Annotated in this window: 55 protein-coding genes and 2 tRNA genes (1 of these 57 running past the window's edge); 27 read left to right on the forward strand and 30 right to left on the reverse strand. The window is 64.7% G+C overall.

Annotation, left to right across the window (positions count from 1 at the left end; translation table 11 throughout):
- Positions 1-185: 185 nt before the first annotated feature.
- A tRNA-Arg gene (locus B7X49_RS04255) sits at positions 186-262 on the reverse strand.
- 44 nt (positions 263-306) lie between these two features.
- Entirely contained in the window at positions 307-1,023 is a 717-nt protein-coding gene (locus B7X49_RS04260) for a response regulator transcription factor (protein ID WP_286702890.1), read from the reverse strand.
- Positions 1,024-1,416: 393 nt separating this feature from the next.
- Here B7X49_RS04260 and ribA point away from each other — a divergent pair, with 393 nt between their 5' ends.
- Both ribA and B7X49_RS04270 read left to right on the forward strand, forming a co-directional pair.
- A complete protein-coding gene (gene ribA / locus B7X49_RS04265) occupies positions 1,417-2,529 on the forward strand; it encodes a GTP cyclohydrolase II (RefSeq protein WP_286702894.1) in 1,113 nt (370 codons plus the stop codon).
- A 1-nt stretch (position 2,530) separates the two neighbouring features.
- Positions 2,531-3,034 (forward strand): L,D-transpeptidase, encoded by a 504-nt coding sequence (locus B7X49_RS04270; RefSeq protein WP_286702893.1) that lies wholly within the window; start codon positions 2,531-2,533, stop codon positions 3,032-3,034.
- A gap of 39 nt (positions 3,035-3,073) precedes the next feature.
- Here B7X49_RS04270 and B7X49_RS04275 read toward each other — a convergent pair whose 3' ends face one another.
- Positions 3,074-3,415, reverse strand: a complete 342-nt coding sequence (locus B7X49_RS04275; protein WP_245594150.1) for a hypothetical protein — start codon at positions 3,413-3,415, stop codon at positions 3,074-3,076.
- A gap of 579 nt (positions 3,416-3,994) precedes the next feature.
- Between B7X49_RS04275 and B7X49_RS04280 the strand changes: the two genes are divergently transcribed.
- From B7X49_RS04280 to B7X49_RS04320, 9 genes are all read left to right on the forward strand, one after another.
- Positions 3,995-4,324, forward strand: coding sequence for a septum formation initiator family protein (locus tag B7X49_RS04280; protein ID WP_286702889.1), 330 nt, complete (start codon positions 3,995-3,997; stop codon positions 4,322-4,324).
- A gap of 229 nt (positions 4,325-4,553) precedes the next feature.
- Positions 4,554-5,591, forward strand: a complete 1,038-nt coding sequence (gene pdhA, locus B7X49_RS04285) for a pyruvate dehydrogenase (acetyl-transferring) E1 component subunit alpha (protein ID WP_286702888.1) — start codon at positions 4,554-4,556, stop codon at positions 5,589-5,591.
- A 3-nt stretch (positions 5,592-5,594) separates the two neighbouring features.
- On the forward strand, positions 5,595-6,941 hold the full coding sequence (locus B7X49_RS04290; RefSeq protein WP_286702887.1) for a pyruvate dehydrogenase complex E1 component subunit beta: 1,347 nt from the start codon (positions 5,595-5,597) through the stop codon (positions 6,939-6,941).
- 15 nt (positions 6,942-6,956) lie between these two features.
- Positions 6,957-8,243 carry a pyruvate dehydrogenase complex dihydrolipoamide acetyltransferase gene (locus tag B7X49_RS04295; protein WP_286702886.1) on the forward strand — a complete coding sequence of 429 codons (1,287 nt, stop codon included), beginning with the start codon at positions 6,957-6,959 and terminating at the stop codon, positions 8,241-8,243.
- Between the two features lie 143 nt (positions 8,244-8,386).
- Positions 8,387-8,881: a GNAT family N-acetyltransferase gene (locus B7X49_RS04300; RefSeq protein ID WP_286702885.1), complete on the forward strand. Its 495-nt coding sequence runs from the start codon at positions 8,387-8,389 to the stop codon at positions 8,879-8,881.
- Positions 8,874-10,271: a dihydrolipoyl dehydrogenase gene (lpdA, locus tag B7X49_RS04305; protein ID WP_286702884.1), complete on the forward strand. Its 1,398-nt coding sequence runs from the start codon at positions 8,874-8,876 to the stop codon at positions 10,269-10,271. The genes B7X49_RS04300 and lpdA overlap by 8 nt, the downstream gene beginning before the upstream one ends.
- A 7-nt stretch (positions 10,272-10,278) precedes the next feature.
- On the forward strand, positions 10,279-11,223 hold the full coding sequence (lipA, locus tag B7X49_RS04310; RefSeq protein WP_286702892.1) for a lipoyl synthase: 945 nt from the start codon (positions 10,279-10,281) through the stop codon (positions 11,221-11,223).
- A gap of 2 nt (positions 11,224-11,225) precedes the next feature.
- On the forward strand, positions 11,226-11,690 hold the full coding sequence (locus B7X49_RS04315; RefSeq protein ID WP_029312730.1) for a type II toxin-antitoxin system RatA family toxin: 465 nt from the start codon (positions 11,226-11,228) through the stop codon (positions 11,688-11,690).
- Between the two features lie 113 nt (positions 11,691-11,803).
- The gene (locus B7X49_RS04320; RefSeq protein WP_286702883.1) at positions 11,804-12,862 is read left to right on the forward strand and encodes a low specificity L-threonine aldolase; all 1,059 of its coding nucleotides are present in this window, start codon (positions 11,804-11,806) and stop codon (positions 12,860-12,862) included.
- Here the strand turns inward: B7X49_RS04320 and B7X49_RS04325 are convergent.
- From B7X49_RS04325 to B7X49_RS04340, 4 genes are read right to left on the reverse strand one after another with little or no spacing between them, the layout of a single operon-like run.
- Positions 12,855-13,277 carry a helix-turn-helix domain-containing protein gene (locus B7X49_RS04325; RefSeq protein WP_286702882.1) on the reverse strand — a complete coding sequence of 141 codons (423 nt, stop codon included), beginning with the start codon at positions 13,275-13,277 and terminating at the stop codon, positions 12,855-12,857. The genes B7X49_RS04320 and B7X49_RS04325 overlap by 8 nt on opposite strands.
- Entirely contained in the window at positions 13,274-13,825 is a 552-nt protein-coding gene (locus B7X49_RS04330; RefSeq protein WP_286702881.1) for a Smr/MutS family protein, read from the reverse strand. The genes B7X49_RS04325 and B7X49_RS04330 overlap by 4 nt, the downstream gene beginning before the upstream one ends.
- A 45-nt stretch (positions 13,826-13,870) precedes the next feature.
- Positions 13,871-14,569: a lactate utilization protein gene (locus B7X49_RS04335; protein WP_286702880.1), complete on the reverse strand. Its 699-nt coding sequence runs from the start codon at positions 14,567-14,569 to the stop codon at positions 13,871-13,873.
- Positions 14,566-15,987 (reverse strand): lactate utilization protein B, encoded by a 1,422-nt coding sequence (locus B7X49_RS04340; protein WP_286702879.1) that lies wholly within the window; start codon positions 15,985-15,987, stop codon positions 14,566-14,568. Before B7X49_RS04340 ends, B7X49_RS04335 begins: the two co-directional genes overlap by 4 nt.
- 389 nt (positions 15,988-16,376) lie before the next feature.
- Between B7X49_RS04340 and B7X49_RS04345 the strand changes: the two genes are divergently transcribed.
- Positions 16,377-17,198: a lytic transglycosylase domain-containing protein gene (locus B7X49_RS04345; RefSeq protein ID WP_286702878.1), complete on the forward strand. Its 822-nt coding sequence runs from the start codon at positions 16,377-16,379 to the stop codon at positions 17,196-17,198.
- A 9-nt stretch (positions 17,199-17,207) separates the two neighbouring features.
- Here the strand turns inward: B7X49_RS04345 and tolB are convergent, their stop codons facing one another.
- The 11 genes from tolB to B7X49_RS04400 all read right to left on the reverse strand — a co-directional run bounded on the left by tolB (position 17,208) and on the right by B7X49_RS04400 (position 27,106).
- Positions 17,208-18,638 carry a Tol-Pal system beta propeller repeat protein TolB gene (gene tolB, locus B7X49_RS04350; RefSeq protein ID WP_286702877.1) on the reverse strand — a complete coding sequence of 477 codons (1,431 nt, stop codon included), beginning with the start codon at positions 18,636-18,638 and terminating at the stop codon, positions 17,208-17,210.
- Between the two features lie 31 nt (positions 18,639-18,669).
- Positions 18,670-19,632, reverse strand: coding sequence for a hypothetical protein (locus B7X49_RS04355; RefSeq protein ID WP_286702876.1), 963 nt, complete (start codon positions 19,630-19,632; stop codon positions 18,670-18,672).
- Positions 19,633-19,896: 264 nt separating this feature from the next.
- Positions 19,897-20,340, reverse strand: a complete 444-nt coding sequence (tolR, locus tag B7X49_RS04360; RefSeq protein ID WP_029312721.1) for a protein TolR — start codon at positions 20,338-20,340, stop codon at positions 19,897-19,899.
- Complete coding sequence (tolQ, locus tag B7X49_RS04365; protein ID WP_029312720.1) at positions 20,340-21,056, reverse strand: protein TolQ; 717 nt, start codon at positions 21,054-21,056, stop codon at positions 20,340-20,342. The genes tolR and tolQ overlap by 1 nt, the downstream gene beginning before the upstream one ends.
- Before the next feature lie 2 nt (positions 21,057-21,058).
- Entirely contained in the window at positions 21,059-21,520 is a 462-nt protein-coding gene (gene ybgC / locus B7X49_RS04370; protein ID WP_286702875.1) for a tol-pal system-associated acyl-CoA thioesterase, read from the reverse strand.
- Positions 21,517-22,560 carry a Holliday junction branch migration DNA helicase RuvB gene (ruvB, locus tag B7X49_RS04375; RefSeq protein ID WP_286702874.1) on the reverse strand — a complete coding sequence of 348 codons (1,044 nt, stop codon included), beginning with the start codon at positions 22,558-22,560 and terminating at the stop codon, positions 21,517-21,519. The genes ybgC and ruvB overlap by 4 nt, the downstream gene beginning before the upstream one ends.
- Entirely contained in the window at positions 22,557-23,168 is a 612-nt protein-coding gene (ruvA, locus tag B7X49_RS04380) for a Holliday junction branch migration protein RuvA (protein WP_029312717.1), read from the reverse strand. Before ruvA ends, ruvB begins: the two co-directional genes overlap by 4 nt.
- A complete protein-coding gene (ruvC, locus tag B7X49_RS04385) occupies positions 23,165-23,683 on the reverse strand; it encodes a crossover junction endodeoxyribonuclease RuvC (RefSeq protein WP_286702891.1) in 519 nt (172 codons plus the stop codon). Before ruvC ends, ruvA begins: the two co-directional genes overlap by 4 nt.
- A 111-nt stretch (positions 23,684-23,794) precedes the next feature.
- On the reverse strand, positions 23,795-24,544 hold the full coding sequence (locus B7X49_RS04390) for a YebC/PmpR family DNA-binding transcriptional regulator (RefSeq protein WP_029312715.1): 750 nt from the start codon (positions 24,542-24,544) through the stop codon (positions 23,795-23,797).
- Between the two features lie 65 nt (positions 24,545-24,609).
- The gene (locus B7X49_RS04395; RefSeq protein WP_286702873.1) at positions 24,610-25,776 is read right to left on the reverse strand and encodes a glycosyltransferase; all 1,167 of its coding nucleotides are present in this window, start codon (positions 25,774-25,776) and stop codon (positions 24,610-24,612) included.
- A gap of 127 nt (positions 25,777-25,903) precedes the next feature.
- Entirely contained in the window at positions 25,904-27,106 is a 1,203-nt protein-coding gene (locus tag B7X49_RS04400) for a TCR/Tet family MFS transporter (RefSeq protein ID WP_408735557.1), read from the reverse strand.
- 143 nt (positions 27,107-27,249) lie between these two features.
- On the opposite strand from B7X49_RS04400, the gene B7X49_RS04405 reads away from it, so the two are divergent.
- A complete protein-coding gene (locus B7X49_RS04405) occupies positions 27,250-29,256 on the forward strand; it encodes an AI-2E family transporter (protein WP_286702871.1) in 2,007 nt (668 codons plus the stop codon).
- On the opposite strand, the gene B7X49_RS04410 is transcribed toward B7X49_RS04405, so the two are convergent.
- The 7 genes from B7X49_RS04410 to B7X49_RS04440 form a co-directional block, all read right to left on the reverse strand.
- Positions 29,182-30,087, reverse strand: coding sequence for a glycosyltransferase family 2 protein (locus B7X49_RS04410; protein WP_029312711.1), 906 nt, complete (start codon positions 30,085-30,087; stop codon positions 29,182-29,184). The genes B7X49_RS04405 and B7X49_RS04410 overlap by 75 nt on opposite strands.
- Positions 30,084-30,980: a dTDP-4-dehydrorhamnose reductase gene (gene rfbD, locus B7X49_RS04415; protein WP_286702870.1), complete on the reverse strand. Its 897-nt coding sequence runs from the start codon at positions 30,978-30,980 to the stop codon at positions 30,084-30,086. Before rfbD ends, B7X49_RS04410 begins: the two co-directional genes overlap by 4 nt.
- Position 30,981: 1 nt before the next feature.
- A complete protein-coding gene (gene rfbC / locus B7X49_RS04420; RefSeq protein WP_029312709.1) occupies positions 30,982-31,536 on the reverse strand; it encodes a dTDP-4-dehydrorhamnose 3,5-epimerase in 555 nt (184 codons plus the stop codon).
- Entirely contained in the window at positions 31,533-32,414 is an 882-nt protein-coding gene (gene rfbA / locus B7X49_RS04425; protein ID WP_286702869.1) for a glucose-1-phosphate thymidylyltransferase RfbA, read from the reverse strand. Before rfbA ends, rfbC begins: the two co-directional genes overlap by 4 nt.
- A 286-nt stretch (positions 32,415-32,700) precedes the next feature.
- On the reverse strand, positions 32,701-33,756 hold the full coding sequence (gene rfbB, locus B7X49_RS04430; protein WP_029312707.1) for a dTDP-glucose 4,6-dehydratase: 1,056 nt from the start codon (positions 33,754-33,756) through the stop codon (positions 32,701-32,703).
- 75 nt (positions 33,757-33,831) lie between these two features.
- Entirely contained in the window at positions 33,832-37,581 is a 3,750-nt protein-coding gene (locus B7X49_RS04435; RefSeq protein ID WP_286838409.1) for a glycoside hydrolase family 99-like domain-containing protein, read from the reverse strand.
- A gap of 80 nt (positions 37,582-37,661) precedes the next feature.
- Positions 37,662-39,332, reverse strand: a complete 1,671-nt coding sequence (locus tag B7X49_RS04440; RefSeq protein ID WP_286702867.1) for an amidase — start codon at positions 39,330-39,332, stop codon at positions 37,662-37,664.
- A gap of 73 nt (positions 39,333-39,405) precedes the next feature.
- Here B7X49_RS04440 and B7X49_RS04445 point away from each other — a divergent pair, with 73 nt between their 5' ends.
- The 3 genes from B7X49_RS04445 to B7X49_RS04455 all read left to right on the forward strand — a co-directional run bounded on the left by B7X49_RS04445 (position 39,406) and on the right by B7X49_RS04455 (position 41,561).
- Positions 39,406-40,590 carry an FAD-binding domain-containing protein gene (locus tag B7X49_RS04445; RefSeq protein WP_286702866.1) on the forward strand — a complete coding sequence of 395 codons (1,185 nt, stop codon included), beginning with the start codon at positions 39,406-39,408 and terminating at the stop codon, positions 40,588-40,590.
- A gap of 156 nt (positions 40,591-40,746) precedes the next feature.
- On the forward strand, positions 40,747-41,196 hold the full coding sequence (locus tag B7X49_RS04450; protein ID WP_286702865.1) for a hypothetical protein: 450 nt from the start codon (positions 40,747-40,749) through the stop codon (positions 41,194-41,196).
- Entirely contained in the window at positions 41,193-41,561 is a 369-nt protein-coding gene (locus B7X49_RS04455; RefSeq protein ID WP_286702864.1) for a glyoxalase superfamily protein, read from the forward strand. Before B7X49_RS04450 ends, B7X49_RS04455 begins: the two co-directional genes overlap by 4 nt.
- Positions 41,562-41,718: 157 nt before the next feature.
- Here B7X49_RS04455 and B7X49_RS04460 read toward each other — a convergent pair whose 3' ends face one another.
- A complete protein-coding gene (locus tag B7X49_RS04460; protein WP_286702863.1) occupies positions 41,719-42,498 on the reverse strand; it encodes an SDR family oxidoreductase in 780 nt (259 codons plus the stop codon).
- A 124-nt stretch (positions 42,499-42,622) separates the two neighbouring features.
- Between B7X49_RS04460 and B7X49_RS04465 the strand changes: the two genes are divergently transcribed.
- The 10 genes from B7X49_RS04465 (at position 42,623) to B7X49_RS04510 (ending at position 53,752) form a co-directional block, all read left to right on the forward strand.
- The gene (locus tag B7X49_RS04465) at positions 42,623-44,278 is read left to right on the forward strand and encodes a fatty acid--CoA ligase (RefSeq protein WP_286702862.1); all 1,656 of its coding nucleotides are present in this window, start codon (positions 42,623-42,625) and stop codon (positions 44,276-44,278) included.
- Positions 44,279-44,392: 114 nt separating this feature from the next.
- Positions 44,393-45,892, forward strand: coding sequence for an MmgE/PrpD family protein (locus tag B7X49_RS04470; protein WP_286702861.1), 1,500 nt, complete (start codon positions 44,393-44,395; stop codon positions 45,890-45,892).
- A 42-nt stretch (positions 45,893-45,934) separates the two neighbouring features.
- Entirely contained in the window at positions 45,935-47,083 is a 1,149-nt protein-coding gene (gene prpC, locus B7X49_RS04475) for a 2-methylcitrate synthase (RefSeq protein WP_286702860.1), read from the forward strand.
- A gap of 10 nt (positions 47,084-47,093) precedes the next feature.
- Positions 47,094-48,014 (forward strand): methylisocitrate lyase, encoded by a 921-nt coding sequence (gene prpB, locus B7X49_RS04480; RefSeq protein WP_029312904.1) that lies wholly within the window; start codon positions 47,094-47,096, stop codon positions 48,012-48,014.
- Between the two features lie 14 nt (positions 48,015-48,028).
- Positions 48,029-49,201 (forward strand): acyl-CoA dehydrogenase family protein, encoded by a 1,173-nt coding sequence (locus B7X49_RS04485; protein WP_286702859.1) that lies wholly within the window; start codon positions 48,029-48,031, stop codon positions 49,199-49,201.
- Positions 49,201-50,250: an enoyl-CoA hydratase/isomerase family protein gene (locus B7X49_RS04490; RefSeq protein ID WP_286702858.1), complete on the forward strand. Its 1,050-nt coding sequence runs from the start codon at positions 49,201-49,203 to the stop codon at positions 50,248-50,250. The genes B7X49_RS04485 and B7X49_RS04490 overlap by 1 nt, the downstream gene beginning before the upstream one ends.
- A gap of 20 nt (positions 50,251-50,270) precedes the next feature.
- Positions 50,271-51,167: a 3-hydroxyisobutyrate dehydrogenase gene (gene mmsB / locus B7X49_RS04495; protein ID WP_286702857.1), complete on the forward strand. Its 897-nt coding sequence runs from the start codon at positions 50,271-50,273 to the stop codon at positions 51,165-51,167.
- Positions 51,164-52,864 carry an AMP-binding protein gene (locus B7X49_RS04500; protein WP_286702856.1) on the forward strand — a complete coding sequence of 567 codons (1,701 nt, stop codon included), beginning with the start codon at positions 51,164-51,166 and terminating at the stop codon, positions 52,862-52,864. The genes mmsB and B7X49_RS04500 overlap by 4 nt, the downstream gene beginning before the upstream one ends.
- Positions 52,861-53,628, forward strand: a complete 768-nt coding sequence (locus tag B7X49_RS04505; protein WP_286702855.1) for an SDR family NAD(P)-dependent oxidoreductase — start codon at positions 52,861-52,863, stop codon at positions 53,626-53,628. Before B7X49_RS04500 ends, B7X49_RS04505 begins: the two co-directional genes overlap by 4 nt.
- Before the next feature lie 49 nt (positions 53,629-53,677).
- Positions 53,678-53,752, forward strand: a tRNA-Val gene (locus B7X49_RS04510).
- A gap of 488 nt (positions 53,753-54,240) precedes the next feature.
- On the opposite strand, the gene B7X49_RS04515 is transcribed toward B7X49_RS04510, so the two are convergent.
- Entirely contained in the window at positions 54,241-54,381 is a 141-nt protein-coding gene (locus tag B7X49_RS04515; RefSeq protein WP_286702854.1) for a hypothetical protein, read from the reverse strand.
- Positions 54,382-54,454: 73 nt separating this feature from the next.
- Here B7X49_RS04515 and B7X49_RS04520 point away from each other — a divergent pair, with 73 nt between their 5' ends.
- Positions 54,455-55,168: a hypothetical protein gene (locus B7X49_RS04520; RefSeq protein ID WP_286702853.1), complete on the forward strand. Its 714-nt coding sequence runs from the start codon at positions 54,455-54,457 to the stop codon at positions 55,166-55,168.
- A gap of 22 nt (positions 55,169-55,190) precedes the next feature.
- On the opposite strand, the gene B7X49_RS04525 is transcribed toward B7X49_RS04520, so the two are convergent.
- From B7X49_RS04525 to B7X49_RS04535, 3 genes are all read right to left on the reverse strand, one after another.
- A complete protein-coding gene (locus B7X49_RS04525) occupies positions 55,191-55,442 on the reverse strand; it encodes a hypothetical protein (protein WP_286702852.1) in 252 nt (83 codons plus the stop codon).
- Positions 55,443-55,833: 391 nt separating this feature from the next.
- On the reverse strand, positions 55,834-55,986 hold the full coding sequence (locus tag B7X49_RS04530; RefSeq protein WP_286702851.1) for a hypothetical protein: 153 nt from the start codon (positions 55,984-55,986) through the stop codon (positions 55,834-55,836).
- 279 nt (positions 55,987-56,265) lie between these two features.
- Positions 56,266-56,456: part of a hypothetical protein coding region (locus B7X49_RS04535; RefSeq protein WP_286702850.1), annotated on the reverse strand (this coding region is incomplete at its 5' end). 441 nt of the annotated region lie beyond the right edge of the window; the window shows 191 of its 632 annotated nt.

Here is a 56,456-nt window from a genome sequence, read left to right on the forward strand (position 1 = left end):
TTCGGACGTCAGGCAGCCCAACACAGCCGCTACCGGCCTACCATCCGTCCTACGAACGAACGAAAGGGAAAAATTGCGCTGTTCAGAGGTTCCTTAACGGGAAACATCGAATCACAATTCACCGAGTCGGGGGAATCCCCAGAGAGTCAGAAAATTCGGCGGCTGGTATAAGTCATTGTAAAGATTGGCGTCCCCGGCGGGATTTGAACCCACGACCCCAGGATTAGGAATCCTGTGCTCTATCCTGCTGAGCTACGGAGACGTGACGTTGGTATAGCAAAGCGCCAACGCCACGCCAAACCTGGCTCAGCCGACCGGTTCGGTGGCTTCCTGGCTGAGGCGGTAGCCGCCGCCTTCGGTGATCAGCAGACGGGCCTGGTTGGGTTCGGGTTCGATTTTCTGGCGTAGGCGGTAGACGTGGGTTTCGAGCGTGTGGGTGGTGACCGCGGCGTTGTAGCCCCAGACTTCGTTCAGGAGGATCTGCCGGCCGACCGATTTGCCGCCGGCGCGGTAGAGGTATTTCAGGATTGCCGCTTCCTTGTCGGTCAGGCGGATGCGGCGGTTCTTGATCGGTTCGTGCAGCAGTTTCATCGCCGGGTGGAAGGTGTAGGGGCCGATCTGCAGCACCGCGTCCTCGCTGCTTTCGAAATTGCGCAGATGGGCGCGCAGGCGGGCGAGCAGTTCGGCGAGGCGGAAGGGCTTCGCGACATAGTCGTTGGCGCCGGAATCGAGGCCGCGGACCACGTCCTGCTCTTCGGCCGAGCCGGTCAGCATGATGATCGGGATTTTCATGCCCGATTTGCGGAGCCCGGCGCAGAAGCTGCGGCCGTCGCCGTCCGGCAGGCCGACATCGAGGATGATGGCGTCGAACCGCTGGTCGGCTTTGGCGAGGATCGCCTCGGCTTCGGCGATCGTGCCTGCCTCGGTCGGGGTGAACTCGTTATCGGCCCGCAATTGTTCGCTCAGCGTGGTGCGCAAGGCCCGATCATCGTCGACAATCAGGATGGGGTGATGGCTCGTCATGGCTCGGTTCCTCGAAAAACTCAGTTCGACCAGTCGATGTGCCTGCCGCGATAACCGCTGCCGCCGCTTCACGCCACCCTTGCGGGGCCGATCACGGCGATTTGCTGTCGCAGGGCACGGTTTGACGCACGCATGGGCCCACAGCAGATGATGCCTGTTCGTTGCACACCCGGCGATGCGCCCTCTGGCCGATTTGGCCGCTCACATCCATATACATAAGAACCGTGTATGCCATAGATCACCCGCCCTTTATGGATATTGGGACAAGATGAATGAATTGCCATGACCCTGTTGCCCTCCGTTACGCCTGATCGCGACGCCGGTGGCGTTTCCCGCAAGGATACCGTGAGCGCGCTTCTCACGGATACGATGGGTGCGCCTCGCACGGATACGATGGGTGCTCCCCGCACCGATACGATGGGTGCTCCCCGCACCAGGGCGGTGCATCGGGCGGTTGCCGACAGCCGGCGCGGTGTGCCGGTGATCATTGCCGGGCCGCAGCCGTTGATTGTCGCCCCCGCCGAGACCGTGGGGGCCGAGGGGTTGAATTTGATCGATCGGCTGGCGGCCGGGCCGGCGAGCCTGCTGTTGGCGCCCGCGCGCGCGGAGGCGGTGCTGGGCGTGGCGATTGCCGAACCGGGGGTGGCGGTCGCGCTGGCGCTCGCGCGGCCGCTGATCGATGCCGCCACGCTGCGCCGGGCGGCGGACCCGACGCTTGAACAGATACTGCCGCGCTTCAATCGCACGGTCGTACCGGGCCAGGCGGCGGCGGCGCTCGCGCTGGGTAAGCTCGCGCGGTTGCTGCCGGCGATGGTCGTGGCCCCGGTGCGGGCTGGCTGGGCATCGCTGCCGCTGGGTGCGGGGTTGCTGGTGGTGCCCGCGGCGGATCTGCTGGCGTATCCGACCGAACTGGCAGCAACCCTTCACCGCGTTGCCGAGGTGGCGATACCGCTCGCCGATGCGCCGGATGCGCGGTTGATCGCGTTTCGCGCGCTCGATCAGGGGATCGAGCACATGGCGATCCTGGTGGGGGATCCGGCCAGCCAGCCGGCACCGCTGGTGCGCATCCATTCCGAGTGTTTCACCGGCGATCTGCTCGGTTCGCTGCGCTGCGATTGCGGGCCTCAGTTAAGGGGCGCGATCAAGCGGATGGCGGATGAAGGTGCGGGGGTTGTGCTGTATCTGGCGCAGGAGGGCAGGGGTATCGGGCTGATCAACAAGCTGCGGGCCTATACGCTGCAGGACCGCGGGCTGGATACGGTCGATGCCAACCGCGCGCTCGGCTGGCAGGCGGATGAGCGCAATTTTCATATCGCGGCGGCGATGCTCGAATCGCTGGGGCTGCATCGTATTCGGCTATTGACCAACAATCCGGATAAAACCGCTGGTCTGATGGCGTGCGGTGTCGAGATCGTCGAGCGGGTGGCACATATCATCGCACCCAACGGCGTCAATGATGGCTATCTGGCCACCAAGGCCGCGCGCATGGGGCATTTGTTTGAATAAGGTGGAGCTGCACATCGCCTCGGTCCGGGGCGATGGATACTTATGGTTGGGGCCGGAGCGGTTTCAGGCGTCGATCGGGGCGCGGGGCATCGTGCGGCACAAGGAGGAAGGCGATAGCGGCACCCCCGGCGGGCGGTTGGCGCTGCGGCGGGTGCTGTATCGGGCCGATCGGGTGGCCTTGCCGCGCTGCGCGGTGCCGACCGAGCCGATCGCGCGCAGCGATGGCTGGTGCGATGATCCGCATCACGCGGATTACAACCGGATGATCCGGCTGCCGCACGCGGCGCGGCATGAGGCATTGTGGCGCGAGGATGCGCTGTACGATGTGATCGGCGTGCTGGGGTGGAACGATGCGCCGGTGATCCGCGGCCGGGGTTCGGCGATTTTTCTGCACGCGGCGCGGCCGGATTATCGGCCGACTGCCGGTTGCATCGCGCTGGCGCCGGCCGATCTGATCGCGGTTCTGGCCAAGGGGCTGACCGCGGTCGATGTTATCGGGGGTTGATGCTGCGTTCGGGCTGATGGACCGCCCGAACGCCTGTGATCAACGGCCGATCGGCACATTGATGCCGAAGGACAGCGATGGCGGGCCGTAATAGGCGGGCGGCGGCGGCGCATAATAAACCGGCGGCGGCGGCGGGGGCGGCGGTGCGTAATAGACCGGCGGCGGCGGCGGGTAGTAGCCGCGCGGGCCCCGATAGCCGCCACGCCAGTCATCATCACCGCGGTGATGCCAGCCGGGCCGGCCATGGTCGCCACCATCATGCTGCCATGGCGGATCGGCAAACGCAGTGCCGGCTGTGGCAAGCCCCACGGCACCGGCCAGGCCAGCCAGAACCAGAATGCGCCGGATGGTCTGGCCCTGACGGTTCGGTTTGCGGTTCATGATCAAAACTCCTCGTTAAGCTATGGACGGATATAGTTACGCATCATGGCAAAGGAGCGGCCGCAATTCGGGCGAAATACGGCTGACCAAAATTTCATGATCATGGGATGGGAGATCGATGGAGGTGGGAGATTGGCGTGGCGCAAGGAAGGCCAGGGGCTCTGCCCCTGGACCCCGTTAAAGGCGGAGCCTTTAAAATCCATTAGTTTTAGGCAAGGGGAGGGCGCTGCCTCAGACTTTCCGCTGATCTGGCCTGGGTCGCCCTCCCCTTGCCTAAAACTAGCGGGTTCTAAGGGCTAAGCCCTTAGTGGGGGTCGAGGGGGCGGAGGAGCCGAAGGTTCCAGCGATGCTCTTCATCGATGGAATGGCTCCGGAGGGAAAGCCCCCCGCCTTGCTTGCTCCAGGCCAGGCACCCATCCCCATTGATCTGACGATCCCATGACTATGGGGTCTTGCGGAGGGGTGGGGCGGGGCGGCATTGTTGGGTTGTATTGGGGTTGGGTGATTTTTTGTGATGAGCGGGCGGTTTTTGTGAAGCGGCGTGTCAGGGCGGTGATCATACCGTTATTGTTACTGATCGTGACGGGGTATTTTGTGTTCAATGCGATCAAGGGGTCGCGCGGGATTACGGCGCAGCGGCAGGATCAGGGGTTGTTGGTGCGTGACCAGGCGACGTTGGCGGGTGTGCAGGCGCGGCGGGATCGGTGGCAGGCGCGGGTGGATGCGTTGCGGCATCATGCGATCGACCGGGACATGTTGAATGCTCAATCGCGATCGGTTTTGAACCTGGCCAATCCGGATGATTTGTCGGTGCCGTTGAAGCCGTTGCCGCCGGGGACGGCGGCACCTGTTGCAGGTGGTGCGCAGGCGCCCGCTCCGCCGGCCACGGCATCGACCGCGAAGCCGTGAGCGGCGTCGTGTGTGGTGCATAGGTGGGGCGCACGAGTGCGGTGGGGCGTTGGCTTGAGGGGGCTCGCGGTCGTTCGTTTGAACGGCGGGTAAGACGTTAACTGATTTTCGGTTAACATGCGTATTGCATTGCACAATCGATGTTTTTTTCGTGACACGCTTGCCAATCGGCACGGTTGCGACGATTGAGGGACGAGTTTAGTTGCCCGTTGATTTGATGGAGGGGGATATGGCGGCAAGCCAGGCGAAATCGATCACCAAAACATCGTCGGCGGTGCGCAAGCGCGCCGGCAAGGCGGCTCCCGCGCTCGATCGTGATGAATTGCTGGCCGCTTATTCCAAAATGCTGCTGATCCGCCGGTTCGAGGAAAAGGCCGGTCAGCTTTACGGCATGGGGCTGATCGGCGGTTTCTGTCATTTGTATATTGGCCAGGAGGCGGTGGTGACCGGCATGCAGCTGGCGCTGGAGCCGGGCGACCAGGTGATCACCTCGTATCGCGACCATGGGCACATGATTGCGTGCGACATGGACCCCAAGGGTGTGATGGCGGAGCTGACCGGGCGCGCGGGCGGGTATTCGCACGGCAAGGGCGGCTCGATGCACATGTTTTCCAAGGAAAAGGGTTTCTACGGCGGCCATGGCATTGTCGGCGCGCAGGTTTCGCTGGGCGCGGGGCTGGCGTTCGCCAATCATTATCGCGGCAACGACCGGGTGACTTTGGCCTATTTCGGCGAGGGTGCGTCGAACCAGGGCCAGGTGTTCGAGAGTTTCAATCTGGCGGCGCTGATGAAGCTGCCGGTGGTTTTCATCATCGAGAACAATCGCTACGGCATGGGCACCAGCGTCGAGCGGGCATCGGCCTCGCGCGATCTGAGCCAGAACGGCGCGCCGTGGCATATTCCGGGCATGCAGGTGGACGGCATGGACGTGATGGCGGTGAAGGCGGCGGCGGAGCAGGCGGTGGCGCATTGCCGCGCCGGCAACGGGCCGTATCTGCTGGAGATGAAGACGTATCGGTATCGCGGTCATTCGATGTCGGACCCGGCGAAGTATCGGACGCGCGAGGAGGTGCAGAAGATGCGCACCGAGCATGATTGCATCGATCTGGCGCGCAAGGGGCTCGAGGCGCTGGGTGTTGCCGAGGATCAGCTCAAGACGATCGATGACGAGATCAAGAAGCGGATTCAGCAAGCGGCGGATTTCGCGCAGGAGAGCCCGGAGCCTGATGAATCCGAGTTGTGGACCGATATTCTGGTGGAGGCGTAAGCGATGAGCACGGACGTTCTGATGCCGGCGCTGAGCCCGACGATGACCGAAGGCAAGCTGGCCAAATGGCTGAAGAAGATCGGGGATACGGTGAAATCCGGCGATGTGCTGGCCGAGATCGAAACCGACAAGGCGACCATGGAGGTCGAGGCGGTCGATGAGGGTGAGTTGCTGAAAATCCTGGTGCCGGAGGGTACCGACAACGTGCCGGTGAATGCGCCGATTGCGGTGCTCGGCACCAGGGGCGAGAGCGTGGCGGCGCCGCAGGTCAAGGCCGAGTCGCCGAAGGTTGAGGCGAAAATTGAGGCGAGAGCGGATGCCAGATCCGCGCCGAAGGCGGCGCCGGTGCCGGACAGCGAGAAAGATTGGGGCCCGACCAGCGAGCTGACCGTGCGCGAGGCGTTGCGCGATGCGATGGCCGCCGAGATGCGCCGCGATAGCGATGTGTTTCTGATGGGTGAGGAGGTGGCGCAGTATCAGGGCGCCTACAAGATCAGCCAGGGTCTGCTCGATGAGTTCGGCGAGAAGCGCGTGATCGATACGCCGATCACCGAGCACGGGTTCACCGGCATGGCGGTGGGGGCGGCGATGTCCGGCCTCAAGCCGATCGTCGAATTCATGACGTTCAATTTCGCGATGCAGGCGATCGATCAGATCATCAATTCGGCGGCCAAGACGCTGTATATGTCGGGTGGGCAGATGGGCTGCCCGATCGTGTTTCGTGGGCCCAATGGTGCGGCGGCACGCGTCGCGGCGCAGCACAGCCAATGCTATGCCTCGTGGTACGCGCATTGCCCGGGGTTGAAGGTCGTCGCACCGTATTCGGCAGCCGATGCCAAGGGGTTGCTGCGGGCGGCGATCCGTGATCCGAACCCGGTGATCTTTCTCGAGAACGAGATTCTGTACGGGCATAAGTTCGAGGTGCCGACCGATGATGATTTCATCCTGCCGATCGGCCGCGCCAAAATCGAGCGCGCGGGTGAGGACGTCACCATCGTTGCGTTTTCGCTGATGGTCGATGTTGCGCTGAAAGCCGCCGAGCTGCTCGACCAGCAGGGGATTTCGGCCGAGGTGATCAATCTGCGGACGATTCGCCCGCTCGATATCGAGACCATCGTGGCCTCGGTGAAGAAGACCAGCCGGGTCGTCAGTGTCGAGGAAGGCTGGCCGTTCGCCGGTATCGGCGCGGAGATTGCCATGCAGATCACCGAGCACGCGTTCGACTGGCTGGATGCGCCGCCGACCCGGGTTTCCGGCCTCGATGTGCCGATGCCCTATGCCGCCAATCTGGAAAAACTGGCGTTGCCCCAGCCGAACTGGGTGGTCGATGCCGTGAAAAAACTGTTCTGAACCGGGAGCGCTGCCATGGCCACCAACATCCTGATGCCGGCTCTATCACCCACCATGACCGAGGGCACCCTCGCGAAATGGCTGAAACAAGAGGGTGACACCATCAAATCCGGCGATGTCATTGCCGAGATCGAGACCGACAAGGCGACCATGGAGGTCGAGGCGGTCGATGAGGGCGTGCTTGGCAAGATCCTGGTCGCGGCGGGCACCGAAGGTGTGGCGGTGAACGCGCCGATCGCCGTGTTGGTCGATGCTGGTGAGGCGGTGCCGAGCGCGGCAGCGGTGCCCACACCTGTACCCAAAGCCGCCGTCGAAGCGACGCCGGCCCCGGCGCCGCGCGGCGAACCCAAGGCGAACGGACACGATACCAGCGATCATGGCGCGCGTATTTTTGCCTCACCGCTGGCGCGCCGCATGGCGCAGCAGGCGGGGCTCAATCTGGCGGGCATTACAGGGTCCGGGCCGAACGGGCGCATCGTCAAGGCCGATATCGATGCGGCGCGCGGCCAGACGCCCGCCGCCCCGGCGGGTGTGCCGCAAGCGGCCGCGGCGCCGGTCGCGGCACCGGTTGCCTCACTGGCACCGAAACCCGCCGAGATCACCGCGCCGCACGATGCGGTGCCGCATTCCTCGATGCGCAAGGTGATCGCCAAGCGGCTCCAGGCCGCCAAGCAGACGATTCCGCATTTCTATCTGTCGATGGATGTCGAACTCGATGCGCTGCTGAAACTGCGCGCCGACCTCAATGCCCAGTCGCCCAAGGATGGCGCTGGCGCGTTTAAACTCTCGGTCAACGATCTGATCATCAAGGCCAGCTCCATCGCGCTGCGCCGCGTGCCCGCAGCCAACGCCAGCTTCACCGATGATGCGATGATCCGCTATCACGACGTGGATATTTCGGTGGCGGTCGCGATTCCGGATGGGTTGATCACGCCGATCATCCGCAAGGCCGACCAGAAGGGCCTGGCCGCGATCAGCAACGAGATGAAAGACCTCGCCGCCCGGGCGAAATCCGGCAAGCTGAAACCCGAGGAATTCCAGGGCGGCTCGTTCTCTATTTCGAACCTCGGCATGTTCGGCATCACCAGCTTTTCCGCGATCATCAACCCACCGCAAGGGGCGATCATCGCGATCGGCGCCGGGGAAAAACGCCCCGTCGTGCGCGGGTCGGAGCTGGCGATCGCCACCGTGATGACGGTGACATTGTCATGCGATCATCGCGTGGTCGATGGCGCGATCGGCGCGGAGTTCCTCGCGGCGTTCAAGGCGATCGTCGAGGCGCCGCTTAGTCTGATGCTGTAGGGATAAGAAAAGATGTTCTTTTTTGAAAAAAAGAACCAAAAAACTTTTTTGAGTTGGGTCGTAGGCTGTGGCGATCGAGCGTCTCCGGACCAGATTAATGAAAGTTTTTGCTTCTTTTTTCAAAAAGAAGCCTTCCCGTCCTGATGCCTAATTTTACTCTCCGCGACGCCACGCCCGCCGATACCGACGCCGTGCTCGCTCTGGTGCACGACCTCGCAGTTTATGAACGCGCGCCGAATGCCGTGGACATGACCGCGCCGATGCTGCACGCGGCGCTGTTCGGCGACAAGCCGCTCGCCCACGCCATCGTTGCCGAAGATGAAGAACTTCTCGGCTTCGCGCTCTATTTCACCAGTTTTTCGACCTGGACGGGCAAGGCCGGGATTTATCTCGAGGATTTGTTCGTCAAGCCCGAAGCGCGCGGCCGGGGAATCGGCAAGGCGCTGCTGCAATCTCTCGCGGCGGAGGCGATCCGGCGGGATTGTGCGCGGCTCGAGTGGCAGGTGCTCGATTGGAACGAACCGGCGATTGCGTTCTACAAATCCCTCGGTGCCGAACCGCTCGATGAATGGACGCGCTATCGCGTCAAAGGCGAGGCGCTCAAAGCCCTGGCCAAGCAGGAGACCAAACATGGCTGATCAGAATTTCGATGTCGTCGTGGTCGGCGGCGGGCCGGGCGGTTACGTCACCGCCATCCGCGCGACCCAGCTTGGCATGAAGACCGCGCTGGTCGAGCGTGAGAATTTGGGCGGCATCTGCCTCAACTGGGGCTGTATCCCGACCAAGGCATTGCTGCGTTCATCGGAAATCAACCATTTGCTGCATAATCTCGGCGAGTTCGGGTTTGCGGCGGATAATATCAGCTTCGATCTCGCCAAAGTCGTCAAGCGCTCGCGCGGTGTCGCCAAGCAATTGTCGTCCGGCGTCGCGCATCTGATGAAAAAGAACAAGATCACTGTGTTCGACGGCACTGGTGCCCTCGCCGGGGTCCGCACGCTCAAGGTCGAGAAAGACGGCAAGCCCGTCGTCACGCTGACTGCGAACCACATTATCTTCGCAACCGGCGCGCGGGCCCGCGTGCTGCCCGGTCTGGAGCCGGATGGCAAATTCATCTGGTCCTATCGCGAGGCGATGGTGCCGGACATGATGCCGAAATCGCTGGTGGTGATCGGGTCTGGTGCGATCGGCATCGAATTCGCCAGTTTCTACCGCAACATGGGGGCGGAGGTGACGGTGATCGAAGCCCTGCCGCGGATTCTGCCGGTCGAGGATGAGGAAATCTCGGCGTTCATGCACAAACAGTTCGAAAAACAGGGCATGAAACTGCTGACCGGGGCGGTGTTCAAGAGCGCCGAAAAGGGCAAGGACAGCATTACCGTGACCATCGAATCCGGCGGCAAGGAGCACCGGATCACGGCGGATCGCGCGATTTCGGCGATCGGCATCGTCGGTAATTTCGAAAACCTCGGGCTCGAGGCGGCGGGTGTGAAGATCGAGCGCACGCATGTGGTGGTCGATGGGTTCGGCCGGACCGGGGTTAACGGCATTTACGCGATCGGCGACCTGACCGGGCCGCCCTGGCTTGCCCACAAGGCCAGCCACGAGGGGATCATCTGCATCGAGAAAATCGCGGGGCTCAATCCGCACGAATTCGAGACCGGCAATATACCGGGCTGCACCTATTGCCGTCCGCAGGTTGCGTCGGTGGGCATGACCGAGGCGAAGGCGAAGGAGTCCGGCCGGAAAATCAAGGTCGGTCGGTTCCCGTTCATCGGCAATGGCAAAGCGATTGCGATGGGCGAGCCCGAGGGCATCATCAAGACGATTTTTGACGCTGAAACCGGCGAAATGCTCGGCGCGCACATGGCCGGCGCCGAGGTGACCGAGATGATCCAGGGCTATGTCATCGCGCGGCAGTTGGAGACGACCGAATCCGATCTGATGCATACGGTCTTCCCCCACCCTACCGTCAGTGAAGCGATGCATGAATCGGTGCTTGACGCCTATGGTCAGGTCATCCACTTCTGACCGCATGATGCGTACCGAAATAGATCACCGGGTCAGGCACCCGGAAAAGCAGCACCGGAGCGACAATCCGATCCAGCGCAAACCCGCCTGGATCAGGGTAAAGGCGCCGACGCACCCGATCTATCTCGAAACCCGCAACCTGATGCGCGCAAGCGGGCTGGTGACGGTGTGCGAGGAAGCCGCCTGCCCGAACATCGGCGAATGCTGGTCCCAGCGCCATGCGACCATGATGATCATGGGCGAGATCTGCACCCGGGCCTGCGCGTTCTGCAATGTGTCGACCGGTCATCCCAACCCGCTGGCGGCCGATGAGCCTGAGCGCGTTGCCGCCGCGGTTGCCAAGCTCGGGCTGCGGCATGTGGTGATCACCTCGGTCGATCGGGATGATCTGGCGGATGGCGGTGCGGCGCATTTTGCCGCGGTGATCGGCGCGATCCGTGCCGCGACGCCGGCGACCACGATCGAAATTCTGACGCCCGATTTTCTACGCAAGCCGGGTGCGATCGAGACCGTGACGATGGCGCAGCCGGATGTGTTCAATCACAATCTGGAGACCGTGCCGCGCCTGTACCCGACCATCCGGCCCGGCGCGCGGTATTTCCAGTCGCTGCGGCTGCTCGATCGGGTCAAGCAGCTCGATGCCGGCATGTTCACCAAATCGGGCCTGATGGTGGGGCTGGGCGAGACCAAGGCTGAGATCGGTCAGGTGATGGATGATCTGCGGATCGCCGACGTCGATTTCCTCACGATCGGGCAATATCTGCAACCAACCGTTAAGCATGCTGCGGTAGACCGGTTCGTGCCGCCCGATGAATTCGCGGAATTGGCCGCCATGGCGCGTGCGAAAGGGTTTCTGATGGTTTCGGCGACGCCGCTGACCCGATCGTCCTACCATGCCGATGCGGACTTCGCTTCGTTGCGGGCGGCGCGTGCGGCGAAACTGGTGGCCTGACGATGCCGAAGTATTCCGAGCGCAAACTCGTGCCGTATCGGCCGGACCAGATGTTCGAACTGGTTGCCGATGTCGGCAAATATCCGCAGTTTCTGCCGTGGTGCGTTGGCGCGCGGGTGCGCTCGCATATCGGCAATGATCTGGTGGCCGATCTGACGATCGGGTTCGGGCCGTTCCGGGAGAGTTTCACCTCGCGCGTCACGCTCGAGGCGCCGGAGCGGATTCATGTGCATTATGAGAACGGGCCGTTCAAATATCTGCGCAATGAATGGCGGTTCATCGCCGATCCGCGCGGCACGATGATCGATTTCTATGTCGATTTCGAGTTTCGCAGCTTTATTCTGCAAAAGGCGATCGGCGCGGTGTTTGCGGAGGCGGTGCGGCGGATGGTCGCGGCGTTCCTGACCAGGGCGCGCACAATCTATGGCGCGCCGCAACTCGCGCAGAGGCAGGAAGTGAAGGTCTGAGGCTGATCTTCTCTGAAAAGAGCAACCTCCCCAAACCGGCACACACCAACGAATAAAAGTTTTTTGGTTCTTTTTTACAAAAAAGAACCCTGACTTCTTCTCAAAGGACTCAAATGTACGCCCCGATTCCCCCCAACCCCGATGCGCCGCCCCTGCGGATCAACCTCTATTCCGATACCCAGACCCGCCCGACGCGGGCGATGCGCGAGGCGATGCTGAATGCCGAGGTCGGCGACGAGCAGTTGGGGCTCGATCCGACGATCAATGCGCTGTGCGCGCGGGTGGCGCGGCTGCTCGGCAAGGAGGCGGCGATTTTTCTGCCGTCGGGGGCGATGTGCAATTCGATTGCCATTCTGACCCATTGCCGGCCGGGTGATGAGATCATCGCCCATGAATCGGCCCATATCATCGAGGCGGAGGGTGGTGCGCCCTGGGCTTTGGCGGGAGCGCGGGTGCATGGGTTGCCGGGGGCGCGCGGCTTTTTCAGCGCCGATGAGCTGCGGGCCAGCCTGCGGGGGGTATCGCGCTATGCGGCGCCGCAGACGCTGCTGGAGATCGAACAGACGTCGAATTTGGGCGGCGGGGCGGTGTGGCCGTTGGCGACTTTGCAGGAACTCGCCGGTATCGCGCATGAGGCTGGCATGGCGACGCATATGGATGGCGCGCGGCTGATGAACGCCGTGGTCGCCTCCGGTGTTGCGGCCGCCGATTATGCGGCGCCGTTCGATACGGTGTGGATCGATTTCACCAAGGGGCTCGGCGCGCCGCTGGGTGCCGTGCTGGCGGGCTCGGCCGCGACGATCGACCGGGCCTGGCACTGGAAGCAGCGGCTCGGTGGGTCGCTGCGTCAGGCGGGGATTTGCGCGGCCGGGTGCCTTTACGCGCTCGATCATCATGTCGATCGGCTGGCCGAAGATCATGCCAACGCCAAGCGACTGGCCGAAGGGCTGGCCGGGGTGGCGGGGCTCGTGATCGAGCCGCCGGAGACCAATCTGGTCTATGCGGATGTCGCGACCAGCGGCAGAACGCCGGGTGCGTGGGCGGAGTCGTTGCGGGCGCATGGTATCATGGTCTCGGTGATGGGACGCACGCGGCTGCGGCTGTGCACGCATCTCGATGTGTCGGCGGCTGATATCGAGGAGACGATTGCGGCGTTCGCCGCGATCAACTGAGCGGTTTGCGTGGCGTGCGCGGCCTTGTGCTGGCATCCGCCGCCCGCGGCCGGGGACCGGCATCAGCGGCGCGCAACAGATCATCGATGGCGGTGACGGTTGCGGTCGGCAGATGGCGGAGTTGCCGGGCGAAGCGGTTGGCGAGCGCGGTTTGTTCGGGGGTGAGGCCGGCGCTGTCGAGTTTCGGTTTGGGTTTCGACAGGCGCGCGAGGTCGGCGAGGTCGTGCGCGTCGTCCCAGATCAGGTCGAATTGTTCGCAGATCTGATGGATCAGCCCTGGCGAGGGCGCGCCGCGGCGGCCGTGTTCGAGTGCTGAGAGATAGGCGGGCGAGATATCGAGTGCGGTGGCCATTGCCCGCAGGGTGATGTGGCGGTCGGCGCGGAGTTGGCGGAGTTTTGCGCCGAACGGCGTCATTCGCGACGGCGGCGGAGCAGCACGCGCAGCGCCCCTTCATTGGCGGCGTGGGGGTGGCAGACCGCGAGGATCATGGCGTGCAGCGGCGCATCGTTGAGCCAGAACGGCACTTCGCGGCGGAGCACACCTTCGCCGCCGGCGCGCCGGCCGTGGCCGGTGACGATTTCGACACAGCGCATGCCCTGCGCCGAAGCACCGGCGATCAGCGCCATGACGGCGATATGGGCGTTCGGCTTGGTCATGCCGTGCAGGTCGAGCACGCGTTCGGGGGCGATTTTGCCGGCGCGGAAGCGTGACCAGGTGGCGCGGTCGAGCCCGGGCGGGGCGGTGCCGATCGACAGGGCGGCGCGGCGGTGCGCTGCGGATTTCGGTCGTGGGGGTGGCGGTGCCGGCGGTTCCGGCTTGGTTGGTGCGGCGAGCGGGCGGGGTATTGGTGCGGGTTCGGGCAACACGGGCACGCGCACGCCGGGCAGGGGAGCGACATGGCGCAGATAGCGCGCCCAGGCTTCCAGATCAGCCGCAGGAATGATTTTCGCCCTGATTCCCATGACTCAACTAAAAAAGTTTTTGCTTCTTTTTACAAAAAGAAGCGCTTACTCGTCTCGCTGATGATCGGCTCCCACCAGGACGATGTGCAGCCGCCGCGGCCCGTGCGCGCCGAGTTCCAGGGTGCGCTCGATATCGGCCGAGCGCGACGGGCCGGTGACCAGCATGACATTGCGGGGCATCGCACCCGCCTGGCGCAGACGGTCGAACGCGTCCTCGTAGGGGCCGACGATGTCGGTGGTGTCGAGCACGACGATTTCGGTATCGGGCAGCAGGTTCAGCGTGGTCGGCGTGCCGGCGCCGGAGGGCAGCATGAGGGTGCCGGTTTCCGCGATGCCGGCGAATCCGGCCTGGACGGAGACCATGTCGCTCGCCGCGGCACGGCCGAAGCGCGTGGTCAGCAGGGTGTTGGCCGACCAGTCGATGTGCTCCAGCGTCGGGTGCGGCGCGATGGCGAGTTCCATCGGCAGGTTCTGGGCGCGGAGGTAGGTCGCGATGGCTTCGGGCAGGGCGGTCCGGTCCTGGATATGATCGATCGTTGCAAACTCACGCGTGGCGTTGGCGACGAACAGATCGATCAGCCCGGCATGATCGAGCGCGACGCGGGCGGGTATGATCTGGCGGGGGTGGGCGGCGAGGCGGGCTTGCAGCATCATCGACTGGTCGGCCGGCAGGGCACCGCGGCCGAGGCCGCGGCGGATGGCGGCGAGGATGGCGGCGCGCTGGTCGTTCGAGGTAGCGTTCATCGGCTGCGCTGCTCCCTGGCATAGCGGGCAAAAAACGTCTCGCCTTCGGGGGCGGGCATGTCGCGGTCCTTGGTCCAGGCGCCGGCGAGCGGCAGGGAGCGGAACGAGCCGCGTTTACGCCCGGCGAGGCCGAGGCTCCAGGAGGCGATGCGCGTGACGGCGCGGTAAAGCGCGGGCCGGCGGGCGAAAAATCCCCAGATGCCGATGCCGTAGCGGCCGGTGGCCGGCGACAGATTGCGCTCGAACGCGCGCTCGCGCCAATGGCGCATCATGCCGGTGAGAGGGATTTTCATCGGGCAGACGCTCTCGCATTTGCCGCAGAAGGTCGAGGCGCTGGGCAGCAGATGCGCTTGGTCGGCGCCGAAAATCGCCGGGGTCAGCACGCTGCCCATCGGGCCGGAATACATCGAGCCATAGGCGTGACCGCCGACCGTGAGATAGACCGGGCAATGGTTCATGCAGGCGGAGCAGCGGATGCAGCGCAGCATGTCCTGGAACTCGGAGCCGACCATGTTGGAGCGGCCGTTGTCGAGCAGGACGACGTGGTATTCCTCCGGCCCGTCGAGGTCGCCCGGGCGCTTCGGGCCGGTGGAAAACGTGGTGTAGACCGAGAATTCCTGACCGGTTGCCGAGCGGGCCAGCACCCGCAGCAGGGAGAGCGTATCCTCGATGGTCGGGACAACTTTTTCCAGCGAGGCCAGCACGATATGCACGCGCGGCAGGGTTTGAGTGAGGTCGCCGTTGCCTTCGTTGGTCACGATGATCGAGGTGCCGGTCTCGGCGATCAGGAAATTGGCACCGGTGATGCCGACATCGGCGGCGAGGAATTTTTCGCGCAGCACGGCACGGGCCTCGGCCTGGATGTCGCGTTTTTCGGCGAAGACCCGGTCGGCCGGCAGATGGGTGTGGGCAGCGCGGAAGCTTTCCTCCCAATCCTCGCGGTTGAGGTGAAACGCCGGGCCGATGATGTGGCTGGGCGCCTCGTTGCGCAGTTGCAGGATGTATTCGCCAAGATCGGTCTCGATCGGCTCGATGCCCTGTTCGGCGAGAAAATCGTTGAGCCCAATTTCCTCGGAGATCATGGACTTGCCCTTGGTCGCGGTGCGCGCGCCGACGCGCTGGCAGATGCCGAGCACGGCGTTGCGCGCATCCTCGGCGGTGCGGCACCAATGCACCTGGCCGCCCTTGGATTCGACCTGGCTGGTGAAGGCTTCGAGGTAGTAATCGAGATGGGCGATGGTGTGGTTCTTGATACCCTTGGCGGTTTCGCGCAGGGCTTCGAACTCCGGCAGGCCGGCGACGGCGTTGGCGCGCGACAGGGCGAAGGGTTTTTTGGCACGGTCGAGCGCCTTTTGCAGCCCGGCATCCGCCATGGCGTGGCGAACGTTTTCCTTGAAATCGGGGCTGGTGTTGAGCATCGGCCACTCCTTGGGGTAGGGCGCTTTTGCGCGCAAGGTATTGTAGAGCGTGCCGGCCGTGAAGCAAAGCCGCCGAGCGATCGGTCGTGCCGCTTTGAATGATTTCTTTCCAGGTCAAAAAAAAGGGCGGCACTTTCGTGCCGCCAAGTTTAGGGAGGAAACGTCCAAGAAAGCAAACAAAGCGAACTGATCGCCGTGTTGCTGAGACGTTTATATCCAGGCGAGCAGAATGATGCAAGAACTTTTTTGCAGTGCAGCATCGCTCATTCGGCAACAATCCGGTTCGTTTGGCAGCAATCGACGCATGGTGGCGTATTTTCGACCAGAATTTTACTAAATTTTAATCATCGGGCTCGATACTGCCTGATATGGATTGCAGACGCGCCGCCGTGATCGCTGTTGTTTGGCTCGCAAGCGTACTGGCCGTGCCGGTGGTTGCGTGGGCGTTGCCCGCGGGTATCGTGCCGCCGCTGGGGCCGATCGGCGATCCGTCGGCGTTATGCGCCGCAGCGCTCAATCTCGCGCAGGGCGTTGCCCATACACCGGCGGGGTTGCTGAACGCCATTGCCACGGTGGAATCCGGTCGGCGCGATCGGCAGACCGGGCAGGTGGCGCCTTGGCCCTGGACAATCGATGCCAACGGCACCGGCCATACCTATGCGACCGAGGCGCAGGCGGTGGCGGCGGCGCAGGATTTTGAAAACCAGGGCATCGCTTCGCTCGACATCGGCTGCATGCAGATCAATCTGGAGCATCATCCGACCGCTTTTGCCACACTTGCTCAGGCCTTCGATCCAGCCTCGAACGCGCTGTACGGCGCGCAATTTCTGCGGCGGCTGAAAACCCGGTTGGGTGGGTGGAATCCAGCGGTTGGCGCGTATCATTCCGAAACACCCGCGCTCGGGTTGCCCTATGAGCAGAAAGTGCTGGCGGTCTGGCATGGTCAGGGAGGGCCGGCGCCGGTGCTGCTGCCGGTCGCGGCGGGGATGGCGAGCATTCCGCAACCGGCGAAAACGGACGTGAAACCGGCCCCGGGCGCGATCGCGCTGCGCCAGTTCGGCGTCGGCGGGTTCGCATTTGCTGGGCTGCACGGCCACCCGCAGATCTTGCCGATCGCCGCACCGGGCGGTGCGGCCCCGCCGGGTGGGATGGCGGGGCGCGGCCTTTCGGCCTATCGGCGCAATCCGATACCAATCACCGGGGCGAAATGATGCGCCGGTTCACGACAGCAGCGGACCCCAGGACGGGTCGGTCGCGTTGGTCGGCGTCGGCGTAATGCGCTCGTTGAAACCGTCCGTGCCGATCGTGACCAGATGAGACACGTTGCCGACCCGGAGCGGCGTTTGACGATAGAACATGATCACGCGGCCGTTCGGGCAGAAGGTGGAGCCTTCCTCGAGATAGCCTTGCGAGAGGATGCGCTCGCCCGAGCCATCCGGCTTCATCACGCCGATGCCGAAGCCGCCCGAACCCAGGCGGGTGAACGCGATCAGATCGCCGCGCGGCGACCAGTCCGGCTCGGCATAACGGCCGCTGCCGTAGGAAATCCGCTGCACGTTCGAACCATCGGCACCCATGACGAACAATTGCTGGTCGCCCGAGCCATCGCGGTCCGAGTTGAACACGATCTTGCTGCCGTCCGGGCTGTAGCATGGCGTCACGTTGATCGAATTGGCATCGGTCAACGGCGTCTGGCTGTGGCTGGCCAGATCGTATTTCACGATCATCGCACCACCGCCGCGCGAGACCGACACTAGCAGCGCCGACCCATCGGGGCTGAAGCGCGGGCCGAAACTCATATCGCCGAAATTGCCGACCACGCTGCGCGCGCCGGTCTGCAGATCGAACAGGAATACCCGCGGATTGTTGTTCTCGAAACTCACGAACGCCACCTGCTGGCGTGTCGGATTGAACTGCGGCGACAGGGCCATCGAACGACCCGAGGTCAGGAATCGCGTGTTGGCACCATCGTAATCCATGATCGCCATGCGCCTGGTCGGCCCGGTCGGCGGGCCGGAGACCGAGATATAGGCAACCCTGGTGTCGAAATAGCCCTTCTCACCGATCATCTGCTGATAGATATCGTCGGCGATGATATGCGCGATCCGCCGCCAGTTACCCGAAGCGGTGGTGTAGGCGGTGCCCTGCAACTGCTTTTGCTGCGACACGCCCCACAGCCGGTATTCCACCCGCACCTGGCCGCCGCCCTGGTCGGTTACGCTGCCGGTCACCAGCGCCTGGGCACCCAGAATGCTCCAGTTCGCCCAGACCGGCACACCATTGGCCACCGAATTCGGCACGAAACTGTTCGCATCGATCGAGCGGAACAAGCCGCAATGATCGAGGTCCGATGTGATCACCTGCGCGATCTGGTCGCCGAGCTCCGATGCCCCGGCGCTTGCGTTGGTGAACGGCGGCAGCGCAATCGGGATCGGCGCGTTATGTGCGCCGGATACGTTGATGGCGTCACCCGGGCCATTGCCGGCGGAACCCGCACCGGCCGGCGCACTCTGCGCCCGTGCCAACCCCGGCAGGATCAACCCGGCCGCACCGGCACCGAGCATCAGGCGACGCGACAGCGGCGGCAGGCGTTCGACCAGCGTGTTGGGCACACGCGGATGGGGCGCAGGAATGGAGCGATTTGTTGTCATCGATGACCTCTGTCCTGTAATTTCGGCGAAGTTACGGCGTGAACCGGAAAATGAACGTGTGAACCGAGCCGAGCATATAGGGCGGCAGCGGCAGTTTGGCACATTGATAGTTTTTCACCGCATCGACAGCCCGTTGGGCGAATGCGCTGAACACGGGATCGCCCAGCTTGCCCTGATCGGCCGGTGCAACCTCGGCTTCGCGCACCACGCCCGAAGCATCGGTCACCACCTGCAACAGCACACTGAAACTGGCAACGCCGGGTGCCCCGGCATCGATGCCCCAGCAGGGCTGAACCTCCGAGCCGATCGCGTTGCGCTGCGCGGCCGATAGGCCGGAATTCGCCGTGCTCATTTTGGTGCCGCCACCCTGCGGTGCGCCGCCCTGGCGCGGATTATACTTCGCGGTCGGCGCTTTTTTCTGCTTTTCCAGCGAACGCAGCTTGGCAATCGTGTTCAGCACCGATTGGCTCATCGGCGCCGGCGTCTTGACCACATGCTTCTGGCTGGTCGGGCTTTTCTGCGCGGGCGTCGGTGGCTGCTTTTTGGGCGGCAAGGGCAGCTTCTTGGCTGGCTTGACCTCGGTTTTCTTCTGCGGCGGATGCGGCGGCGGGGGCGGTGGGGTCGGCAACGGCGTCGGCGCCCGCGTCGGCGGCGGCGGCGGTGGCGCCGGCGCGGGCGGGCGCGGCAGCTTCGGCTGCGCATGCGGGGCCGGCGGTGGTGGCGGCGGTGGCGGGGGTGGGGCGATCTTCGGCTGGTCTTTCGGCTTTTCCTTGGTCAGATGCGCCTTGTGAACCCGCTTGGTATCGGCCGGTGCCGGCACCTTGCCCTTGTGCAAAGCCTGCTGCGGCACATGCGGACCAATGATCGTGACATCGACCGCCGCCGTCGCCGGTGCCTGCAAATGCTCGGTCGGCAACACTACGATCGCCAATAGAATCACGGCCAGATGCACCAGCCCCGACACGATCGCCCCACGCCGTAAACCCCGGTCCATGGTCAGCTCTGGGGTGGGGGGTATGGGTGGGAAGAAGGCCAGGGGCTCTGCCCCTGGACCCCGCTGGGGCCTGAGGCCCCAGACCCCCGGAGTTTTGGCAGGGGGATGGCGCTCACGGGCACGGGCGCTTCCAGAGCAGGGGCGCGCCATCCCCCTGCTAAAACTATGGAGGTCCAGGAACTCAGTTCCTGGCGGGGGTCCAGGGGGCAGCGCCCCCCGGCCTTGTTCCTGCTCATGTCCCTCAACTCCATAGCCGACCCCGGATCAGTGTGCGGACGGGGTGGGTTGTTGGGCGAGGAGGGCGACTTTGTCGAACCCGCCGTTGGTGATTGTGGCCATCACTTTCAGCATGGTGCCGTAGGGCACGCTGGTATCGCCGCGCACGAAGATGCGGCGGTCGGTATTGTTTTTGGCGATTTGTTGCAGCGTGGCGACCAGATTATCGAGGGCGACCTTGGAGTTCTGCAGGTAGACATCGCCGGCGGCATTAACGGTGATGGTGATGGGGGTTGCGTCGGTATTGACCGGTTTGGCGTTGGCGTGCGGCAAATTGACCGACACGCCGGAGGTGATGAGGGGGGCGGTGATCATGAACACGATCAGCAGCACCAGCATCACGTCGACCAGCGGCGTGACGTTGATTTCCGCCATCGGGCGGTAGCGGCTGCGCCGGTTACCGCGTTTGTTGTCGAGCAGACCGCCGGCCATTATGCGCGCTCTTCGGCTTGGCGCGACAGGATGGCGCTGAATTCGGCGCCGAACGCTTCGAGGCGGGCGGCGACGCGGGAAAGGTCGGTCGAGAGCTTGTTATAGGCGAGCACGGCCGGGATGGCGGCGACCAGGCCGATCGCGGTGGCGAACAGCGCTTCGGCGATGCCGGGGGCGACGACGGCGAGGTTGGTGTTGTGCATGGCGGCGATGGCGGCGAAGGAGTGCATGATGCCCCAGACGGTGCCGAACAGACCGACGAACGGTGCCACCGCGCCGATCGAGGCGAGGAAGACCATGTGGCGTTCGAGCCGTTCCATTTCGCGCATGGTGGTGACACCCATGGCGCGATCGACCCGTTCGTTCACGCTCGAGCGCACGATATCGGCGCCGGCGACGCGCGAGGAGCGGCGCCATTCGCCCATGGCCGCGCCGAACACCGCGGCCATCGGGTGGCCGGGCTCGGAGCCTTCCTGTTCGTAGAGTTCATCGAGGCTGCGGCCGGACCAGAATTTGTCCTCGAACGCGGTGGCGTCGCGGTTGACCCTGCGGATGGTGATGGTTTTTTCGATGATGATCGCCCACACCCAGATGCTGGCGGCCAGCAGCAGCAGCATGACGAACTGCACGACGAAGCTCGCCTGCAAAAACAAGCCCAATAGCGACAAATTCGCGCTCGGTGCGGCGAGCCCCGCGGCGTTGACAGCCTGATCCATGTTCAAGTCCCTTCCACGGCAACGCGGCCGTCTGCAATTCCGTCCATCCGCATCCGCTCCAGCGCCGTCCGCATCGGCGCCGGCAGCCGTGCCGCCCGCCCGCTTGCCGCATCGACGCAGGCGAGCACCAGTGTGATGCGTACCAGCGCCAGATTGTCGCGCCAAATCGTCTGATCAAGCGTGACCGTCGCTGCGGTGATCGTGATGATCCGCGTGACGACGATCAACGCATCGTCGAGTCGTGCGGGCCGCTCATAGTCGATATCGGCGCGGCGCACCACGAACATCCTGCCATGCGTGGCGATCATTTCCGCGTGGGGTGCACCGAGCGCGCGCAGCGCTTCGGACCGGCCGCGTTCGGCATAGCGCAGATAATTCGCGTGATAAACAATGCCACCGGCATCGGTATCCTCGAAATAGATCCGCAACCCCAGGCGGTGGGTGCCGTGGTGCAGGGCGTTCATGGCTCGAACAGCAGATCGTGCTGGCCGTTGGGTGATGGTGGCGGCAGGATGCCGAGATGGGCCCAGGCGTCGCGCCCGAGCATCCGCCCGCGCGAGGTGCGGGTGAGTAAGGCTTCCTGGATCAGGAAGGGTTCCACCACGTCTTCCAGCGTATCGCGCGGTTCGGACAACGCGGCGGCGAGGGTTTCGATGCCGACCGGGCCGCCGTTATGGTGTTCGGCGATGCGGCGGAGATAGCGCCGGTCCATCGCATCGAGCCCGCGCTGATCGACGTCGAGCCGCCTCAACGCTGCGTCGGCCGCGGCGCTGTCGATGATGGCGGTGCCCGCGACGGTTGCAAAATCGCGGATCCGGCGGGTGAGGCGACCGGCGATGCGGGGCGTGCCGCGCGAGCGTTTGGCGATTTCGGCGGCACCATCCGGGGTCAGGTTCATGCCCAGCAGATGGGCTGCGCGTGTTACAATCCGTGTCAATTCTTCCGGCGTGTAGAAAATCAGGCGGAGCGGAATGCCGAAGCGGTCGCGCAACGGGTTGGCGAGCAGGCCGGAGCGGGTGGTGGCACCGATCAGCGTGAAGCGCGGCAGATCGATCCGCACCGAGCGCGCGCCCGGGCCTTCGCCGATGATCAGGTCGAGCACGAAATCCTCCATCGCGGGGTAAAGTACCTCCTCGATCGCCGGTTGCAGGCGGTGGATTTCATCGATGAACAGCACGTCCTTCGGCTGCAGATTGGTCAGGATGGCGGCGAGATCGCCGGCTTTCTGGATGATCGGGCCGGAGGTCGCGCGGAAACCGACACCCATTTCGCGCGCGATGATCTGCGCCAGCGTGGTCTTGCCGAGGCCGGGTGGGCCGTGCAGCAGCACGTGATCGAGCGGATCGCCGCGGTCGCGCGCGGCTTCGATGAAGATGGCGAGGTTTTCCCGGCTGGCCTGCTGGCCGGTGAAATCGGCCAGGGTCTGCGGGCGGAGTGCGGCTTCGGGACCGTCTTCGGCGTCGCGCGCGCCGGAGAGCAGGCGGGAGTCTTCATCATCAATCATCGGGCCAACCGGCGCAAACCGTCGCGGATCAGCGCATCGAGCGCGGTTTCGGCGCCGAGGGCGGCGAGTGTGGCGGCGACCGCCTGTTCGGCCTCGCTCCGCCGGTAGCCGAGGTTGGTGAGGGCGGAAATCGCATCGCCGGCGATACTGGGTGCGGCTGGGGCTGGTGCGATCGACACGACGCCGAACGCGCCGCTGGTCGGCATCGCGGCGATGCGTTCGCGCAGTTCGGCGATCAGCCGTGCCGCGAGTTTCGGGCCGACGCCGGGGGCGCGGGTGATCGCCGCGCGGTCGGATGATGCGATGGCACCGGCCAGCCGGTCGGGCGGCAGGGCGGACAGCAGCGCGAGGGCGACTTTCGCGCCGACCCCCTGCACCGTGGTCAGCAGGCGGAACCAGTCGCGTTCCGCGCCGTCGATGAAGCCGTACAGGGTGATCGCGTCTTCGCGCACCTGGGTTTCGATCAGCACGCTCGCCCGCGCCGGCGGAGCGGGCAGGGCGGCGAGGCTGCGCGAGGACAGGAACACGACGTAGCCGACGCCGTTGACATCGATCAGGCAGCGGCCGTCCTCGATCTGTTCGGCAAGGCCTGTCAGTTTGCCGATCATGCGGCCCCGGTCAGCAAGCTGGGCATCACGGATGCGGTGGCCAGATGATGCGCGTGGCAGATTGCGACGGCGAGGGCATCGGCGGCGTCGGCGCGCCGGATCGCGGCGCCGGGCAGCAGGCGGCGCACCATCAGCGCGACCTGGGATTTTTCGGCATTGCCGGTGCCGACCACCGCGCGTTTGACCGTTTTCGCGCCATATTCGGCGACCGGCACGCCGGCCCGGGCGGGTGCCAGCAAAGCCACACCGCGCGCGTAGCCGAGTTTCAGCGTTGCGGTGGCGTTGCGGTTGACATAGGTTTCCTCGACCGCGGCGTAATCGGGCGTGTAGTCGCGCAGCAACTGGTTCAGCGCGGCATCGAGCACGCGCAGGCGCTCGGCCACCGAGGCATCGCCGTCGGTTGCGATCACGCCGTCCGCCACATGGCGCAGGCGGTTGCCATCGACCTCGATGATGCCGAATCCGGTGAACCGTAGTCCCGGATCGATGCCCAGAATGCGCGCGCGAATCGCCATCGCCCTGTTATACGCGCGCCCCACCGCGGACCCAAACAACCGGACGTTCAGCACGGCTGTTTTTTCGAAGATCCAGCGCCAGGTCATGCGCGACGGCCGGAAATCGGCGCGTCAGGCGTCCAGCGCCTGCATGACCGCTTCGGGGATTTCGAAATTGGCGTAGACGTTCTGGACATCGTCGCTGTCATCGAGCGCGTCGATCAGTTTGAGCACGGCGCGGGCGGCGTCTTCATCGAGCGTTGTGGTGGTGGTCGGCCGCCAGTCCAGCTTGGCGGTCTCGGGCTCGCCGAAGCGTTGTTCCAGCGCATCGCGCACGGCGAAGAATTCATCGATGGCGCAGATCACCTCATGGCCGTCTGGGCTGCTCAGCACATCATCGGCCCCGGCCTCGATCGCGGCTTCGAGCATGGCGTCCGCGCTCGCGGCGGCGGCGGGGTAGCGCACCAGGCCGATGCGGTCGAACATGAAGGAGACCGAATTGCTTTCGCCGAGCGAGCCGCCGTGCTTGGAAAACGCGGTCCGCACGTCCGACGCGGTGCGGTTGCGGTTATCGGTCAGGGCTTCGACGATGATGGCGATGCCGGCCGGGCCATAGCCCTCGTAACGCACCTCGACATAATCCTCCGAGCCGCCGACGCCGGCGGCTTTTTTGATGGCGCGCTCGATCGTGTCGCGCGGCATGTTCGACTGGCGGGCGGCGGCACAGGCGGCGCGCAGGCGCGGGTTGGCGGCCGGGTCGGGCAGGCCCTGCTTGGCCGAGACGGTGATTTCGCGGATCAGCTTGGCGAATTGCCGCGCGCGGCGGATATCCTGCGCCCCCTTGCGGTGCATGATGTTCTTGAATTGGGAATGTCCAGCCATGGTCCGCCTGCGTGATCAGTGTTTCGGGTCGCGATGGCGCGACATAGCAGTGGTGCCGCGAAATGTCAGCGTGCCGCGATGCTGCGGATGGCGGCGGCGAGGCGCGGCGCGGTGGCTTGCAGCGCATAATCGGCGGCGACGCGCAGGCGTGCGGCGCTGCCCATGGCCTGGCGGCGGGGCGGATCGTCGCGCAGGCGGCGCAACCGGTCGGCCCAGGTGGCGGCGGGGCCGGCCAGGAATCCGGTGACACCATCCTCGACGATCGTGGTATTGGCCCCCACCGGGCTGCCGATGGTCGGCCGACCGGCGGCCATGTACTGGATCAGCTTGTAGCCCGATTTGCCGCGCGCCCAGGCATCGTCCGGCAGCGGCATGATGCCGACGTCGCACTGGCTGATCATGGCCGCCTCGGTCGCCTCGCTCCAGGGCAGATGGCGGCAGGTGACGCCGGGCAGGGTGAAATCGGGCGCGCCGATCACCAGCAATTCGAGCGGTGCCTCCGCTGATAGCTGGCGCAGCGGCTCGGCGAGGCGTGCGAGATAGGGTGCCGTAACCGGCGTGCCGATCCAGCCGATGGTGAAGACCGGGTTGGCGGGCATCGCGGTCGGCGGATAATGATCGAGATCGACCACGGTGGGCAGCAGCAGGACATTGGCCGCCCCCGCACGTAGCGCCCAGTCGCGCAGGGTTTCGTTGGCGACGATGGTGAGTGCGGCGCGCCGCAGCAGGGTGGGGAATTTGCCGCCGAGCAGGGTGCGGACCAGACGGTTGCGGCCGCCCGCTTCGCCCTCGCCGCCGTAGCGCAGGAACCACGCATCGTCGAAATCGAGGATGAATTTCTTGTTTGCGCCGAGCAGCGCGCGTTCGAACAAGGCCGGCAGAAACGGCAGCAATTCCTTCTCGATCCAGACGATGTCGTGCTCCTGCACCGCCGCCCGCAGTGCGGGCGCGCGGGCATAGGCGGCGAGCACGGCGGGCAGGCGGCTGCGGCCTTCATAGAGCGCCTTGACGTAATTATCGGACAGGAACGGCCGGGCCGTGGATAAAATGCCCTGCTTTGCCAACGGTTCGGCGTATTGCAGCAGGCGCAGCCGGCTGCTGGCGCCAAGCCGGCCGTAGCGGCTGGCCATCAACACGCGCATTTCGGGCTGGCGCACCGATGAGCCGGCCTGCCGCTCGTCCTGCGCTACGATCGGGTCGGTGATGCGGTCAAGATGGACGCTGATGGACATGTTCCGCCATGAAGAGGTGATACGCGTTTACCGCTTACCCGTGTAATGATCAAAAGCTGAAAGCGGGTTAACGTCGCAGGTCGCGCTGAAATCGGCGCTGATCAGGTTGATGAGCGCGGCGCGTTCGTCATTTTTCGGCGCGCGTCTTGCTGGTTCGGGGGGCCGACGTCAGGATCAGCCAGGCCGCGCCGACCAGCATGGCGCTGACCATCACGAACGGCGCGCCGGGCAGCCGCCAGGGGACGTTGCGGCTGAACAGATCGAACACGAAGGCGCCGGTCAGCGGTGCCACGATGGCGGTGAGGCCTTCGATCGAGGCGAGCGCACCGGCGGCGCGGCCCTGTTGGTCGGCCGGCAAGGCGCGCGAGATCATGCTGCGGATCGCGGGGTTGGCGACCGAGCCGAGCGAGGTGAACGCAATGCCGACGAACAGCCACACCGGGCTTGGCGCAAGGCCGAACATCATGAAGCCGATCGCGCTGGCGCCGAAGCCGACCAGCGCCGCACCGCGCTCGCCGAACAGCGTGACCGCCCGCTTGACCAAGGTGAACTGCACGATTGTCGATGCAACGCCGACGGCGGCGAACAGAATGCCGTTCTGCTGCGGCCCCCAGCCGAAGCGCAACTCGGTGAACAGCACCAGCACCGCCTGCAAAGCGCCCAGCCCGAACCAGCGCACGCTCCACGCTGCCGCCAGGCGCCAGAGGCGGGGTACCGTCGTCAACAGGCGCATGGCACCCAGGGGGGTCGCATCGCGCAGGCGGAGCGGGCGGCGTTTTTCAAACGGCAGGGATTCCGGCAGGACGAAAATGCCGTAGATCACGTTCACCGCAACCAGCCCGGCCGAGACCAGAAACGGCAGGCGCAGGTTAATGGCTCCCAGAAACCCGCCCAGCATCGGGCCCGCCATGAACCCGAGGCCAAAGGCGGCGCCGATCATGCCGAAGCGCTGCGCGCGTTGTTCAGGTGGCGTGATGTCCGCGATGTAGGCGCTGGCGGCGGAGACGTTGCCGGCGGTGGCACCTGCGATCAGCCGGCCGATGAACAACCAGCCGATGGTGGGTGCGAATGCCAGGAGGATATAGTTGGCAGCACTACCCGACAATGAAATCAGGATCAGCCGGCGGCGGCCGAACCGGTCGCTCAACTGGCCCAGCACCGGGGATGCGAAAAACTGGGTGGCGGCGAAGGTCATGCTGAGCGTGCCGACCCAGAGTGCTGCGTGCGACAGCGGCACATGCGCGAGTTTTTGCACCAGGTCCGGCAGGATCGGCGCGATCAGCCCGAAGCCCAGCGAATCGATCACCAGAACCGCAAAAATGAAACCCATGATGAACGTTCGATCCCGTCGTTCGCGCGGCGTGGATGCGCCCGCGCGGAGCACGGCTCGTGCCCGGTTTTCCTTTTGCTGTCACCTGCATGCTTTTTTCGGGCGATGCGCCCCCCCATATCAGCGAAAACGGGGATTCAGATATGCGAACAATGCGACCGACGCCGGTTACGGACGGCCCGGTCACGATCCCGCCGGCCGAAACACCCGGGTTACGCGGGTTGTTGTCGCTCGCGGTGGCCGTGGTCGTGATATCTGCCCTCTATTTCGCGCGGGACGTGCTGATCCCGATCACGCTGGCGGTGTTGCTGAGCTTTCTGGTCGCGCCGATCGCTGCGTTTTTGCGGCGTTGGCACTGCGGGCGCGTGGGTTCGGTGATGCTGGCGATGGCGTTGCCGTTGGTGGTTCTGCTCGGGCTTGGTGCGATCATCGGCACGCAGGTGACCGCGCTGGTGCGCGAAGTGCCTGCGGAGCAGACCATCATTGTGCAGAAGATCGATATGATCCGCCATGCGACGGTCGGGAATTTCAACAGTTTCGTGAAACAGGCCGGCAAGGAATTGCAGCATGCCGCGGCACCGAAAGCCGAGCACCACTCTGCGGATCGCGCGCCGCCGCCCGAGCGCGTTTCGGTCGTGCCGGCACCGATTTCGCCGACCGATGTCGCCAAGGGCATCATCGGGCCAATGCTCGATCCGCTCGCGATCATGTTCATTGTGTTCACGGTCGCGAGCTTCATTCTCTTGTATCGCGAGGATCTGCGCGATCGCATGATCCGGCTGTTCGGCTCGACCGATCTGCACCGCACGACCACCGCGCTCGATGACGCGGCGGACCGGCTCAGCCGGTATTTCCTGACCAAGTTTCTGATCAACGCTGGATTTGGCGTGGTGGTGGGGCTCGGGTTGTTCGCGATCGGCGTGCCGGGGGCGATCCTGTGGGGCGTGCTGACCGCGCTGGCCCGGTTCATTCCCTATATCGGCAGCTTTATCGCCGCCGTGCCGCCGCTGCTGCTGGCGGCGGCGGTCGACCCCGACTGGTCGATGGCGATCTGGACGCTGGTGCTGTTCGTCGTCGGTGAGGCATTGGTGGGGCAGGTGATCGAGCCGATGGTGTATGGCCGGACGACCGGGCTTTCGCCAATCTCGGTTGTGGTCGCGGCGATTTTCTGGGGGTGGCTGTGGGGGCCGGTCGGGCTGTTGTTATCAACGCCGCTGACCCTGTGTTTCGTGGTTCTCGGCCGCCATGTCGAGCGGCTGGAGTTTCTTGATGTGCTGCTGGGGGATCGGCCCGCGCTGACGCCGGTCGAGACGTTCTATCAGAGGGCGCTTGCCGGCGATCCGGATGAGGCGCTGGACCAGGCGGAGATTTTGCTGCGGGATCGGTCGTTGTGCGGTTATTACGACAGCGTGGTGCTGCCGGCGCTGCGGCTTGCCGCCGGCGATGCGGTGCGGGGCGCGCTGTATCCCGGCCAGCTCGATCGCATCACCGATACCGTCGCCGAATTGATCGATGGGCTCGACGATCAGGTGGACAGCGAAAAACCCGTGCGCCCGTCCCCGGCGGAGGCGGATTCGGACGGACCGCGCGTCGAGCCCGTGCCGGCACCGCGGCTGACGCTGCCGCCGCGCGCGCAATTGGCGCCGGTCTGGCAGGGTGAGGCACCGGTGATGTGCATCGCCGGGCGCGGCGCGCTCGATCGCGAGGGCTGTGCCATCATGGCCCAGCTGCTGGCCCGCCATGGCATTGGAACGCGCATCGTGCCGCATGAGGCCGCGGCGCGGACGCATGTCGCGAGCCTCGACATGGACGGGATTGCAATGATCTTCCTGTGTTACCTGGATATTGCGGCAGCACCTTCGAGCGTGCGCTATCTGGTACGGCGGTTGCGCCGGGCATCGCCCGATGTGCCCATCGCCGTCGGGTTCTGGACCACCAAGGCGGATTACGAACGCTATGGTGATTTCCAGGCGGCGATCGGGGCGAGCCTCTATCCGACCTCGCTGCGCGACGCGGTGGACCAGATCATGGCGCAGGCAATCGCGACGGCGCAGGTGGCGCCGGTTGAGTCGCGATCAGCCGATCATGAACCAGAGGCGGAAGAGCATGTTTTCAAGCTCGGTCTGCCGCTTCAGCCCGGGGCAGCGTAGCGCGCGCGAGCGCGGCGCCACGCCGCCGCGCAGGCCTTCGCCGATCCGCGCCACGTCGCCGCGCGCCTGTTCGGTCAGGAATTCGGTGTGGGCGGCGAGTTGCCCAACATGGCGGCGCATCATGGTCATGAAAATCCCCGGACCGCGGCGTAGGGCAGCGACTGCGCGGGCCAGGGTGGAGGGCGGTGAGCCGATCAGGTTTTCGCGGTGCTGGCGGTAGAGCACCACCGGTTTCGGGTCGATCAGCACCACGCCGCCGCACGCCGTGATCACGATATAGCTCCACCAATCATGCACCGTGCCGGGCGGGCCGGGGATGCGCGCGACCAGGTCGGCCGCTGCCCGGTTCATCACCATGGTATTGCCGTGCACGATGTTCTGCGTGAGGCTGGCGGGGAACCCCGGCTTGTCGCCCGGCAGGATCGACAGATTGTGGCCTTGCAGATGCTCATCGACCAGATATTGCCGGGCGCAATACAGCATGGCCTGGTTGCCGGCGGATTTCAACGCCTCGCGCGCGCGGGCCAGCTTGTCGGGCAGCCAGACGTCGTCCTGATCGGCGAAGGCGACCGAATCGGCGTCGGCCGCTTCGGGCAGCAATGACAGGAAGCTCTGTGCCGCGCCGAGATGCGCGCCAGACCCGGCGGTTTCGCGGCACCGTGCCGGGCCGATCTTCGCCGTGAAACGGGCCATGATGCTGCGGGTCTCGTCGGTCGAGCCGTCATCGCGCCATACCACGCGCCAGTCGCTGTCGGTCTGCCGCTCGAAACTCTCCAACTGCTCGGGCAGGAAGCGCGCGCCGTTATAGGTGGAGAGCAGGATCGCGATCATGGCGATCGGTCTGCCGCGAGCATCGTGGTGATCACCCGCTCCGTCGCATCGTGCCACGCGGGCAGGCGCAGGCCGAACACCGTGGCGAGTTTGGTGCCGTCCAGCCGGGAATCGGCGGGGCGCTTCACCGGTGTCGGCCAGTCGGCGGTGGTGATCGCGGTAACCACCGGGCGAGTTTCGGCCTGGGCCGCGGCGATGTCGAAAATCGCCTCGGCAAATCCGTGCCAGGTGGTCTCGCCGGTATTGGTCGCGTGGAAAATACCCTGGAACGAGGATTGCCAGCCGCCATTCTGAATTTGCCCGGCAATCGCGAGAATCGCCGCCGCCAGATCCTCGGCCGCCGTCGGCGTGCCGCGCTGGTCGCCCACCACGCGCAACGCACGGGTCTTGCGTGCGGCGTTGATCATGGTGCGTGCGAAATTCTTGCCGCGGGCGGAAAACACCCAGGAGGTGCGCAGCACCATCGCCATCGCGCCCGACTCCAGCACCGCGCGCTCGCCCGCCTCCTTGCTGGCGCCATAAACGCCCAACGGTGCCACCGGATCGGTTTCGATATAGGGCGCGCCCTTGTCGCCATCGAACACGTAATCGGTCGAGACATGGATCAGCGGAATCCCGGCATCACGGCAGAGACCGGCCAGAATCCCAGGCCCGTCGCGGTTGGCGCGAAACGCGGCATCGTGGTTCTGCTCGGCCGCGTCCACCGCCGTCCACGCCGCGGCGTTGATCACCAGCGATGGCGCGGCACCCGCAAAACACGACGTGATCGTCGCGGGGCGCTCGAAATCGAACACCGGCCGCCCCACCGCCTCGAACGCCAGCTTCGCCTGCGCGGCGAGCGCCATGCCGAGTTGCCCGGTCGCGCCAGTGATCAGGATCGGGCGGGCTGTCATGTCAGAACACAAACCAGGAATCGCACGACGCCAGCCGCGGCAGCAACACATCCTTGTCCGACAGCACCGCATGTTCGGGTGAGACCGGCCAGGGCAGCGCAAGGTCGGGGTCGTTCCAGATCACACCCCGCTCCGAGCCTTTGTCATACCCGGCGGTCACCTTGTAGATCACCTCGGTATCCGGCTCGAGCGTGCAGAACCCGTGCAGAAAACCCCCGGGGATCCATAATTGCCGGCCGTTGGCGGCCGACAACTCGGCTGCGACGAATTTACCGAAATCCGGCGAGCCCTTGCGAATATCGATCGCGACATCCCAGATCGATCCCCGCACGCAGCGCACCAATTTGCCCTGGACGAACGGCAGCACCTGGCAATGCAGGCCACGGATCGTGCCGGTTTGGGCGGAGTAGGAATGATTGTCCTGCACGAACTCGTGGTGAAAGCCGAGCGAAGCCAGCTTGGCCTGATTCCAGCTTTCACTGAACCAGCCGCGCTGATCGGCAAACCGCGGCGGTGAGATCAGCAGAACATCCGCAATCGCCTGCGCCTCGATCATTGGTGCATCCCATCCGCCAGTTCGATCAACACACGCCCCAGTTCCGTCTTGCCCAGTTTCAAGGCCCGCCCCCGCAAAGTCGCCGCATCGATGAACCCCATCCGGAACGCGACCTCCTCCGGACAGCCGACCAGATTGCCCTGCCGCTGCTGGATCGTCTGCACGAACGTTGCCGCCTGCAACAAGGAGTCCGGCGTGCCGGCATCCAGCCACGCGGTACCGCGTCCCAATCTTTCGACGTGCAGCGAGCCGTTTTCAAGATAAATCCGGTTAAGGTCGGTGATTTCCAACTCGCCCCGCGGCGATGGCCTGATCGCATGGGCAAACTGCGTCACCCGATCGTCATAAAAATACAGCCCGGTCACCGCCCAGTTCGACAACGGCACCGCCGGTTTCTCGACGATCTCGACCGCCCGACCCTCGCTGTCGAAACTCACCACGCCATAGCGCTCGGGATCGCGCACCTGATAGGCAAACACCGTCGCCCCCTCCGGCCGCGCCGCTGCCGCACGCAACGAGACCGACAAATGATCCGCATGAATCAGATTATCGCCCAGCGCCAACGCACAGGCCTGACCCGCCAGCCACGCCTCGCCAATCAGAAACGCCTGCGCCAAACCATCCGGCGACGCCTGCTCGGCATAGGTGATGGTGGCGCCGAACTGCGCACCATCCCCCAACAAACGCTGGAATTGCGGCAAATCCGCCGGCGTCGAAATCAACAGAATGTCGCGGATCCCCGCCAGCAACAAAGTCGATAACGGATAGTAAACCATCGGCTTGTCATAAACAGGCAACAACTGCTTCGACGTCGCCTGCGTCGTCGGATGCAGCCGCGTCCCCGACCCACCGGCCAGGATAATGCCCTTGGTGATCATGGTGTGAGGGCCGTGCTGGTGTGAGACAGGTTGGGGCTTCGCCCCAAGCCCCACCAAGGGGCGCTGCCCCTTGGAACCCCGTTAAAGGCGGAGCCTTTAAAATCCATTAGTTTTAGGAAAGGGGTGGGCGATCCAGTCCATAGACGTGACAAATGCGAGGCAGCGCCCACCCCTTTCCTAAAACTCCGGGTTCTAAGGGCTGCGCCCTTAGCGGAGGTCCAGGAGGCGGCGCCTCCTGGTGGGGTCTGGGGCGAAGCCCCGGCCTTTCTCGCAACCAGCACGGCCCTCATGCCGCGGTCCCCAGGCGTTGGCCGGCGTAGCGTGCGGCGCGGATGGGTTGCCACCAGGCGGTGTGGGCGAGGTACCAGTCGATGGTGCGGGCGATGCCGGTTTCGAAATTATGGGTGGCGTGCCAGTGGAGTGCGGTTTCGGATGTGGTGGGGTCGATTTCGTAGCGGAAATCGTGACCGGGCCGATCGGTGACGAAGCGGATCAGGCGGCTGCGCGGGCCGGCGGGGTCGGGGATTTTTTCGTCGAGAATTCGGCAGATGGTGGTGACGACGTCGAGGTTGGTGCGGGGCTGGCGGGCGCCGATGGCGTAGGTGGCGCCGGGTGTGCCGTTCAGGGCAATGAGGGCGAGGGCTTCGGCGTGGTCATCGACGAACAGCCAGTCGCGCATGTTCGAGCCATCGCCGTAGACGGGCAGGGGTTTGCCATCGAGCGCGTTGAGCAGGACGAGCGGGATGAGTTTTTCCGGGAACTGCCAGGGGCCGTAGTTGTTGGTGGTGTTCGAGACGATGGTGGGCATGCCGTAGGTATGGTGCCAGGCGCGGACCAGGTGATCGGAGGCGGCTTTGCTGGCGGAGTAGGGGCTGCGCGGATCGTACGGTGTGGTTTCGGTGAAGGGTGGGTCGGTGGCTTCGAGGGCACCGAACACTTCATCGGTCGAGATGTGGTGGAACCGGAAGGCGGATTTGCGCGGTTCGGGCAGGGCTGACCAGTACGTACGGGCGGCTTCGAGCAGGATGAAGGTGCCGGTGATATTGGTGTTGATGAAATCGGCCGGGCCATCGATCGAGCGATCGACGTGGGATTCCGCGGCGAGATGCATGACCAGATCGGGCTGGTGGCTTGCGAAGGCGCTGCGCATCGCGGCGGCATCGGTGATATCGGCGCGGATCAGCGTGTGGCGCGGGCTCGATCGTGCCGCATCGAGCGCGTCTTCCGAGGCGGCGTAGGTCATTTTGTCAATATTGATAACGTCATGACCGGTCGTTGCGATCAGGTGCCGGATAACCGCGGAACCGATGAAGCCGCAGCCACCGGTAATCAAAATCTTCATGTAAAATACCCAGTTTGTCTGGCGTGATGCGATTGATTGGTCGTTAGAGCAGACGGTGGAAGCCTTAAGGGATAGTTAAGCAGGCCCGGTAAAATTGTGCAACGCAATGTCGGTTATTGCCACGCCGAAACGGTCGGCGAGGGCGGCGAGGTCGGTGGCTTGGTGTTGCCGCGCGGCGTCATCGAGATCCAGCGCTGTCGCCGCGATTTCGTGCATGCCGGCAATCTCCGCCAGATGGCGCCGGGCATCGAGGGCCGCGGTCATGCCGCGGTCGTGGCGGCGGTGGATGTTTAGGGGCTCGGCGAGCCAGACCACGCAGGCATCGGTGGCGGTCAGAATTTCGAGATAGAGCCGCCAGTCGCCGGCGAGTTTCCATTCCAGCAGTTCAGGCCCCAGGCGGTCGAGGGCGGCGAGCAGGGCGCTGCGGCGGAACAGAACGGCGCTGACGTTCAGGATCAGGTTGCGGGTGGCAAGGAAGCGGGTGGCGAAATCGCGTCCGCTCATCACGAATGACCGATCGAGGTCCGCTGCGCCGGATTCGACATAGTAGTTCTGATAGTCGGGCATCAGGGTGGTGCCGGTGGCGTCGATTGCGCGGGAATCGGTCATCGCCATGACGGCGTCGGGCGCGTGGGTGAGGGCGTCGGCGAGGCGGCCGATCATGCGGGGGTCGGCCTGATCATCGGCTTCGGCGATCCAAAGGTAGTCGCCGGTTGCAAGTGTTGCGGCGCGCCGCCATTGGGCGAACACCGAACCACCGTTGGTGGCGTTGCGATGCAGCGCGATGCTGCGCCGCCAATCCGCCGCAAGACGCAGGGCTTCGGTGACCGAGCCATCGGTCGAGGCGTCGTCGAGCAGCAGGATTTCGGTGAGCGGGTAGGTCTGGCCGAACACCGAGCCGAGCCGGTCGGCGAGGTAATCGCGGTAATTATAGCTCAACACGGCGCATGAAATGCCGATGAGGGAAGGATGGGCGATGCGGAGCAATTGCGCGGCGTAGGCCGGGAAATCGAAATGCCGCTCGGCGATCGCGGCGAGGCGCCGGCGGTCGGATTCGAGCGCGGTATGGTCGAGCCGGTCGAGGATGGCGGATCCGAAGGCTGTGACATCGCCCATCGGCACGACGGCGCCGGTTTCGCTCGCGCGCAGCAGATCGGGGATGCCACCGGCACCCTCGAAGGCGATGCTCGGCACGCCGGCGGCCATCGCTTCGATCACTGTGCTCGCCAGCGGGTCCTCGCGCGAGGTGAGGGCGTAGATGTCGGCACCGGCATAGGCGGTCGCGACGTCATCGTCGAACGCCACCATATGGAACCGCCCGGTCGCGGTCGCGGCGACGATTTCCAGGCCGAGGTAGTCGCGAATCCACAAATGCGCCTCGCCCATCCAGAAAAAATGTACGTCGTCGCGCACCGCCGCGATCTGGCGAAACACCTGCAGGAACAGGTCGAACCCTTTGCGCAGATCGGCGAAGCCGACGCCGAGCACGACGTAATCGCTGGTTTCGAGGGCGTGCTGCGTGCGGAACGTGGCGCGTGCGGCGTTGGAAAACCGCACACCCTGGTAGTTGCCCTGGGCCAGCACGTGCAGGTTCGGCGGCGTCAGTTCGAGGGCGGCGCACAGCGCGTCGCGCACGAAGGCGGATGAGAAAACCGTGGCGCTGGCCGCGGCCATGCCCTGGCGGGTTACGCCGCGCAGCGCGCGTTCCTGCACCAGGCGCGGCATTTCGTGGATCAACAGGGAGGACGCGATACCGGCTTTGGCGAGCAGAGTGCAGACGCGTGAGGAGGCGGCGCTGTTGACGATGGCGGTTGCGATGCCCCGTGCGCGGTAGCGGGCGATATGCGCGAGCAGCGCGCCTTCGTCCGGCGCGACATCGGTAATCCCCTCGGCCTGATAGGCGCCGATCAATTCGCCGCCGCCGAGCAGCAGAATGCGCGGCACCATGCCGTGGTTGCGCCGCAGGGTGCGCGCCAGATGCAGCAGGAGCAATTGCGCGCCGTGGTTGAGCGCGTCATGGCCGACCAGCAGGATGTTGCGTGCGGTGTCGCTGTCCTGCAGTCCGCTCGCGGCGCGGCCGGTCGCGTTGAGGAAGGCGGCGCCGAAATGCAGATCGGGTTCGAGATAGGCGCCCTCCGCCCATTCGTTCCAGGCATTGATGCAGACAATCGCCTCGCCGAACACCGGCCGGCGGCGCGCGCGGTCGATCAGGCTGGCGAGCCAGGTCTGATACGCGGTGGGGGTTGCGTCCTGCAAGATAACGCCGCCCTTGCCTTCGCGCCGCGCATCGTTGTCCCAGCCCGGCACGACGGTGCGGATCAGCGGATAGGCGGGGTCGGGGTCTGCGAGCGAGATGGCGGCGATATCATTGTAGTTGAACACGTCGCTGGTGAATTCGGGGTCGAAATTATCGAGCGTCGCGTTGATCTTGGGCGCGTCGACCACGAGTTTATGGGGCGGGAACTCGACGGCACCATCCAGCCCGTGGCGGGCAGGGTCGTAGTCGTGAAAGCTCTGGGCCATGAACATCAGCGGATTTTCGCCGTGGCGTTCAGCGAACAGGGCACGCCAGCGCGCGATCGTGGCTGGGCCATCCGGGATCAGGGCGGCGCGATAGATCATCAGCAGCGGCCGGCCCTCGAGGCGGATGTAGCGCGGGTCGACGAAATGCCGCGCGAAATCATCGACCAGGGCGATATCGTCCTCGGGTTCATAATCCTGGGCGAGCAGGATTTCGCGTTCCTGGCCGTCCCACCGGCGGGTCCAGTTCTCATTGGCCCACATCAGGCAGAATTTCGTGTCGAGCGTGGGGTCGGCGAGCAGGCGTTCTAGCGGGTTTTCCAACAGCCGCTTGCGGTTGAACCAATAGTAATTACCAGCCGCGCGCGCCAGTTCGATCTGGCGGGGCAGGGTGGCCGGGTCTTCCAGCGAATAATAACCGAGATCGCGCGGCACGCGGGGCTGGTAATGCCCGGCGAAGCGCGGCGTTGCGCGGGCGAGGTTGGTCCAGTCGGTAAAGCCGGTGCCCCACCAGGCATCGTTTTCCGCAATTGAGTGGAACTGCGGCAGGTAATAGGCGAGCAGCGTGGCGAGGCGCGGGGTGCCGGCGGGCAAGGGCTGGATGGTTTCGAACGCGGGCGATGGCCGTGTGGCGGTGCGAACCGCGCCGGCGATCAGGCGCTCGTGCACCGGGCGTTTGGGCAGAAATCGCCCGCCCCGGTTTGCAATATAGTGCAGCAGCGGGTTCTGCCCGCCGATATCCTCGGCATAACGGCCCCGATAGAAGCCGATATCGAAATCGGGTGAGGGGTCGCGCGATTCGACGACGCCGAAGGCGCAGAAATGTTCGAACGGGTCGGATTTGGTCGCCGCGACATCCGGGTTCTGCTCGAGGTACCAGATCGCGTTGAACACCGGCACCGGACTGACCTGACCGGTGCGCCGGCGGTTCAGAAAATCGGCGAGGGCGAGGTGCGCTTGCGGCACGCCATAGGCCTCGCGATACCACAGCGCATGGAACATCGGTGACGGGTCGCGGCCCTCGCGGTCACCGAATTCGATGTAATGGACCAGCGGGTTGAGCTCGGCGGCGGCGATATCCTGGTTGGTATGCAGGTAATAACTCGGCTCGAAATAGGGATTCGGCCTGCGCCCAGACCGCCAGCCGATCACACAAAAATGCACGATCGGGTCGGCATCGGGCGGCAGGTCGGGGTGCTGGGCCGCGTAGAATCCGGCATCGAACAACCCGCTGCGGGAAATAACCGCTACGTCGCGCTCCAGTTCCGGCGCGATGTCGATCGGCGGCGTTCCGGTGTGGTCCATCCTAGCGAATCCGCTCCCTGATCACACTGCTCTCATTTTCTGTCAAACCATCTTCTTTAAGATACATTTTCATCGATTTGTCAGGGGGGCGTCGCAGTGCGCGCGGGCGGCCGCAGCGCGAGGCCAAGGCGTGATTCGAGCGCGCGCCCCAGCGCCAGCATCGGCGCCTCGTCGAACAGGCGGCCCCACATGCTGGAGGCATGCGGCACATGATGCGTCGGCGCATCGGTCGCGGTGCGGGTGCCGGCCAGCGTATCGGCGATCCGGCTCGGCGAGGCGATGAAGCCGGAGGGCAGGCACAGGCAGGGGTGGCCGGTGAAATTGGTGATGCCGAGCATCGGGCCGGCCAAAGCGGGCCCGATCATGACCTCGACCTCGGTGAACAATGTGTCCATCGCGATCATCACGCGGCGGCGCAACCGGTCGAGCTGGATATGATCGACCGCGGAGAGAAACCGCGCCATGCGGAACTGGTTCGGCCAGGCATCGGCATCCTGCCAGGCCAGCAGATCGTCGCGATCGCTCAGCGTCAGCGGCTCGAACAGGGCAGCGGCTTCGGCCATCAGGATCGAGGTCAGGCTGTCGTACGGCAGGTCGGGTCGGGTCAGCGCGACCAGATGCACGCCCAACGCCCGGCAGTGCTCGAGAATCGCACGATCCTGATCGAGCGAGCCCTCGCCCTCGACATCGGCCGGGAAATACCCGACCCGCAGCGTGGTAAGGTCACGCGCCAGATCGCCGCCGAACGGCGCCTCGATGCTGGAAACGTCGGTCGCATCGGCGCCGTTGATCACCGCCATCACGAGCGCACAATCATCGACGCTGCGGCCGATCGGGCCGATCTTGTCGAGGCTGGGGCACAGCGACATCACGCCGCCACGCGCAACACGGCCGAAACTCGGGCGCAGGCCGACCGTGCCGCAGCGGGTCGACGGTGACACGATTGAGCCATAGGTCTCGGTGCCGAGCGAGAATCCGCACAAGCCCGCCGCGGTGGCCGAGGCGGAGCCGGCCGACGAGCCCGATGACCCTTCCGCGGGATTCCACGGGTTGCGGGTCCGCCCGCCGTGCCAGATATCGCCATAGGCCAGCGCGCCGACGGTGGATTTGCCGAGCATGATCGCCCCGGCAGCGCGCAGGCGCCGCACCACGATGGCGTCGGCCACCGGCACGCGCCCCTCGAACGGTTGGGCACCCCAGTCGGTCGCGAGACCGGCGGTGTCGATGATGTCCTTGCACGCATAGGGAATGCCGTGCAGCGGTCCCGCCCAGTCGCCCCGCACGCCGCGCGCATCGAGCGCTGCTGCCTCATCGAGTGCCGTCGAATTAAGCCGCGCATAGCAATGCAGCACGGGGTTCTGCTGCGCGATTCGGTCGAGATAAATCTGGGTCAGCCGCGTCGCGGTCAGCGATCCCCCGCGGATCCAGCCGATCTGCGCGGTGATCGGCGCGAAGGCGATATCGATATCATCGTCCGGCAGCGGCAGCACGGTGGGCGGCAGGTGCAGCGGCGCGGGTTCGGGCATGCGAAACCCGGGCAGCCGCGGGTCGAACACCGTCGCCGGCGGCATGTCCTCGTCATCGCGGTTGCGCCGCATGGTGTCGGCGCGGCGCGCGGCGGCGAGGCCGATCTGCTCGGCGATTTCGGCGGCGACCAGCGCGCGCTCCGCCGGCGTATAGCACACGCCGACCACGCGTTCCGCCGCCTCGATATCCTGTGCCGTCACGACCGGCTGTACCGCTTGATCCATATTTGCTCCTGCAACCTCTGCGACAGTAGCATAAGGGCGTTGCGGATCGCGACAAGCGGGCCATGTCGCGCGCATGGAATTATTCACCCCGACGCGCAGCGCCGGCCTCGCCCGTCTCGCTGAGTTTCTGCCCCACGCCGGCCGCGCCTATGCTGAGGGACGCAACACCGACCCCGGACCCGGCCGACACAGCGCGGTTTCCCACCTCTCGCCCTATCTGCGCCACCGCCTGATCACCGAAGCCGAGGTAACCCAGGCGGCCTTCGCCGCCCATGGCGAGGTGGCGATGAAATTCATCGAGGAGGTTTGCTGGCGCAGCTATTGGAAAGGCTGGCTGGAGCATCGCCCCGCGGTCTGGGCCAACTATCGCGCCGGTGTGCGCCGCGGCGAAAACCGGCTAGCCACGTCCGGCGGCCTGCGCCGGGAATTTCACGATGCCTGCGCGGGGCAGACCGGCATCGATTGTTTCGATGTCTGGGCACAGGAACTGGTGGCCCATGGCTATCTGCACAACCACGCGCGGATGTGGTTCGCCTCGATCTGGATCTTCACGCTGCGCCTGCCGTGGGAGCTCGGGGCTGATTTCTTTCTGCGCCATCTCCACGATGGCGATGTCGCGTCGAACACGCTGTCGTGGCGCTGGGTCGCCGGCCTGCACACGCCGGGCAAACACTACCTCGCCCGGGCCGAAAACATCGCGCGCTACACCAACGCCAGGTTCGATCCACGCGGCCAACTCGACGAAACCGCCGAGCCGCTGACCGAAGAGATCCCGCCCCCACGACCAGTGCCCCCGGTGTTCGACAAGCCGATCAACGGCGATGTCGCGCTGCTGCTCCACGACGATGATTGCGACCCCGGCAGCCTCGATCTCGCCGGATGCACCGTGCGCGCAGTGGCCGGTCTCGCCATGCCGGCGCCGCGCGCGACACGTGGCGTCGCCCCGCCGGTTGCCGCATTCGCCCATGGCGCGGTCGAGGATGCGCTGTGCCGCGCAGAGCGCCGGTTCGGCGTCGCGGCGGTGCGGCTCGACGACAGTGCGGACATTGCCGCCTGGGCGTCCGGGCACGATCTGCCGGTGATCACACCCTACGCACCGGTCGGCCCGGTCGCCGATGCGCTCGCGGTTCTGCCAACGCCACCCCGCGCGGTGCCGCGCGGCTGGGATCGCCATTTCTGGCCCCACGCCACCAAAGGGTTCTTCCAACTGCGCCAACACATCCCGGCTTATCTGGCCAGCGCACCGATGGGCTCCTGATATTCTGCTTCATTTCCGAGATTTTTCGCAGCCATCCGCGACTGACACGGCGGGTCGGCGCGATCCGTCAGGGACTCGAACGACAATTTTAGGAAACGATCGCCACCAACGACGATTTGAGTTGCCGCGATGCCGGCGGTTTGGCAGCTTGCGACCATGAAAGACCCGATCGGCTTTCTGGCATCCCGCGCCGGGCGCTATTCCGGTCCCGGCGTCGCGCACGACACGCGGGCGTTCACCGGTGTTCTGATCATCGATCCGCCGCTGAACCCGGCCAATCTGAGCTACCGGTTCACCGCAACCACCAGCGATGGCGAATTGCTGCACACCGAAATCGCCTGCCTCGGCCGCAACCAGGCGGACGAGATCGAAATCGTCCACATCAGCAACAATATCCCCGGCCTCCAACATTTCCAGCTCGCGCAATCCGGCAATCACGATCTGGTCCTGCACCACGGCAATCTGGCCGATCCGCAATCGTTCCGCGAAATCGTGCACCTGGCGTTCTCGAGCGAAACCACAGCCCGGCTGAGCTACGATTGGGCCGGCCCAGGAGAGGCAATCGTGCCGCAAAGCTGGGTCGAACTGGTGAAAGATTCCCCGTGAGCGGCGAACAACGCGTCTTTCCCACCCTGCGCATCACCAATGAAGCGAAAGCCCGCCAATTCTATCTCGACTCGCTCGGCTTCACGCTGGACTGGGAGCACCGCTTCGCGCCCCACTATCCGGTGTTCATGCAAATCTCGAAAGAAGGCCTCGCGATCCGCCTGTCAGCCCATGAGGGAGACGGCGCCGTCGGCGGCAACGCGCATCTCGACGTCGCGGACGTCGACGCCTGGTATCGCGACGCCACCGCGCACGGCGTAACAACAAGCCGGCCACCGGCCGATCAACCCTGGGGTGTGCGCGACGTGCGGTTCCGCGATCCGGATGGCAATCAGCTGGTGGTGGCGACGCGCCGGGGCGCCTGAGGCTTGGGGAGTAAAGAAGGCGAGGGGCTCTCCCTCCGGAGCCATTCCAGCGATGAAGAGCATCGCTGGAACCTTCGGCTGCTCCGCCCTTAGTGGGGGTCGAGGGGGCAAAGCCCCCCCCCCGCCTTCCTTACTTCCCACGCCCCGCGCCCGTGCGTCACACCACCATTGTACCGCCGTCGATGGCGAGGATCTGGCCGGTAATGTGGCCGGAGGCTGCCGAGCAGAACAGCAGGGCGGCGCCTTTCATGTCGTCGTTATTGCCGAGTTTGCCGAGCGGCGTGTGGTGCAGAACCTGTGTTTCGAACTGGCCGAGAATGCCTTTGGTCATTTTCGAGGGGAAGAACCCGGGGGCGATGGCATTGACCGTAATGTTGTGCGGCCCCCATTCGGCCGCGAGCGCGCGGGTCAGGTTCACCACCGCGCCTTTCGATGTGTTATAGGGGATGGTGCCGGTAATATCCGGGTGGTGCCCGCGCAGCCCGGCGATCGAGGCGATGTTGAGGATTTTGCCGGCGCGGCGGGGGATCATCGAGCGGCGGGCGATCTCCTGGGTCAGGAAGAACAGATTATTGACGTTGAGGTTCATCACCCGCGCCCAGGCTTCCGGCGTGACATCGGCGGCGGGCGCGCCCCAGGTGGCGCCGGCGTTGTTGACCAGGATATCGACCTCGCTGTGCAAGGCGAGCACGGCATCGGCCAGCGCTTTCGGCCCTTCTGGCTTGCCGAGATCGACGATATGCGCGGTCGCGGCGATGCCTTTGCTCGCCAGGTGGCGCACCGCCTCGTCCAGTTCATCGGCCTTGCGGGCGGAAATCGCGATTTTGGCGCCGTATTCGCCCAGCGCCTCGGCGATCTGCAGCCCCAGCCCGCGGGAGCCGCCGGTGATCAGGGCGCGTTTGCCGGTCAGGTCGAACAGGGATTTCAGTGCGGTCATTTCGTTTCCTCGGTTTGTTTTCCGCCCCCCTCTTGGGACGCATATTGACGGGCGCGATACGCTCCTATCCTATAGCGTTCAAGTCCTGGCGTGAACCGGGGCGCCCATTCGGAGGAAACGAATCATGAGTGCCGCCCAAGCGCCGTTTCAGTATCAGTTGTTGATCAAACAGATCCTGAAAATGCCGATCGCGCAGGCCAGCCGGCGGCAGATCGTGTATCGCGGCGACCTGCGCTTCACCTATCCGCAGTTCGTCGAGCGGGTGCACCGGCTCGGCGGCGCGCTGGCGGCGCTGGGGGCCGGCATGGGCAGCCGCGTTGCCGTGATGGATTGGGACAGTCACCGCTATCTCGAATCCTATTTTGCGGTGCCGATGCTGGGATCGGTGCTGATGATGGTCAACATCCGGCTCAGCCCCGACCAGATCGCCTACACGATCGATCATTCCGGTGCCGAAATTCTTCTGGTCAACGTCGATTTCCTGCCGGTGCTCGATGCGATCCGCGATCGATTGCCGAACTTGCGCGAAGTCGTGGTGATGAGCGATGCCGCATCGCCGCCCGCGGTGGCCGGCAGCGCGGGCGATTACGAAACCCTGCTCGCGGCGGCGCCGGCCCATCGGGACTTCCCCGATTTCGATGAAAACACCCAGGCCACCACCTTCTACACCACCGGCACCACCGGCCTGCCCAAGGGCGTGATGTTCAGCCACCGCCAATTGGTGCTCCACACCCTCGCCCTGATGTCGACCCTGATGATGGCCGGCCTGAACGGGCGGATTTCGCGCGAAGACGTCTATATGCCCCTCACCCCGATGTTTCATGTCCACGCCTGGGGGTTTCCCTATGTCGCGACCATGATGGGGATGCAGCAGGTCTATATCGGGCGGTTCCTGCCGGACATGGTGTGCCATCTGCTGCGGACCGAGCTTGTCACCGTGTCACATTGTGTGCCGACCATCATGCACATGATCCTGAATGCGCCGGCGGCGAAGGATATCGATCTCACCGGCTGGCGCGTGATCATCGGGGGCTCCGCCTTGCCGCGCGCGCTGTGCGAGGCGGCACTTGCACGCGGCGTCGATATCTATGCCGCCTACGGCATGTCGGAAACCTGCCCGATCATGACGATGACGCAACTGCGCGGCGATATTCTCGATACCGAAGCCGATCGCCCCGAGGCCGAAATCCGCATGCGCCTGTCGGCCGGCATGCCTGGCGTGCTGTGCGAGGTGCGGGTGGTCGATGAAGCGATGAACGATGTGCCGCACGATGGCGCCTCGGTCGGTGAGGTGGTCGCCCGGTCGCCCTGCCTGACGCCGGGTTACGCCGGCAATGCCGAGGCCTCGGCGGCGCTGTGGCGCGGTGGCTGGCTGCATACCGGCGATATCGGCACCATGGATCGCGATGGGTTTCTGCGCATCGTCGATCGGGTCAAGGATGTCATCAAAACCGGCGGTGAATGGATTTCCTCGATCGGGCTCGAGGATATCGTGCTGACCCATCCCGCGATTTCCGAGGTCGCGGTGGTCGGCATCGCCGATGATCGCTGGGGCGAACGCCCGGTCGCCTTCGTGGTCGCCAAGCCCGATCGGCTGGTCGATGAGGAAGCGGTGCGCGCGCATGTGCGCGCGCATGCCGATGCCGGTGCCATTTCCCGCTTCGCCGTGCCCGACCGCATCATCGTGGTCGATGCGCTCGATAAAACCTCGGTCGGCAAGCTCGACAAGAAAGTGATGCGGACCAAAGCCACCGCGATGATCACGCCGGCCAGCGTCTGACCGGCGTGCAACCCTCGGGTTCGTGACCGGGGGTTGCCATTGCGGCCGGTTGGGGCGCATTCAGAACATGACCGTATAGTGTAAACGATACCAAGACGAAAGTAATCAATGTCCATGAAGCTGCATGAGGTCCGCGTCCATCCTTCGAAATCGCTGCTCAAGCGTGACGATCAACTGGCGTGGAAAATCGCCGGTGTCGCGGCGGACAAGGTGGCGGTGGAAAAAGACGTCACCGCCATGATCATCAACCGCATCATCGACAACGCCGCGGTCGCGATCGCCTCGATCAATCGCGGCCCGGTGGTCTCGGCACGCGGCATGGCGCTCGGCCATACCAAGCGCGGCGGTGCGACGCTGTTCGGCCTGCCCGGCCGCAAGACGGTCAGCCCCGAATGGGCCGCCTGGGCCAACGGCACCGCGGTGCGCGAACTCGATTATCACGACACGTTTCTCGCCGCCGATTATTCGCATCCCGGCGATAACATTCCGCCGATCCTCGCGGTCGCGCAGGCGATGGAGCGCACCGGGCGCGACCTGATCCGCGGCATCGCCACCGGCTATGAAATCCAGATCGATCTGGTCAAGGCGATCTGCCTGCATGAATGGAAAAAAGACCATATCGCGCATCTGGCACCGGCCCAGGCGGCCGGCATCGGCGCGCTGCTCGGCCTGAAGCAGGAGGTGATCTTTCAGGCGGTGCAGCAGGCGGTGCATGTCAGCTTCACCACCCGCCAGTCGCGCAAGGGCGAAATCAGCTCCTGGAAAGCGTTCGCCCCCGCCCATGCCGGCAAGCTCGCGATCGAGGCGGTCGATCGCGCGATGCGCGGCGAAGGCGCGCCGAGCCCGGTGTATGAAGGCGAGGACAGCGTGATCGCCTGGATGCTCGGCGGCAAGAACGCGGTGTATCACGTGCCGCTGCCCGATAAAGGCGAGCCGAAACGCGCGATCATGGACAGCTACACCAAAGAGCATTCGGCCGAATACCAGAGCCAGGCGCTGATCGACCTCGCGTTCCGGATGCGTGAAAGCATCGAGGATTTCAACGCGATCAAAAAAATCATCATCTACACCTCGCATCACACCCATTACGTGATCGGCACGGGTGCCAACGATCCGCAGAAAATGGACCCGAAAGCCTCGCGCGAAACGCTCGATCATTCGATCATGTATATCGTTGCGGTGGCATTGCAGGATGGCAGCTGGAGCCATGTCGACAGCTACGCGCCGCAGCGCGCCCAGCGGGCCGATACGGTGGCCCTGTGGCACAAGATCGAAACCCGCGAAGACAAGGAATGGACGCGAAGGTATCACACGTCCGACCCCAGCGAAAAGGCGTTCGGCGGGCGAATCGAAATCCAGTTCAAGAACGGCAAGACGCTGATCGATGAAATGGCCGTCGCCAACGCCCATTCGCTCGGCGCCCGGCCGTTCGGCCGGCCGGATTACATCAATAAATTCGAGATGCTGACATCGGGCGTCATCTCGCCGCGCGAATCCGCGCGGTTTCTCGATGCGGTGCAGGACTTGCCGAAACTCCCCGCGGGCGAGCTCGATCGTTTGAACGTGGCCGTGCCCGGCGGGGCCTTGCTCGAAAGCAAGCCGGGCATTTTCTGAGCGCCGCACCCCGCTCCATCAGGTGACTGAAAGGATGATGCAATGAACGAGGCGGTTTTGCCAAAGCCGAAAAAATCGGTCGCCCTGTCAGGGGTGGCCGCCGGCAACACGGCGTTGTGCAGCGTCGGGCGCACCGGCAATGATCTGCATTATCGCGGCTACGATATTCTCGATGTGGCGGAGAGCTGCACCTTCGAGGAAATCGCCCATCTTCTCGTGCACGGCACGCTACCGAACCAGGCGGAGTTGCGGGCCTATCAGGCGAAGCTCATGCAGTTGCGCGGCATTCCGGCCGCGGTGCGCCGCGTGCTCGAGGCGATACCGGCCGCCGCCCACCCGATGGATGTGATGCGCAGCGCGGTCTCCGCCCTCGGCTGCGTGCTGCCCGAAGCGCATGACCGCCATCCGGCCGGCGCGCGCGACATCGCGGACCGGTTGATGGCCTCGCTCGGCTCGATGCTGCTTTATTGGTATCACTACGCGACCAACGGAAAGCGGATCGATGTCGAAACGGATGACGTCTCGATCGGCGGCCATTTCCTGCATCTGCTGCACGGCAAGGCGCCGGACGAACTCTGGGTGCGCGCGATGCACACCTCGCTGATCCTCTATGCCGAACACGAGTTCAATGCCTCGACCTTCGCGGCACGCGTCGTCGCCGGCACCGGGTCGGATATGTATTCCGCAATCACCGCCGGCATCGGCGCCCTGCGCGGCCCCAAGCACGGCGGTGCCAATGAAGCGGCGTTCGACATCCAGAAACGCTATGCAACGCCCGATCAGGCGGAAGCCGATATCCGCCGCCGCGTCGAAGCGCGCGAGGTGGTGATCGGCTTCGGCCATCCGGTCTACACTGTGTCCGACCCGCGCAACGAGGTGATCAAGCGCGTCGCCCGCACGCTCTCCGAACACGCCGGCGCACCCCGCATGTTTTCGATCGCTGAGCGCATCGAAAGCGTGATGCACGACGCCAAGAAAATGTTTCCCAATCTCGATTGGTTCAGCGCGGTGTCCTACCACATGATGGGCGTGCCGACCGCCATGTTCACGCCGCTGTTCGTCATCTCCCGCACATCGGGCTGGAGCGCGCACGTGATCGAACAGCGGATCGACAACAAGATCATCCGGCCCTCGGCCAACTACACCGGCCCGGAAGATCTGCAATTCGTTCCGATCGATCAACGGCATTGAGGAGGGCAGCATGACCTATTTACGGGCCGACGATCTGCCCCACCGCCCGGCGGGCGAGCGGTTTCGCGCCTTGCTCGACCGTCCCGGCATTCTGCGCATCCCCGGCGCGCACAACGGCCTCGCCGCGCGCCAGGCGATGCGCGCGGGGTTCGAAGCGTGCTATCTCTCCGGTGCGGCGATGACTGCCTCGATGGGCCTGCCCGATCTCGGCATCATCACCGTCGATGAAGTGTGTTTCTTCGTCCGCCAGGCGGCGCGCGCATCGGGCCTGCCGGTCCTGGTCGATGGCGACACCGGCTATGGCGAGGCGCTCAACGTGATGCACATGGTGCGCAGCTTCGAGGATGCGGGTGCCGCTGCCGTGCATATCGAAGACCAGTTGCTGCCGAAAAAATGCGGTCATCTGAACGATAAAAAACTCGCGACCCCGCATGACATGGCAGCCAAGGTCGCCGCCGCCGCCCACGCCCGCCGCCACCTCTACGTCATCGCCCGCACCGATGCCGCGGCGAGCGAAGGGATCGACGGCGCGGTGGCACGCGCGAAGCTCTATGTCGAAGCCGGCGCCGATGCGATCTTTCCCGAAGCCCTGCACAGCGCCGAGATGTTCCGCGAATTCGCCCGCCGCATGCCCGGCGTGCCGCTGCTCGCCAACATGACCGAATTCGGCCACACCCCGTTCTTCACCGCCGCCGAATTCGAGGCGATGGGGTTTCGCATGGTGATGTGGCCGGTCACCTCCCTGCGCGTCTCGGCCAAGGCGGTCGGCAGACTCTACGACGCGATCAAGCAGGACGACGGCGCGCAGAACTGCGTCGAAGCGATGCAGACCCGCGCCGAGCTTTACGAAACGATCGACTACGCCGGTTTCGAGGCGCTGGACGCCACGATCGTCAAGACAATCGTGCCGCAAGGAATGCCGCAGGCCTGAACAAGGACAGCATCATGGACGCCGTGACGGAGATTGACCCGACCAGCCCATTTGAATTGTCCGAGGCACAGCGCGCGATCGCCGAGATGGCCCGCGCTTTCGCGGATGCCCGGCTCGCACCGCACGCGCTCGATTGGGATGAGCGGAAAATCTTCCCGCTCGACGTCATCCGTGAAACCGCATCGCTCGGCATGGGCGGCATCTACGTGCGCGAAGCCAGCGGCGGCAGCGGCCTGACCCGGCTCGACGCCGCGCTGATTTTCGAGGCGCTGGCCACCGGCTGCCCGGCCATCGCCGCCTATATCTCGATCCATAACATGGTCGCCTGGATGATCGACCGCTACGGCGATCAATCCCAGCGCGACCGCTTCCTGCCCGACCTGGTCAGCATGAAAACGCTCGCGAGCTATTGCCTGACCGAGCCCGCCTCCGGCTCCGATGCGGCGGCACTCACCACGCGGGCACAGCCCGTCGGCGGTGAGTATGTGCTCGACGGTACCAAGCAATTCATCTCGGGCGCCGGCGAGACCGATCTCTATCTGATCATGGCGCGCACCGGCGGCAGCGGCGCCGGCGGCGTTTCGTGCTTCATCGTGCCGCGCGATGCCGCCGGCCTGTCGTTCGGTGCCAACGAGCGCAAAATGGGCTGGAACGCCCAGCCAACCCGCCAGGTGGTGCTCGATGCGGTGCGCGTGCCGGCCGCCAACCGGCTCGGCGGGGTGGGTGAGGGGTTCCGCATCGCCATGAGCGGTCTCGATGGCGGGCGGCTGAACATCGGCGCCTGTTCGCTCGGCGGTGCCCAGAAGGCGCTGGAGGCAACCATTGCCTACATGAAACAACGTACCGCCTTCGGCAAACGGCTCGATGAATTCCAGGCGCTGCAGTTCCGCCTCGCGGACATGGCAACCGAACTCGAAGCCGCGCGCGTCTTCCTGTGGTACGCCGCCGCAGCGCTCGACCGCCGCGCGCCCAACGCAACGTCGCTGTGCGCCATGGCCAAGCGCGTCGCGACCGATACCGGTTTTGATGTTGCCAATCAGGCGCTGCAACTGCACGGCGGCTACGGCTATCTGACCGATTACGGCATCGAAAAGATCGTGCGCGATCTGCGCGTGCATCAAATCCTGGAAGGCACCAACGAGATCATGCGCCTGATCGTCGCGCGCGGCCTGATCGCGGACCGATGATGGATGCGCCGGACGTTCTGATCCGCACCGAAGGCCGGTGGGGCCACATCACGCTCAACCGCCCGCGCGCCCTCAACGCCCTCAGCTATGAAATGTGCTGCGCGATCGACGATGCGCTCGCCGCCTGGCGTAGCGATGCCACGATCATCGGCGTGCTGATCGATGGCGCCGGTGAGCGCGGCTTCTGCGCCGGCGGCGACATTCGCGCGCTGTACCAGGCCGCCATCGGCGGCGACGCCGCATCGTCGGATATTTTTTTCGCCCGTGAATACCGGCTGAATGCGCGGATCGCGAATTTCCCCAAACCCTATGTCGCCCTGATGGACGGCATCACCATGGGCGGCGGCGTCGGCCTGTCGGCGCACGGGTCGCACCGCATCGTCACCGAACGTACCATACTCGCCATGCCGGAAGTCGGCATCGGCTTCATCCCGGATGTCGGCGCCACCCATCTGCTCGGCCGCGTGCCCGATCAACTCGGCACCCATGTCGCCCTGACGGCAATGCGCCTCAGCCCAGCGGATGCATTGGCGATCGACCTCGCCGATCATCAAATCCCCGCATCCCGCCTCGATGATCTGCGCCAAGATATCTTCGCGAGCGACACAATCACCGAACTCGACCCGATCATCCACCGGTACGCCACCCTTCCAGCGCCCAGCGCCCTGCTCGCCCAGCGCGCCTGGATAAAAAAATGTTATCAACGTGAATCGATAACCGAAATCCTCCATCACCTGGGCACCGCCGGCCCCGCCGCCGCAGCAGCCGCCACGATCATCGCCGCCCAGTCGCCAACCGCGGTTCGCCTCGCCCTGCGTGCGTTGCGCGAGGCCCGCGCCTTCGGCACGCTCGAACCCTGTCTGCAACAGGAATATCGCCTCGCGGTGCGCTGCACCCGCGCGCATGATTTCATCGAAGGCGTTCGCGCCGCCGTGGTCGACAAGGATCGCAACCCGCAGTGGCAGCCGCGCTCCGACCACGACATCGACGACGCCACGATCGATGAATATTTCGCGCCGCTCGGTGCCGCGGAGCTGCAGTTCGACTAACAAAAATACGGGAGAACATCATGTCCATCATCGGCTTCATCGGCTTGGGCAACATGGGCGGGCCGATGGCGGCAAATCTGGTGCGCGCCGGCCATCGTGTCCAGGGCTACGATCTGGTGCCCGCCGCCTGCACAACCGCGGCAGCCCAAGGTGTGCGCATCATGCCCGATCTCCGCACCACCGCCGCCGGCTGCGATGCGGTCATCACCATGCTCCCCGCCGGTGCCGCGGTGCGTGCGCTCTACGACGATCCGTCCGGGATTCTCGAGACCGCGCCTGAAACCTGTCTGATGATCGATTGTTCGACCATCGATGTCGAATCCGCCTGCGCCGCCCACGCCATGGCGCAGCAATCCGGCCGGCAAGCGATCGATGCACCGGTCTCCGGCGGCGTCGGCGGCGCGGTGGCGGGAACCCTCACCTTCATGGCCGGCGGCACCCAAGCCGCCTTCGCCGCGGCGCAGCCCTTGCTCGCGGTCATGGGCGCGCGCGTCGTCCATTGCGGTGCGGCCGGCGCCGGCCAGGCCGCGAAAATCTGCAATAACATGATCCTCGGCATTTCCATGATCGGCGTCAGCGAGGCGTTCGCCCTGGCCGACCGCCTCGGCCTCGCCCGCCAGGCGCTGTTCGATGTCGCATCCACCGCATCGGGCCAGTGCTGGTCGCTCACCAGCTATTGCCCGGTGCCCGGTCCGGTGCCCGCCAGTCCGGCCAATCACGGCTACCGCCCGGGATTTTCCGCGGGCCTGATGCTGAAGGACCTGCAACTGTCGCAAACCGCCGCCGCCCAATCCGGCGCGGTGACCGAACTCGGCGCCCACGCCGCACGCATGTATCAGGCATTTGCCGAATCCGGTCACGCGCAGGATGATTTCTCCGCGATTTTCCGCATGATCGCGGAACGGTCCGCGTCATGACCGACTTCGCCGCGGCAAGGCAATTCCTGCTCGACCATCGCACCGATTACGAAACCGCCTACGCGGGCTTCCAACCCCCGGCGCCCGTGCCGTTCAATTGGGCGCTGGACTGGTTCGATGCCGTGCTGGCGACCGACGCTGCGCTGCGCGACCGTCCCGCCCTGCTGATCGACGATCCATCGAGCGGCGAGCAACTCAGCGTCAGCTTCAGCGCCATGGCGGCGCGCTCCAACCAGGCCGCGAACTTCCTGCGCAGCCTCGGCGTTGCGCGCGGCGACCGCATCCTGCTGCTGCTCGGGAACATCGCACCACTCTGGGAATTGATGCTCGCCGCCATGAAACTCGGCGCCGTCGTCATCCCCGCCACAATGCTGCTCACCGCCGAGGAATTGCGCGACCGCGTCGCGCGCGGCGGCGGCCGCTTCGTGGTCACCACGCCCGATCAGGTCGAAAAATACGATGGTCTGGGCTTGAACACCGTCAACATCGTGGTCGATGGCAACGACCGCCCCGGCTGGACACCCTACGCACCGCAGGCCCACGCAACCAGCCTCGCCCCCGCCGGCGCAACCCAGGCCGATGACCCGCTGCTGCTCTATTTCACCTCTGGCACCACCGCCAAACCGAAACTCGTTCTGCATTCGCATTATTCCTACCCGGTCGGCAGCCTCTCGACGATGTATTGGATTGGCCTACAACCCGGCGATATCCATCTGAACATCTCCTCGCCCGGCTGGGCGAAACACGCGTGGAGCAGTTTCTTCGCGCCCTGGAGCGCCGGTGCCACCATCTGCATCGTCCGTCAGGCGAAATTCGATGCGCCCGCCCTGCTCGCCGCCATCGCGCGCTGCGCCGTCACCACGCTCTGCGCCCCGCCCACGGTCTGGCGCCATCTGGTCCAGCACGATCTGCGCGCCCATCCCAACCGCCTGCGTGAGATCGTCAGCGCCGGCGAGCCGCTCAACCCCGAAATCATCGAACAGATCCGCGCTGCCTGGGGCATCACCATCCGCGACGGCTACGGCCAGACCGAAACCACCGCGCAGATCGGCAATCCCCCCGGCGCGCTGCTCAAACCCGGCGCCATGGGCCGCCCGTTGCCCGGCTATCGTGTCGCTTTGCACGACGGTGCCGATGGTGTGGTGGGCGAGGGCGAGGTCACCTTGGTCTGCACCCCATCCCGCCCGCTCGGCCTGATGCGCGGCTACCTCGACCCCGCAACCACCAGCCTGTTCGGCGCTGACCAGCCCTGGTACCGCACCGGCGATGTCGCAACCATCGATGCCGATGGCTACCTCACCTTCGTCGGCCGCGCCGATGATGTGTTCAAATCATCGGACTACCGGATCAGCCCGTTCGAACTCGAAAGCGTCCTGATCGAACACCCAGCCGTCGCGGAAGCCGCCGTCGTGCCCCGGCCGGATGACGTCCGCCTCGCGGTCCCCGTTGCCTATGTCTCGCTGATCGCCGGCGCCCCGGCCGATGCCGCCACTGCCCGCTCGATCTTCGCTCATCTGCAATCCCGCGTCGCGCCGTTCAAACGCATCCGCGCGCTGGTGTTCGTCGATGATCTGCCCAAAACCATCTCGGGCAAAATCCGCCGCGTCCAGCTCCGCGCGGACGAGGTCAGCGGCACTTCGACGGGCATCCGATTCGACGAAGCCATCCTCACCGCCCCACGCGGAGCCATCCCATGAACCTCACCGGCAAAACCGCCCTGGTCACCGGCGGCGGCTCCGGTCTCGGCGAAGCCACCGTCGCCATGCTCGTATCCGCCGGCGCCCGCGTCCTGATCGCCGATATCGACGATGCCAAGGGCCGCGCCACCGCCGCCCGCTTCGCCGCCGCCGCCCGGTTTCACCACACCGATGTCGCGCGCGAGGACGAGGCGGCGGCGGCCATCGCCGAAGCCACCGCCGCCTTCGGGGCGCTGCACATCCTGGTCAACTGCGCCGGCATCGCCCCCGGCGAACGCGTGCTGGGGCGCGACGCCCCGCACGATCTGGCGCGCTTCACCCGCGCCGTCACGATCAATCTGATCGGCACGTTCAACATGATCCGCCTCGCCGCCGCCGGCATGGCGGACAATCCACCGGATGAATCCGGCACACGCGGCCTGATCGTCAACACCGCCTCGATCGCCGCGTTCGACGGTCAGATCGGCCAGGCCGCCTATGCCGCCTCCAAGGCCGGCGTCGTCGGCATGACCCTGCCGATCGCGCGCGAACTCGCCCGCTCCGCCATCCGGGTGATGACGATCGCCCCCGGCCTGTTCGCAACGCCCATGATGGCAGGCCTGCCCGCCGCGGTGCAGGACTCGTTGGGCAGTTCGGTCCCGTTCCCGTCGCGCCTCGGCCAACCCGCCGAATTCGCGTCCCTGGTCCGCCATATCTGCGAGAACGACATGCTGAACGGCGAGACCATCCGCCTCGACGGCGCCTTGCGCATGCCGCCACGCTGATCCCGGCTTGCGTATCCGCGCGACCGAAGCTATGACCGCCCGATCAAGTGGGCGCGTAGCTCAGCGGTAGAGCATCGCCTTGACATGGCGGGGGTCACAGGTTCAATCCCTGTCGCGCCCACCAATCTAATCAATGGGTTAGGTTGGTTCCTCGCGGACTAAACGGCCTCGGTTTTACGCCATAGCTACAGGCGGCAGTAAATCGAGGGGGTGAAAGACCGGATTATCTCGTTGTCGTGATGCTGGCGGCACGGTGATCGAGCGTTAGCGGTCGCGGCGGGGTGAATGGCCGGGCAAGCGGTCTGCCGTGTAGTTGGTGTAGGTTCTCCCCATATAGACCGTCTAGAAATGAGGTATGCATATATGCATAGGCTCTGCGGCATACGTGCAATATGGTCCAAACCTACACAACATACATCAGCGCCATACTTGCTGCCCTATTTTTCGGCGATAACTGGCGGGTTTCTGCCGTTTCTCGATCCATGACGCAAAATCCCTGTTTTTGACACGTCATGCATTAGACGCATAGCGTTAATGTTGCGGTTTTTGATGGCTGGAATGGTAGTTTAGAAAACGTCTCGTTATCGCTATCCCGACGCCACGCCGGGCCCGTCAGGTCGAGGCGCGGGCATTGGTTGCGGTGGCGCTGGTCGAGTTCGAGGCGAGGTCGATCGCCACCACGCTATGCCGGCGATGGCTGTCACGGGACGTGCCAGGTCGTGACGGAGTATTCGCTGCGATAATGGGGGGCACCCATGGTGGCGCCGTTTCTGCTCCACATAAAAAATGGGTCGCGAGCAAGCAAATGTTGCGCTAACCTAAACCTATGCATCCGCCCCTAGACATACGAATAATCGGCGACCTGTCCGCTCCCGATTGGTGGAGCATTGGACTCACCACGTCAGCCGGCATCTTAGGCGCAATCATCGGAGCGCTTGTTTCGTATCTTGTGGCTCGGCAAACGGCGAGAGAAAGTCGCCAAGCGGAACAGGCGGCACGGCGGTCAGCGGAAGAAGAGGCGACCTACCGCGTCGGATTAAAACTCATGGAGATCATGAACGCAGCGGCGGGTTACCACCTAGCAGCCGAACGGAGCATTGCTGACAACAATGCATCAGAGGTTTGGCTCACAATGCAAGCATTCTCAGGAAAAGCCAAGGATATAACTTTTGAAAGTAATGAGTTGGTTGCATTTTGGAAGGGCCGCCAATTTGAGTATATTACAAGAATAGAATTTTTGATAAACTCCTATAATTCCATGATTTATTCTGTTGAAGAGTATGGGATGCAGCGCAACAATTTAATGAATAAATTAAAGCCAGATACAATGCAGGGATTAGTCGGAAGGGTTTTTTTGACAGAGGAACAGTTACGTAATCTAAACCCAGAAATTTCCGCTGTGCGCGATCTTGCAATGAAAGTGCGGGACGCAATGAAAGATGTCCATGAACAAGCCGCCGCAGCCGTAGATGATTTCAAGTCAATTGTTCGAAAATATTTTGGCGATAGTAATTTTCCCGTTCCGGTTCGAATGAAATAGTATGATATACAAAAAGCCACAATTATCGCATTACGAGCCACAATTCGCGCAACAAACATCCGCGCAATGTTTTACAAGCCGCAGCTTGGTCGCCCAGCAGCGCGCGCCGCATCCGTGCCAGATCGCCGCTGTCGGCTTCGGCGTCGCGCAGTTCATGCAACGCCAAGCGAGCAGCAACGCGGCGGCTGGGGGCTATCAGGGGATTCTCGGCATCGGCGCGGAGTTCTGCCAGCTTGGCGGGGTCGAGGGTGTCACGGAACCCTTGCTCAGACATGGCTTTTTCCGCCATTGGAGACGCGCACGGTGTGTGCGATGCCGCTGTCCAGCTTCTCATCCGTGACAGGCGCAACAAACCCCCGCACCCTCCCGCCATCCTGACGCCATTGCGACGGCTTCCAGGCGGTGCCAGCGAGCAGCTTGCTATCTCCGGCCCATCGATACCCCGTAAAGCCGGAACCGTCCTGCACCCCGCTACCAGGGCCGGGAGTGCCACCCTGCCTTGCCCGGTGGCAGCCACGATGACGCGGGCGATCATGGCGACGGCGTTCGATCTTGGATCAGGCATTGCGGGCAGTGGCGGCACGCATCTGCGCTTTCACCACGCCCCTCGGTGCTCCGGCCTCCGGGTCATCGAGCGGGGCGGTGCTAATCAGCGCCTCGAGCTCCTACACGGCGACGGCGACCAGATGGGCGGCACGGTCGGGTTGCGCCTTGACGTCCGCGGCCAGCGTCCTCCATTTCGCATCAAGCGTGCGGATCGCTGCATCATGGTATCGGCGCGCGGCGACAATGCGAGCGCGAAGCTCAGTGATGTCCATTCAAATCTCCTTCAACACCCGCGCGCGGCGGTAATTCTCTCGATCGCATGGCGCGTTTTGCCCTCACCATTTCGAGCCTCGCATTTTTCAACCGCACCATGCGGGCGTGCGCCTCCACGGCATCCGGTCCCATCGCCACTCGCTCCCGGTGCGCTGCCCATCGCTTGTTTATGCGGGCGCGTTGCTTTTCGGGTGACGTGTCGAGGGGCTTGCCAGGCGAGCCATTGCCCGGCCCCTGTCCCGGCCCGCACCCTCGGCCTTTTCTCCGGTGCGCCGCCATCAGTAGGCCGCTGCGTTCGTTTGCAACGCCACCCGCGCCGATGTCTGGTTGCGGATTGTGACTTGCTGCGCCCTCGCCGGTTTCTGACGGCGTAGCGTCTCTACAAGGCGTTCTACCTTGGCAGGGAGGCCAGCAGGGCCACCAGAGAGCGCGGCGGTGGCTTGTGCCCGCGATACCACGTCAGTCCCTT

The sequence above is a fragment of the Acidiphilium sp. 34-64-41 genome (assembly GCF_002282635.1).
GTDB lineage: Bacteria > Pseudomonadota > Alphaproteobacteria > Acetobacterales > Acetobacteraceae > Acidiphilium > Acidiphilium rubrum.

Bases quoted from the DNA above. Each gene is read 5' to 3' on its own strand.
- B7X49_RS04260 (WP_286702890.1), bottom strand. From the start codon at position 1,023: ATGACGAGCCATCACCCCATCCTGATTGTCGACGATGATCGGGCCTTG.
- ribA (WP_286702894.1), top strand. From the start codon at position 1,417: ATGGGTGCTCCCCGCACCGATACGATGGGTGCTCCCCGCACCAGGGCG.
- B7X49_RS04275 (WP_245594150.1), bottom strand. From the start codon at position 3,415: ATGAACCGCAAACCGAACCGTCAGGGCCAGACCATCCGGCGCATTCTG.
- pdhA (WP_286702888.1), top strand. From the start codon at position 4,554: ATGGCGGCAAGCCAGGCGAAATCGATCACCAAAACATCGTCGGCGGTG.
- B7X49_RS04290 (WP_286702887.1), top strand. From the start codon at position 5,595: ATGAGCACGGACGTTCTGATGCCGGCGCTGAGCCCGACGATGACCGAA.
- B7X49_RS04295 (WP_286702886.1), top strand. From the start codon at position 6,957: ATGGCCACCAACATCCTGATGCCGGCTCTATCACCCACCATGACCGAG.
- B7X49_RS04300 (WP_286702885.1), top strand. From the start codon at position 8,387: ATGCCTAATTTTACTCTCCGCGACGCCACGCCCGCCGATACCGACGCC.
- lpdA (WP_286702884.1), top strand. From the start codon at position 8,874: ATGGCTGATCAGAATTTCGATGTCGTCGTGGTCGGCGGCGGGCCGGGC.
- lipA (WP_286702892.1), top strand. From the start codon at position 10,279: ATGCGTACCGAAATAGATCACCGGGTCAGGCACCCGGAAAAGCAGCAC.
- B7X49_RS04315 (WP_029312730.1), top strand. From the start codon at position 11,226: ATGCCGAAGTATTCCGAGCGCAAACTCGTGCCGTATCGGCCGGACCAG.
- B7X49_RS04320 (WP_286702883.1), top strand. From the start codon at position 11,804: ATGTACGCCCCGATTCCCCCCAACCCCGATGCGCCGCCCCTGCGGATC.
- B7X49_RS04325 (WP_286702882.1), bottom strand. From the start codon at position 13,277: ATGACGCCGTTCGGCGCAAAACTCCGCCAACTCCGCGCCGACCGCCAC.
- B7X49_RS04330 (WP_286702881.1), bottom strand. From the start codon at position 13,825: ATGGGAATCAGGGCGAAAATCATTCCTGCGGCTGATCTGGAAGCCTGG.
- B7X49_RS04335 (WP_286702880.1), bottom strand. From the start codon at position 14,569: ATGAACGCTACCTCGAACGACCAGCGCGCCGCCATCCTCGCCGCCATC.
- B7X49_RS04340 (WP_286702879.1), bottom strand. From the start codon at position 15,987: ATGCTCAACACCAGCCCCGATTTCAAGGAAAACGTTCGCCACGCCATG.
- tolB (WP_286702877.1), bottom strand. From the start codon at position 18,638: ATGACAACAAATCGCTCCATTCCTGCGCCCCATCCGCGTGTGCCCAAC.
- B7X49_RS04355 (WP_286702876.1), bottom strand. From the start codon at position 19,632: ATGGACCGGGGTTTACGGCGTGGGGCGATCGTGTCGGGGCTGGTGCAT.
- tolR (WP_029312721.1), bottom strand. From the start codon at position 20,340: ATGGCCGGCGGTCTGCTCGACAACAAACGCGGTAACCGGCGCAGCCGC.
- tolQ (WP_029312720.1), bottom strand. From the start codon at position 21,056: ATGGATCAGGCTGTCAACGCCGCGGGGCTCGCCGCACCGAGCGCGAAT.
- ybgC (WP_286702875.1), bottom strand. From the start codon at position 21,520: ATGAACGCCCTGCACCACGGCACCCACCGCCTGGGGTTGCGGATCTAT.
- ruvB (WP_286702874.1), bottom strand. From the start codon at position 22,560: ATGATTGATGATGAAGACTCCCGCCTGCTCTCCGGCGCGCGCGACGCC.
- ruvA (WP_029312717.1), bottom strand. From the start codon at position 23,168: ATGATCGGCAAACTGACAGGCCTTGCCGAACAGATCGAGGACGGCCGC.
- ruvC (WP_286702891.1), bottom strand. From the start codon at position 23,683: ATGGCGATTCGCGCGCGCATTCTGGGCATCGATCCGGGACTACGGTTC.
- B7X49_RS04390 (WP_029312715.1), bottom strand. From the start codon at position 24,544: ATGGCTGGACATTCCCAATTCAAGAACATCATGCACCGCAAGGGGGCG.
- B7X49_RS04395 (WP_286702873.1), bottom strand. From the start codon at position 25,776: ATGTCCATCAGCGTCCATCTTGACCGCATCACCGACCCGATCGTAGCG.
- B7X49_RS04400 (WP_408735557.1), bottom strand. From the start codon at position 27,106: ATGGGTTTCATTTTTGCGGTTCTGGTGATCGATTCGCTGGGCTTCGGG.
- B7X49_RS04405 (WP_286702871.1), top strand. From the start codon at position 27,250: ATGCGAACAATGCGACCGACGCCGGTTACGGACGGCCCGGTCACGATC.
- B7X49_RS04410 (WP_029312711.1), bottom strand. From the start codon at position 30,087: ATGATCGCGATCCTGCTCTCCACCTATAACGGCGCGCGCTTCCTGCCC.
- rfbD (WP_286702870.1), bottom strand. From the start codon at position 30,980: ATGACAGCCCGCCCGATCCTGATCACTGGCGCGACCGGGCAACTCGGC.
- rfbC (WP_029312709.1), bottom strand. From the start codon at position 31,536: ATGATCGAGGCGCAGGCGATTGCGGATGTTCTGCTGATCTCACCGCCG.
- rfbA (WP_286702869.1), bottom strand. From the start codon at position 32,414: ATGATCACCAAGGGCATTATCCTGGCCGGTGGGTCGGGGACGCGGCTG.
- rfbB (WP_029312707.1), bottom strand. From the start codon at position 33,756: ATGAAGATTTTGATTACCGGTGGCTGCGGCTTCATCGGTTCCGCGGTT.
- B7X49_RS04435 (WP_286838409.1), bottom strand. From the start codon at position 37,581: ATGGACCACACCGGAACGCCGCCGATCGACATCGCGCCGGAACTGGAG.
- B7X49_RS04440 (WP_286702867.1), bottom strand. From the start codon at position 39,332: ATGGATCAAGCGGTACAGCCGGTCGTGACGGCACAGGATATCGAGGCG.
- B7X49_RS04445 (WP_286702866.1), top strand. From the start codon at position 39,406: ATGGAATTATTCACCCCGACGCGCAGCGCCGGCCTCGCCCGTCTCGCT.
- B7X49_RS04450 (WP_286702865.1), top strand. From the start codon at position 40,747: ATGAAAGACCCGATCGGCTTTCTGGCATCCCGCGCCGGGCGCTATTCC.
- B7X49_RS04460 (WP_286702863.1), bottom strand. From the start codon at position 42,498: ATGACCGCACTGAAATCCCTGTTCGACCTGACCGGCAAACGCGCCCTG.
- B7X49_RS04465 (WP_286702862.1), top strand. From the start codon at position 42,623: ATGAGTGCCGCCCAAGCGCCGTTTCAGTATCAGTTGTTGATCAAACAG.
- B7X49_RS04470 (WP_286702861.1), top strand. From the start codon at position 44,393: ATGAAGCTGCATGAGGTCCGCGTCCATCCTTCGAAATCGCTGCTCAAG.
- prpC (WP_286702860.1), top strand. From the start codon at position 45,935: ATGAACGAGGCGGTTTTGCCAAAGCCGAAAAAATCGGTCGCCCTGTCA.
- prpB (WP_029312904.1), top strand. From the start codon at position 47,094: ATGACCTATTTACGGGCCGACGATCTGCCCCACCGCCCGGCGGGCGAG.
- B7X49_RS04485 (WP_286702859.1), top strand. From the start codon at position 48,029: ATGGACGCCGTGACGGAGATTGACCCGACCAGCCCATTTGAATTGTCC.
- B7X49_RS04490 (WP_286702858.1), top strand. From the start codon at position 49,201: ATGGATGCGCCGGACGTTCTGATCCGCACCGAAGGCCGGTGGGGCCAC.
- mmsB (WP_286702857.1), top strand. From the start codon at position 50,271: ATGTCCATCATCGGCTTCATCGGCTTGGGCAACATGGGCGGGCCGATG.
- B7X49_RS04500 (WP_286702856.1), top strand. From the start codon at position 51,164: ATGACCGACTTCGCCGCGGCAAGGCAATTCCTGCTCGACCATCGCACC.
- B7X49_RS04505 (WP_286702855.1), top strand. From the start codon at position 52,861: ATGAACCTCACCGGCAAAACCGCCCTGGTCACCGGCGGCGGCTCCGGT.
- B7X49_RS04520 (WP_286702853.1), top strand. From the start codon at position 54,455: ATGCATCCGCCCCTAGACATACGAATAATCGGCGACCTGTCCGCTCCC.
- B7X49_RS04525 (WP_286702852.1), bottom strand. From the start codon at position 55,442: ATGTCTGAGCAAGGGTTCCGTGACACCCTCGACCCCGCCAAGCTGGCA.
- B7X49_RS04530 (WP_286702851.1), bottom strand. From the start codon at position 55,986: ATGGACATCACTGAGCTTCGCGCTCGCATTGTCGCCGCGCGCCGATAC.